Source organism: Chitinophaga niabensis (assembly GCF_900129465.1).
GTDB classification, from domain to species: Bacteria; Bacteroidota; Bacteroidia; order Chitinophagales; family Chitinophagaceae; genus Chitinophaga; species Chitinophaga niabensis.
In genome coordinates, this window is sequence record NZ_FSRA01000001.1 from 1,211,104 (window position 1) to 1,268,774 (window position 57,671).

47 protein-coding genes (2 of these 47 only partly in view) are annotated in these 57,671 nt (G+C 47.8%); 26 read left to right on the forward strand and 21 right to left on the reverse strand.

The window, feature by feature from the left end; genetic code table 11:
- Positions 1-234, forward strand: the 3' end of a protein-coding gene (locus BUR42_RS04550; protein WP_074238097.1) for an SGNH/GDSL hydrolase family protein. The gene continues 369 nt to the left of window position 1, outside the view; 234 of the gene's 603 nt are visible here — the last part of the coding sequence; the start codon falls outside the window, past its left edge; it ends in the stop codon at positions 232-234.
- 8 nt (positions 235-242) lie between these two features.
- On the forward strand, positions 243-2,189 hold the full coding sequence (locus tag BUR42_RS04555) for a discoidin domain-containing protein (protein ID WP_159442214.1): 1,947 nt from the start codon (positions 243-245) through the stop codon (positions 2,187-2,189).
- 140 nt (positions 2,190-2,329) lie between these two features.
- On the opposite strand, the gene BUR42_RS04560 is transcribed toward BUR42_RS04555, so the two are convergent.
- Both BUR42_RS04560 and BUR42_RS04565 read right to left on the reverse strand, forming a co-directional pair.
- Positions 2,330-2,758, reverse strand: a complete 429-nt coding sequence (locus BUR42_RS04560) for an SRPBCC family protein (protein ID WP_074238099.1) — start codon at positions 2,756-2,758, stop codon at positions 2,330-2,332.
- A gap of 127 nt (positions 2,759-2,885) precedes the next feature.
- Positions 2,886-3,290 (reverse strand): hypothetical protein, encoded by a 405-nt coding sequence (locus tag BUR42_RS04565; protein WP_074238100.1) that lies wholly within the window; start codon positions 3,288-3,290, stop codon positions 2,886-2,888.
- 138 nt (positions 3,291-3,428) lie between these two features.
- Between BUR42_RS04565 and BUR42_RS29725 the strand changes: the two genes are divergently transcribed.
- Both BUR42_RS29725 and BUR42_RS04575 read left to right on the forward strand, forming a co-directional pair.
- On the forward strand, positions 3,429-3,593 hold the full coding sequence (locus tag BUR42_RS29725; RefSeq protein ID WP_159442215.1) for a hypothetical protein: 165 nt from the start codon (positions 3,429-3,431) through the stop codon (positions 3,591-3,593).
- Positions 3,594-3,836: 243 nt separating this feature from the next.
- Positions 3,837-4,235: a GreA/GreB family elongation factor gene (locus BUR42_RS04575; RefSeq protein WP_074238102.1), complete on the forward strand. Its 399-nt coding sequence runs from the start codon at positions 3,837-3,839 to the stop codon at positions 4,233-4,235.
- Positions 4,236-4,329: 94 nt separating this feature from the next.
- On the opposite strand, the gene BUR42_RS04580 is transcribed toward BUR42_RS04575, so the two are convergent.
- From BUR42_RS04580 to BUR42_RS04595, 4 genes are read right to left on the reverse strand one after another with little or no spacing between them, the layout of a single operon-like run.
- Entirely contained in the window at positions 4,330-7,431 is a 3,102-nt protein-coding gene (locus BUR42_RS04580) for an efflux RND transporter permease subunit (protein WP_074238103.1), read from the reverse strand.
- A gap of 1 nt (position 7,432) precedes the next feature.
- Positions 7,433-8,506: an efflux RND transporter periplasmic adaptor subunit gene (locus tag BUR42_RS04585; RefSeq protein WP_074238104.1), complete on the reverse strand. Its 1,074-nt coding sequence runs from the start codon at positions 8,504-8,506 to the stop codon at positions 7,433-7,435.
- Positions 8,493-9,764 (reverse strand): TolC family protein, encoded by a 1,272-nt coding sequence (locus tag BUR42_RS04590; protein WP_074238105.1) that lies wholly within the window; start codon positions 9,762-9,764, stop codon positions 8,493-8,495. The genes BUR42_RS04585 and BUR42_RS04590 overlap by 14 nt, the downstream gene beginning before the upstream one ends.
- Before the next feature lie 52 nt (positions 9,765-9,816).
- Positions 9,817-10,182, reverse strand: a complete 366-nt coding sequence (locus BUR42_RS04595; RefSeq protein ID WP_074238106.1) for a hypothetical protein — start codon at positions 10,180-10,182, stop codon at positions 9,817-9,819.
- A 141-nt stretch (positions 10,183-10,323) separates the two neighbouring features.
- On the opposite strand from BUR42_RS04595, the gene BUR42_RS04600 reads away from it, so the two are divergent.
- The 8 genes from BUR42_RS04600 to BUR42_RS04635 all read left to right on the forward strand — a co-directional run bounded on the left by BUR42_RS04600 (position 10,324) and on the right by BUR42_RS04635 (position 26,593).
- On the forward strand, positions 10,324-11,193 hold the full coding sequence (locus BUR42_RS04600) for an AraC family transcriptional regulator (RefSeq protein ID WP_074238107.1): 870 nt from the start codon (positions 10,324-10,326) through the stop codon (positions 11,191-11,193).
- Positions 11,194-11,196: 3 nt separating this feature from the next.
- Positions 11,197-11,619 (forward strand): DUF983 domain-containing protein, encoded by a 423-nt coding sequence (locus BUR42_RS04605; RefSeq protein ID WP_074238108.1) that lies wholly within the window; start codon positions 11,197-11,199, stop codon positions 11,617-11,619.
- Positions 11,620-11,702: 83 nt separating this feature from the next.
- Positions 11,703-15,749 (forward strand): hybrid sensor histidine kinase/response regulator transcription factor, encoded by a 4,047-nt coding sequence (locus tag BUR42_RS04610; RefSeq protein WP_074238109.1) that lies wholly within the window; start codon positions 11,703-11,705, stop codon positions 15,747-15,749.
- Positions 15,750-15,917: 168 nt separating this feature from the next.
- A complete protein-coding gene (locus tag BUR42_RS04615; RefSeq protein WP_074238110.1) occupies positions 15,918-18,698 on the forward strand; it encodes a SusC/RagA family TonB-linked outer membrane protein in 2,781 nt (926 codons plus the stop codon).
- Positions 18,699-18,704: 6 nt separating this feature from the next.
- Positions 18,705-20,345 carry a RagB/SusD family nutrient uptake outer membrane protein gene (locus BUR42_RS04620; RefSeq protein ID WP_074238111.1) on the forward strand — a complete coding sequence of 547 codons (1,641 nt, stop codon included), beginning with the start codon at positions 18,705-18,707 and terminating at the stop codon, positions 20,343-20,345.
- A 20-nt stretch (positions 20,346-20,365) separates the two neighbouring features.
- Positions 20,366-23,440: a SusC/RagA family TonB-linked outer membrane protein gene (locus BUR42_RS04625; RefSeq protein ID WP_143197335.1), complete on the forward strand. Its 3,075-nt coding sequence runs from the start codon at positions 20,366-20,368 to the stop codon at positions 23,438-23,440.
- A 7-nt stretch (positions 23,441-23,447) separates the two neighbouring features.
- Positions 23,448-25,193, forward strand: coding sequence for a RagB/SusD family nutrient uptake outer membrane protein (locus BUR42_RS04630; RefSeq protein ID WP_074238113.1), 1,746 nt, complete (start codon positions 23,448-23,450; stop codon positions 25,191-25,193).
- A 2-nt stretch (positions 25,194-25,195) separates the two neighbouring features.
- Positions 25,196-26,593, forward strand: coding sequence for an alpha-L-fucosidase (locus tag BUR42_RS04635; protein WP_200798213.1), 1,398 nt, complete (start codon positions 25,196-25,198; stop codon positions 26,591-26,593).
- A 223-nt stretch (positions 26,594-26,816) separates the two neighbouring features.
- Here BUR42_RS04635 and BUR42_RS04640 read toward each other — a convergent pair whose 3' ends face one another.
- Complete coding sequence (locus tag BUR42_RS04640; protein WP_084185399.1) at positions 26,817-28,313, reverse strand: PAS domain S-box protein; 1,497 nt, start codon at positions 28,311-28,313, stop codon at positions 26,817-26,819.
- A gap of 123 nt (positions 28,314-28,436) precedes the next feature.
- On the opposite strand from BUR42_RS04640, the gene BUR42_RS04645 reads away from it, so the two are divergent.
- Positions 28,437-29,537 (forward strand): Gfo/Idh/MocA family protein, encoded by a 1,101-nt coding sequence (locus BUR42_RS04645; RefSeq protein ID WP_074238115.1) that lies wholly within the window; start codon positions 28,437-28,439, stop codon positions 29,535-29,537.
- Here the strand turns inward: BUR42_RS04645 and BUR42_RS04650 are convergent.
- Positions 29,520-30,602, reverse strand: a complete 1,083-nt coding sequence (locus BUR42_RS04650; protein WP_074238116.1) for a metallophosphoesterase — start codon at positions 30,600-30,602, stop codon at positions 29,520-29,522. The genes BUR42_RS04645 and BUR42_RS04650 overlap by 18 nt on opposite strands.
- Positions 30,603-30,638: 36 nt before the next feature.
- Between BUR42_RS04650 and BUR42_RS04655 the strand changes: the two genes are divergently transcribed.
- Both BUR42_RS04655 and BUR42_RS04660 read left to right on the forward strand, forming a co-directional pair.
- Complete coding sequence (locus BUR42_RS04655; protein ID WP_074238117.1) at positions 30,639-31,463, forward strand: N-acetylmuramoyl-L-alanine amidase; 825 nt, start codon at positions 30,639-30,641, stop codon at positions 31,461-31,463.
- A 52-nt stretch (positions 31,464-31,515) separates the two neighbouring features.
- Positions 31,516-32,286 (forward strand): DeoR/GlpR family DNA-binding transcription regulator, encoded by a 771-nt coding sequence (locus BUR42_RS04660; protein ID WP_317044463.1) that lies wholly within the window; start codon positions 31,516-31,518, stop codon positions 32,284-32,286.
- On the opposite strand, the gene BUR42_RS04665 is transcribed toward BUR42_RS04660, so the two are convergent.
- Genes BUR42_RS04665 through BUR42_RS04675 form a run of 3 tightly spaced genes read right to left on the reverse strand, consistent with a single transcriptional unit; the run spans position 32,287 to position 34,378 of the window.
- Positions 32,287-33,345 (reverse strand): sialidase family protein, encoded by a 1,059-nt coding sequence (locus BUR42_RS04665; RefSeq protein WP_074238119.1) that lies wholly within the window; start codon positions 33,343-33,345, stop codon positions 32,287-32,289. It lies immediately after the preceding gene.
- A gap of 23 nt (positions 33,346-33,368) precedes the next feature.
- A complete protein-coding gene (locus tag BUR42_RS04670; RefSeq protein WP_074238120.1) occupies positions 33,369-33,830 on the reverse strand; it encodes an SRPBCC family protein in 462 nt (153 codons plus the stop codon).
- A gap of 20 nt (positions 33,831-33,850) precedes the next feature.
- Positions 33,851-34,378 (reverse strand): hypothetical protein, encoded by a 528-nt coding sequence (locus BUR42_RS04675; RefSeq protein WP_074238121.1) that lies wholly within the window; start codon positions 34,376-34,378, stop codon positions 33,851-33,853.
- 155 nt (positions 34,379-34,533) lie between these two features.
- On the opposite strand from BUR42_RS04675, the gene BUR42_RS04680 reads away from it, so the two are divergent.
- Positions 34,534-35,835 (forward strand): O-acetylhomoserine aminocarboxypropyltransferase/cysteine synthase family protein, encoded by a 1,302-nt coding sequence (locus BUR42_RS04680; RefSeq protein WP_074238122.1) that lies wholly within the window; start codon positions 34,534-34,536, stop codon positions 35,833-35,835.
- 60 nt (positions 35,836-35,895) lie between these two features.
- On the opposite strand, the gene BUR42_RS04685 is transcribed toward BUR42_RS04680, so the two are convergent.
- A complete protein-coding gene (locus BUR42_RS04685) occupies positions 35,896-36,846 on the reverse strand; it encodes a nitrilase family protein (RefSeq protein WP_074238123.1) in 951 nt (316 codons plus the stop codon).
- A gap of 94 nt (positions 36,847-36,940) precedes the next feature.
- Between BUR42_RS04685 and BUR42_RS04690 the strand changes: the two genes are divergently transcribed.
- The 9 genes from BUR42_RS04690 to BUR42_RS04730 all read left to right on the forward strand — a co-directional run bounded on the left by BUR42_RS04690 (position 36,941) and on the right by BUR42_RS04730 (position 46,424).
- The gene (locus BUR42_RS04690) at positions 36,941-38,455 is read left to right on the forward strand and encodes a M60 family metallopeptidase (protein WP_084185400.1); all 1,515 of its coding nucleotides are present in this window, start codon (positions 36,941-36,943) and stop codon (positions 38,453-38,455) included.
- 41 nt (positions 38,456-38,496) lie between these two features.
- Positions 38,497-38,934, forward strand: coding sequence for a nuclear transport factor 2 family protein (locus tag BUR42_RS04695; RefSeq protein ID WP_074238125.1), 438 nt, complete (start codon positions 38,497-38,499; stop codon positions 38,932-38,934).
- A 79-nt stretch (positions 38,935-39,013) separates the two neighbouring features.
- The gene (locus BUR42_RS04700) at positions 39,014-40,027 is read left to right on the forward strand and encodes a beta-propeller domain-containing protein (RefSeq protein ID WP_074238126.1); all 1,014 of its coding nucleotides are present in this window, start codon (positions 39,014-39,016) and stop codon (positions 40,025-40,027) included.
- A 163-nt stretch (positions 40,028-40,190) separates the two neighbouring features.
- Positions 40,191-41,042, forward strand: coding sequence for a chromate resistance protein ChrB domain-containing protein (locus tag BUR42_RS04705; protein ID WP_074238127.1), 852 nt, complete (start codon positions 40,191-40,193; stop codon positions 41,040-41,042).
- An 86-nt stretch (positions 41,043-41,128) separates the two neighbouring features.
- Entirely contained in the window at positions 41,129-42,466 is a 1,338-nt protein-coding gene (locus BUR42_RS04710; protein ID WP_074238128.1) for a glycoside hydrolase family 88 protein, read from the forward strand.
- A complete protein-coding gene (locus tag BUR42_RS04715) occupies positions 42,463-43,272 on the forward strand; it encodes a sugar phosphate isomerase/epimerase family protein (protein ID WP_074238129.1) in 810 nt (269 codons plus the stop codon). Before BUR42_RS04710 ends, BUR42_RS04715 begins: the two co-directional genes overlap by 4 nt.
- A 12-nt stretch (positions 43,273-43,284) precedes the next feature.
- Positions 43,285-44,436, forward strand: a complete 1,152-nt coding sequence (locus tag BUR42_RS04720; protein WP_074238130.1) for a Gfo/Idh/MocA family protein — start codon at positions 43,285-43,287, stop codon at positions 44,434-44,436.
- The gene (locus BUR42_RS04725; RefSeq protein WP_074238131.1) at positions 44,433-45,185 is read left to right on the forward strand and encodes a 3-ketoacyl-ACP reductase; all 753 of its coding nucleotides are present in this window, start codon (positions 44,433-44,435) and stop codon (positions 45,183-45,185) included. The genes BUR42_RS04720 and BUR42_RS04725 overlap by 4 nt, the downstream gene beginning before the upstream one ends.
- Positions 45,186-45,194: 9 nt before the next feature.
- On the forward strand, positions 45,195-46,424 hold the full coding sequence (locus BUR42_RS04730; RefSeq protein ID WP_074238132.1) for an MFS transporter: 1,230 nt from the start codon (positions 45,195-45,197) through the stop codon (positions 46,422-46,424).
- A gap of 206 nt (positions 46,425-46,630) precedes the next feature.
- Here BUR42_RS04730 and BUR42_RS04735 read toward each other — a convergent pair whose 3' ends face one another.
- The 8 genes from BUR42_RS04735 to BUR42_RS04770 all read right to left on the reverse strand — a co-directional run bounded on the left by BUR42_RS04735 (position 46,631) and on the right by BUR42_RS04770 (position 56,500).
- On the reverse strand, positions 46,631-48,751 hold the full coding sequence (locus tag BUR42_RS04735; protein WP_159442216.1) for a response regulator: 2,121 nt from the start codon (positions 48,749-48,751) through the stop codon (positions 46,631-46,633).
- A 177-nt stretch (positions 48,752-48,928) separates the two neighbouring features.
- Positions 48,929-49,456, reverse strand: a complete 528-nt coding sequence (locus BUR42_RS04740) for a ferritin (RefSeq protein ID WP_074238134.1) — start codon at positions 49,454-49,456, stop codon at positions 48,929-48,931.
- Between the two features lie 34 nt (positions 49,457-49,490).
- Positions 49,491-50,318, reverse strand: a complete 828-nt coding sequence (murI, locus tag BUR42_RS04745; RefSeq protein WP_074238135.1) for a glutamate racemase — start codon at positions 50,316-50,318, stop codon at positions 49,491-49,493.
- 19 nt (positions 50,319-50,337) lie between these two features.
- Entirely contained in the window at positions 50,338-51,744 is a 1,407-nt protein-coding gene (locus tag BUR42_RS04750; RefSeq protein ID WP_074238136.1) for a DHA2 family efflux MFS transporter permease subunit, read from the reverse strand.
- Positions 51,741-52,904 (reverse strand): ABC transporter permease, encoded by a 1,164-nt coding sequence (locus BUR42_RS04755; RefSeq protein WP_074238137.1) that lies wholly within the window; start codon positions 52,902-52,904, stop codon positions 51,741-51,743. Before BUR42_RS04755 ends, BUR42_RS04750 begins: the two co-directional genes overlap by 4 nt.
- Positions 52,888-54,063: an ABC transporter permease gene (locus BUR42_RS04760; protein WP_074238138.1), complete on the reverse strand. Its 1,176-nt coding sequence runs from the start codon at positions 54,061-54,063 to the stop codon at positions 52,888-52,890. The genes BUR42_RS04755 and BUR42_RS04760 overlap by 17 nt, the downstream gene beginning before the upstream one ends.
- Positions 54,060-55,049 (reverse strand): HlyD family secretion protein, encoded by a 990-nt coding sequence (locus BUR42_RS04765; protein WP_074238139.1) that lies wholly within the window; start codon positions 55,047-55,049, stop codon positions 54,060-54,062. The genes BUR42_RS04760 and BUR42_RS04765 overlap by 4 nt, the downstream gene beginning before the upstream one ends.
- A complete protein-coding gene (locus tag BUR42_RS04770) occupies positions 55,046-56,500 on the reverse strand; it encodes a TolC family protein (RefSeq protein ID WP_084185629.1) in 1,455 nt (484 codons plus the stop codon). The genes BUR42_RS04765 and BUR42_RS04770 overlap by 4 nt, the downstream gene beginning before the upstream one ends.
- A gap of 102 nt (positions 56,501-56,602) precedes the next feature.
- Between BUR42_RS04770 and BUR42_RS04775 the strand changes: the two genes are divergently transcribed.
- Positions 56,603-57,013, forward strand: a complete 411-nt coding sequence (locus tag BUR42_RS04775) for a hypothetical protein (RefSeq protein WP_074238140.1) — start codon at positions 56,603-56,605, stop codon at positions 57,011-57,013.
- 8 nt (positions 57,014-57,021) lie between these two features.
- Here BUR42_RS04775 and BUR42_RS04780 read toward each other — a convergent pair whose 3' ends face one another.
- Positions 57,022-57,671: the final stretch of an FAD-binding and (Fe-S)-binding domain-containing protein gene (locus BUR42_RS04780; protein ID WP_074238141.1), read on the reverse strand. 2,272 nt of this gene lie beyond the right edge of the window; the window shows 650 of its 2,922 coding nt (coding positions 2,273-2,922); its start codon lies beyond the right edge, outside the window; its stop codon occupies positions 57,022-57,024.

Consider the following 57,671-nt stretch of genomic DNA (forward strand, 5'->3'; position numbering starts at 1 on the left):
CCTTTTGCGCAGGACCGGGATGCCAGTGCCATTCATGATGCCATTGACCGGTTCAATGCCGTTAATCAAAAGCTCAGCAGGGAAAAAGGATTCCATTACATAGATATTACAACGGACTACCGGAGCACCGGCATGCTGCAGGAAAGTGTGGTGGAAGATATGCTGCATCCATCAGGGAAAGTTTATAAAGAATGGGCGCAAAAGGTGGCGGAAGTTTTTTATATTGAAAAATGAAACACGTTATGATCTCGTGCTGCTTCCTTGTCTTGGGCAGCACATTCTCCTATGCACAGAACAGGTCTCAATGGGTATATCCCGATAACAAAGGCCGGCTGGTTTATAAAACCACAGCCGCCGGGGACCGTATCATGGACTTCTCTTATGCAGGATACAAAGGTGGTGGCGTAGCCTTGCCTGATGTACCTGTTAAGAAAAAAGTAGCACCATCCGGTAGCGCAGATGATACACAACTGATCCAATCCGCCATCGACGAAGTGTCTGCTTTGCCTCTACAGCAGGGCTTCCGGGGAACCGTATTACTGGAGCCCGGTACTTTTACCTGCACCGGTCCGCTTATTATAAATGCTACAGGTGTTGTATTGCGTGGCAGTGGAAGCGGTAAGAATGGAACTACTATTAAGATGACGGGACCCAAACATGCAGCTGTTTTAATTGGAACGGCAGGAAAACAAGCTGCTGGTTCCAAAAGCATGCCTGTAACAGATACTTACCTTCCCGCAGGCAGCTCTTCTTTCAAAGTAGCAGATGCTGCTGCTTTTTCAAAGGGAGACCAGGTCCTTGTAAAGAAACCTGTCACAGAAGAATGGATCCACCAGATGGAAATGGATAATTTAAAGCGCGACGGTAAACCACAAACATGGATAAGTAAGAATTCCTTCTTAGTAATGGAGCGGAAGATCACGTCTGTTTCCGGCAATACTATCACTATAGATATACCGCTGGCAGATGGTGGAAAGGGTATTGTAATCAGCCATGCCGGGGCTTCCGAACGTATCACGGATGTGGGCGTGGAACAATTGCACATACAATGCCCGCCATTGGAAATTGATTACGGGCATGCACCGTATTCCGGTATTAAGATCAATGCAGATGATTGCTGGGTGAAGGATGTATACTGCGAAGAAACCATGAACACTACTACGCTGGCAGGTAACCGTATCACCATGCAGCAGGTGGTGGTAACACATACTTACACCAACCTGGGTGCATCCAAACCAACGGATTTCAGCCTGGAAGGCAGCCAGAACCTGATAGACCGCTGTGAAGTAACAGGTGGCAATACTTACTTCGTTTGGACGGCTGGTTTGAGAGCTGGCCCCAATGTTATATTGAACAGTACTTTCCGTGGCCATGGGAGCCGCATTCAACCACATATGCGTTGGTCAACCGGTTTGCTGGTAGATAATTGTACCGTAGCAGATGGAGGTATTGATTTTATGAATCGTGGTGTAGCCGGTTCTGGTCACGGTTGGACGATGGGTTGGGCTGTAGCCTGGAACTGTATAGCTAAAACATATGTAATTCAAAACCCTCCCGGTGCTGCGAACTGGGCTATCGGATGTATCGGTACAAGATATCAGACAGCCCGTTTGTTTGACAGTAGCCCCGTATTACCGGATGGTAATTTTGACTCCCATGATAAACCGGTATTCCCGCAAAGCCTCTATCTCGCGCAGTTAGCGGAACGCCTGGGTAATAAAGCGTTGCAGCATATCGGGTATAAAGAGAATGGCGGATTCCGCAATAAGCAGGTGGCGCCGCTGCCTCCTTTGAAAGTAGAAACAGATCCCGTATACGGTATCAATAAAGCGTTACATCGCCCCATCAATACAAGTGGTGGTACCCGTGGTGAAAATACCCTTGATGCTGATCCCGCAACTTACTGGACTACAGATGAAGGGAAAACAAGCGGTACGCTGGAAATTGATATGGAAAACCCTGTAGCGCTCAGTGCCGTTGCTATCAGCGAAGTATTGGGGAACAGGGTAACTGCATACAAAGTAGAAGGGCAGGTGAATAGTGATTGGAAGTTATTGGCAGAAGGCACCACTATCGGTAACCGTAAAACAGCTGAATTCCCGAAAGAAACCATCTGGAAAGTAAGGGTAACCATCATCAGTGCAACAGACCGGCCTGCTATCAGTGAGGTGGGATTGTACCTGAAATAGGAAGCGTAATAAGATGTTTATACAAACCGGGCCGGCGCAGGCTGGTGGTTTGTTAAATAATCAAGCCGGCCAGAACACTGGCCGGCTTTGATTATTTATATAACAAAGGTTCCTATCGCATTTTGTAGCCGGGAAAAATACTATTGCTCCAAAAACGCCTTCAGGTTTGTACCAATGATCTCCGTCCAACCCTGTGCAAAACTTTCTCTTCTGAAATTCTTGTTGTCTTGCGGGAAAGTATCCAGCCCTGCATGCGTCAGTTGCAACCTGGTTTTATCCCCTTCCGGGAAAAGTTCCCAGGTAACAAAGGAATTGCCGGGATATTTTCCGTACCGCCAGGTGTAAGTCAGTTTTTTACCCGGGATCACCTCTGTTACTTTGCAAAGGTGCTGGTATTGCTCACCGCCTTCTTCTCCTCCATAAAACTCAAACTCATAGCCAACTTCAGGTTTAAAACCCGGCAGGTCGAAATACCATGATTTCATCTTGGCAGGATCTGTTATCGCTTGCCATACTTTATCGGCAGGAGCATTGTAGATCCTTTCGATTACAAATGGAGATACCGTCATATGAATTGATTTTTACATTAATTGGTAACCTTATGGTTACAAATATAAGAAACCTTTTGGTTACACAAAATAAAAATGGTGATCCCCATAGAAGGGAACCACCACTTACGGTTGCTCAAATTTCGTGCTAAGAAGCTGTAATTACATTCGCCAGGATCTGTACCACACCTGGTTCATTCACCGTCACTTTCAGTGAAAGCAGTTTGTTAAAGGTGAGCGGATAGGGGAATCCGATGGTCACTGTTTCCAGTGCTGCACCACTGCGGAATACGGAAATTCCATAGCTGTTAGCGGAAGTAAGGCCCTGGTTGAACAATGCCGCGACAGAGATGTTCACCACATTTTGTCCGTCAATATCCAGGATAATAAAGGTGAGATCGGAATTACCGCCCTGTTTGGTGATCTCTGCGGAAAGAAAGAGCCCTGGCCCTTTTACTTTTACCAGTTCTTTGGTGGAATTAACTGCTACATTGTTCACTAAGCCCTGGTTACGTACGGGGTTTACCACTGCTCCGATGAGTGAGGATGCCATAAAACTTGCTTTTTGGGGTGAGGTAGATAATTTTTATGGCACTAAGGTCGTTTTTTTATAGGATCCGGAAACAGCGCATTAATACTGGAAAAAACAGGTATATATACCCGTTTAATTTTAATTTCTTATGTTTGTAATATGTCAGGCATTATTTCACATATCTCTAAGGTATCCATCAGGCGCTTTGCACCTGTTGCAGAGTCCCTGAGCGCCTGTGTCAGCAAACAATTCCGTACCTTCTGTAATAAACTCTATTACATCTCAAACTTTAAGGACTTCAATACCCTGACCCTGGCCTGCTAGACAGGAACAGGGGCCCCCTTCTACCTTTATTTCACACGTTTAATTGAATTGCAATGACCAGGAATCCTGTAACAAAGATTTCGGTCAGAGGCATGATCTTATTCATTCTTGTAATTGCTAATGCGCTTGTGCTCAAAACTGCGCTGATTACAGGAAATGAGTGGTGGTACCTGGCATTGGTGATAACCATACCCTTACTGCTGATCCTCCTCTGGCTTATTAGAAAACCATAAATTAAGTATTATGCAAAAAGTAAAACATCAGCTGGTGTTCAGAGAGGATGATTATGAAATGTTAACAGCCTGTCTGAACGATGCACAGCGCGAAAGCGCATTTGGCGCGCATGTAATGGCAACACTGAAAGCAGATTTCAAAAGAGGAATACGGGTAAGCCGGGATGAATTTCCTGCTGATGTGGTACGCCTTAATTCACGCGTGAAATTAAAAGAAGCAGGCAATAATAAAGTGATGGAACTGGTGCTGGTAATGCCGGACGAAGCAGACATCAAACAAAGGAAGATCTCCGTAATGGCCCCTGTAGGCGTGGCCCTGATAGGGTTCCGGGAAGGGCAGGAGGTTATGTGGCAGGTGCCCTCCGGGCAGAAAACTTTCACGATCGTAGAAGTGGAAAACCAGGATTAAAGAAAGGGACGTCTCAAAAGTAATTTGATGGGCTTGAGAATTGCATAAACGAAAATTCTCTCCATCAAATTACTTTTGAGACAGTCCCTTCTTTTTAATTTGATCTCCTGTAACCTAAATAAAAGAATAAAGGAAACACCAGCAACGTAAGCACTGTGGCCGTGATCAATCCGCCGATCACTACAATGGCCAGTGGTTTGGATGTTTCAGAACCAATGCCATTGGACAATGCGGCCGGTAATAGACCAATCGCTGCCATCAGGGCCGTCATCACCACAGGCCGCACCCTTGTTCTCAAACCTCCTTTGATAGCCTGTTCCAAAGGATTAGGCTGTTTCTTTAATTGCTGCAGGTTCTTTTTGAACACACTGATCAGGATCACCCCGTTCTGTATACAGATCCCGAACAGGGCAATAAAACCGATCCCCGCGCTGATACTAAAATTAGTACCGGTGATCAGCAGGGCAGCAATACCGCCTACAATCGCAAAGGGCACATTTAATAATACCATACCTGCATCTTTTACATTCCCGAACATAATAAAGAGGATCAGGAAAATGATCAGCAGGCTGACAGGAACTACTTCTGCCAGGCGTTTGGTGGCCCGCTGCTGATTTTCAAAATCACCTGCCCATTCCATTTCATAGCCTTTATCCAGGTGAACGGCTGCATTTACTTTTTCCTGCGCTTCCGCTATGGTGCTTCCCATATCTCTGCCGCGTATGGAGAATTTTACAGCAGTGAAACGTTGATTATCGTCCCGGAATACAATACTCGGGCCGGTGGATGTAGTGATCTTTGCAATGTCCTTGATGGGTACCTTGGTACCATGAATGGAGGGAACAAGCAAACTGCTGAATGATTCAGCATTATTCCTGTATTTTTCAAGGTAACGCAGCCGCAACTGGAATTTCTTTTCTCCCTCATAGATCTGTGAGATAGCTTTCCCGCCGATGGCCATTTCAATGGTGGCATTTGCATCTGCGGTGGTAACACCATAGAGGGCCAGCTTATTTTCATCCAGTTCTATGCGCAATTCCGGCTGCCCTATGTTACGGATCACCCCCAGGTCTTCCACACCGGGAATATCCTTCATCACATCATAGATCTCATTGGCCCGGCTTTCTGTATAAGTAAGACTGTCCCCATACACCTTCACACACAAAGAGCCTTTTACACCGGATACGGCTTCTTCCACATTATCCATAATCGGTTGGGAGAAGTTGAGATTTACACCCGGCGAAACACTGAGCCGTTCCTGCATCTGCGCAATCAGTTCTTCTTTGGAAAGGCCGCTTTTCCATTCTTTCTTCGGATAGATGTCCACATGGAATTCAATGTTATAGAATCCGGTAGCATCCGTACCATCATTAGGCCGGCCGGTCTGGGACATTACCTGTTTCACTTCCGGAAATTCACGAAGGGTGCGGCGCATTTTATTGGCAAGGTCCCGGGATTCTTCCAGGGATATGCTCAGCGGGCAGGTAGCCCTGATGTATATGGCCCCTTCATCTAATTCCGGCAGGAATTCACTCCCCAGGAACTTAAAGGAAAACATCCCCACGGCTACTATCCCTGCAGAAACCAGGAGTGTGATCCCTTTTCTCCGGTAAGTAACGGAGAAAAGTTTCATGACGCCGTTGGTTAATCCTTCCACGATAGGATTATGTCTTTCCCGCACATTCTTCCGCAGCAGCAAACTACTCAGCAAGGGCACCAGCGTTAAGGTAAGGATGAGTGCGCCGAGTAAAGCGAAACCTAATGTCCATGCAAGTGGCGAGAACATTTTACCCTCTACTTTTTCAAAGGAGAAGATGGGCAGTAATGCCGCGATGATGATGAGCTTGGAAAAGAACACAGCCTTTCCCAGTTCTCCGCCGGTATTTTTAATGATCCCGAGTTTAGACATCTTGTTGAACCTTTCCATACCATGTTTCTTCGCCGAGTGGTCCAGTAGTACAAAGATGCCTTCCACCATCACCACCGCCCCGTCTATGATGATCCCAAAATCTATCGCCCCCATCGACAGTAAGTTGGCGGACATGCCTTTGAGTGTAAGACAAATAAAAGCGAACAGCAGGGCCAGTGGTATCACTACTGCCACGATCACTGTTGTACGCCAGTCTGCCATAAAGATGAATACGATCACGGTCACAAAAATGATCCCCTCCAGCATATTATGCAGTACGGTATGTGTGGCAAAATCAATGAGATTATTGCGATTGTAGAAGGTATCTATCTTTACATCGGCAGGTAGTACTTTTTCATTGAGTTGATCTATTTTATCCTGTACCCGTTTAATTACCTCGCTGGGATTTTCTCCTTTACGCATTACAATAATACCTTCCACCACATCGTTCTGCATATCCCTGCCTACCTGGCCCAGCCGCGGTAATGCAGAGATGTCCACATCCGCAATGTCCTTTACAAGTATAGGTGTGCTGTTGATATGCGTGACGATGATATTGCCTATTTCCTCTGTATTATTCAATAAGCCAATGCCCCTTACCACGTAAGCCTGCGAATTATCTACGATCACATCTCCTCCCACATTGATATTGCTTTTGGACACTGCTTCGTAAACATCCAGTGGTGTAATATCATAAGAAGCCAGTTTATGCGGGTTCACTTTGATCTCATACGTTTTTACCTCCCCTCCGAAACTTACCACATCTCCCACACCCGGCACCCCCAGAAGCCTTCTTTGCACTACCCAGTCCTGCAGAGTTTTAAGTTCCTGTACGGTTTTGGTTTTACTGCTCAGGGTGTAGCGGAATATTTCGCCAGTAGGGCCGGTAGGAGGCTGTACATCGGGGTCTGCGCCGGAGGGAAGGTCTACATCACGCAGGAGGTTGTTCACCTGTTGCCTGGCAAAATAATCTTCCACTTTATCTTCAAAGATCACCTTGATCACAGAGAGCCCGAATACGGTAGTAGACCTCACCGCCGTTTTTTTCTGCACCGGGTTCATGGCAATCTCAATAGGTGCCGTCACAAATTTCTCTACCTCTTCCGCACTTCTGCCGGGCCATTGTGTGATGATAGTGATCTGTGTATTGGTAACATCCGGAAAAGCCTCAATGGGTATATTCTTATAGGCGATGGCACCCCATACGATCAGTATAAAGGTTGCCAGGAAGATGAATAATTTATTCTTAAGCGAAAAAGCGATGATCGCTTTGATGGTTTTTGTCATGTTACTTTACATTTAATGCATCATAGATAAATACCTGCGACTGCGTTACCACATTTTCTCCTGCTGTAAGGCCTTCTATGAATGCTTTATCATCTACCCGTTTGATCACCCTGATCTCGCGGATAGCCAGTGAAGCATCTTTTTTCACCACCACATATCGTTTGCTGTTATCCATTACCACTGCTTTTGCGGGGATACATAGTTGTGGTGTGCCGCCTATCCTGGAGCTGAGGTATACCCTGGCAAACATTTCCGGTTTCAGCTCATTGTTTTTATTTGGCATGCTGATGCGCACTTTCATGGTACGGCTTACTGCATCCAGCACATTGTAGATCTTGTCTACCCTTCCGGCGTATTCCTTATCCGGATTGGCCAGGGTGGATACAATCACCGGATCGTTGAGGTGGATGCTGTTAATGTCCGATTCGTAAACATTGGCGATCACCCATACGGTAGAAAGGTCTGCGATGGTGAAAAGATTGCTGTTGTTATCCTGCCTTACTTCCGAATTGCCGGTGATATTCTTTTCGATGATGCTGCCGGAAATGGGTGCTTTTACGGTATAACCGGCTTTGCTGTTCCCGCCGGTAATGGCATTGATCTGTTGTGCTTTTTCCAGTTCGGACTTAGCTTTATTGTATTCGATCTGTGCGCTGAGATATTCCTGTTCGGTGATCAGGCTGCCCTGGTATAAGGAGCGGCGTGTTTCCATGTTCTTCAAAGCCATTTCTGCATTGGCATTGGCGAGGGAGAGATCGTTGTTTACAGCCGCCACTTCAGAACTTTCCAGTGTGGCCAGTACCTGGCCTTTCTGCACCATGTCTCCCAATTCTACTTTTACCGTGCCAATACGGCCACTGACCAATGCATATACTTTGGCCTGTTGCTGTTCTGTAGGTACTATTTTGCCGTTCAGTTTTACCAGGTCCGTCATTTCCTCCAGTTTTGCCGGAGCTGTTTGTAATTGCCTGATAAGACTGTCCGGCAAAGGGTTCACTTCCTTGATGGGTACCGGCGTTGCCTGCTGGCAGGAAGCCAGTGCAGCCCCTATCCATAAAATTTTAATTTGCTTCATTGTTCAGTAAGTTTTTCCCGATTACATAGTTTAGTTTTTCTATTGCCTGCATCCGGTCGTTCTGCATATTGTTTAACCGGAGGATATTTTCTTTATAGGAGTCGTAGAAGTCCGTGAATTCCAGCAGGCTGACCTCCTTTTTCAGCAGATGTTCTCCCATGTTCTGTAAGAGTATTTCCAGCTGTAACCGGAAGCCCGGATCTATGGCAAACACTGCCTTTTCCGTATTGAGCGCTTGTGCATACACCGTGCGTACTTCATTTTCCACCACCGCCGCCTGCTGTTCCAGTAAGAGCTTTTGCTGTGCAATATCCACCCTGGCCGCTTTGATGTTTCCCTGGTTACGATGAAAGAAAGGAAGGTCCATGGCTACATTCAGCAGGCTGGCGTTATCGATGTAATTGCTGCGTTTGTCGAACATAGCACCAACAGTAAGGTCCGGTACGGCCATTGCTTTCTGCAGCCGGTAGTTTTGTTCGCTGTACTGCAATGCATGTTGCGCTAGCCTGAGGTCTTGCCGGGTAAGCAATGCCGTATCCAGCAGGGTTTGCAGATCAGTACGCCGCAGGGAAACAGGTTCCGCCGTTACCTCCGTTACATACCAGGTATTTTGCCGGTGCAGGAGTAACTGTAATTCACTTTGCATATCATGGCATTCATTCAGCAGGCTGGTGTGTTCTGCACGAAGGTTATACAACAGCGATGTGACGCGTACGGCATCTTTACCGGAAACAATACCTTTCGCCTGAAGGCCATGGTAGGTCGTTTGTAAGGTTTCCAGTGTGCTTATCTGCTGCTGCAATGCAGCTAAAGTATTCTGCTGGTAATGCGCTTTATAGAAATTACTGCGCAGGGTGAAACTTAAGGTACGCAGCAGGTCAAAGAACCTGTCTTCTGCCATGGAAGAAGCTGTACGGGCCAGTTTTACCTGTTTGTTGCGTTTGCCTGCCAGCAATATGAGCTGTTCCGCTGCAATAGCATATTGGCCGGATGTGTTGCCAATGTCTGCAAACCTGTTATTGTTGGGATTATAGACACTTCCTTCCAGCTTCAGGTTGGGATTGGGAAAGAGCTTCATTTGTACCACTTCGGCCTGTGCTTTAGAGATATTATATTTTTCAGCGAGCAGGTACAGGTTATGTTCCAGGAATTGTTTTTCTGCCTGTGGCAGGGTAATGCGCAATGTATCCTGCGCATACCCGTACATGCTTATGATCAGCACGCCGATCGTAAGCATGAGATTGCGTTTGCAATTCATTGTATTACAAATTAATTGTCAGATGTTGTAAAAGATTAAGTGGAAAGGGGCTTCAGGCCTGTTCGGGGGGAGGGGTTACTATTTCATAAGGTATAAATACCGGTTCCTGCGTAAAGCCTTCCGGGTAAACGCGGGCTGCTACCGTGAAATTTGTATGATCTTCTATATGAACAGGGGCGCTCAGGATGCAGTACTGTATATCTATCTGCTGATAGAACCCAGGCTGATCGTTATCCTCATCTTCCGGGGAAGGATCATCGTACCCGAATACCACCTGTACCGTATATTCGAGTGCGGAATTGATATCATCTTCCAGCTGGCCATGGGCATCATACACATCCACTTCACCCGTTTCCGGCAAAAATATGCCGGTATTGAAGTGAAGAAGCAGGAAAAGATATGCAATGATACGCCGCATGTGCTGTAAAGGTAAGCCCTCTGGTGAAGGGGATGCCTTAAAATAGCCTTAAAATCATTTTAAGGCCATCAGTAAAAAGTACCATAAAACCCCTGAATGGTCATAGGCTAATCCCGCCGGCTGCAGTACCTTTGTATCATCATGAAACCAGCCATCCCGGTATATGATATTTGCAGCCTCAGTATGGGGAAAGATCAGCAGGACCTGCTGATCGAAAGATTAAACCATTACCTGCAAAATAACTACCAAAAGGCCATACACCAGCACGGCCACTCATTCTACCACCTGGTATTATTTACCAAAGGAAGCGGTAGCCATACCCTGGATTTTACGAAGTTCAGTGTACAGCCTTACCAGGTTTATTTTATGATCCCGGGCCAGGTACACAACTGGCACTTTTCACCGGATACAGACGGTTATGTGATCCATTTTTCGGAAACATTCTTCCGCTCTTTTTTAATGCATCACGATTACCTGGAACGTTTTCCTTTTTTCAGTGGTGACAGTAAGGACCAGGTACTAACAGTACCACTCCCCGCAAGGGAAGAAGTGAAAGCGTTGTTTGAGAAGCTGGTAGCAGAAATGGAAACGCCGCAGTTTGATATGATCCGCGTGTTGATGCTGCAATTATTCCTGCTCATTGAAAGAACGAGCGTAAGGGAAAAGAAGAAAGCCATTCCCCAGCAGAAACTGCTGGTATTGCGCAACTTTCAGCAGCTGATCAACAAACACTACCGTACCATTAAATTACCAAAGGAATACGCAGAACTGTTATATATCACACCCAATCACCTCAATGCCCTCTGCCAGGACCTCCTGGGCAAAACGGCCGGTGAGCTGATCCGGGAAAGGATCCTGCTGGAAGCAAAACGTATGCTCACCAATGCAGACCTTACCGTAACCCAGATCGCGTATGAACTCAACTTCCAGGATAATTCCTACTTTAACCGCTTCTTCAAAAAGTATGCAGGCATCACCCCGGATGATTTCAGAAAAAGCTTAAATAATTAGTATATGTGTGCCGAAAAAACAGACCACAAACCCAACCTTATCCTCAGTGTATTAAGTAATAAATGCCCGCGTTGCAGAAGGGGTGACCTCTATCAGCACAAAAATCCCTATCGCCTGGGCAGCTTCATGAAAATGAATGAACATTGCCCCGTATGCGGCCAGCCTACAGAGCCGGAAACAGGTTTCTACTTTGGTACCGGTTATGTAAGTTATGCCCTTTCCATTGCCCTGAGCGTGGCCACCTTTGTTGCCTGGTATGTATTATTGGGTTTTTCCCTGTACGATAGCCGTCTTTTCTGGTGGCTGGGCATCAATGGCGCACTCCTGGTTATCTTACAACCCATACTGATGCGGGTTTCGCGGAGTATCTGGCTCGCCTTCTTTGTTTATTATGACAGAAACTGGCGGCTTCAGTATAAAGTTTAAAGATATGCTGTATTTTGCGGCTCAACCGAGTCGTATAAGTGAGCATGAGATCCTGCTATATAACCGCTTTATTGTTTCTATTGATGTCCGTTACCTTGAAAGCGCAATTGCGTTTCAAACATCTGGGCATTGCGGAAGGATTGTCTCAAAGCTCCGTTTACTGCCTCTACCAGGATGCCAAAGGTTTTATCTGGATAGGCACCTTTGATGGTCTCAGCCGCTACGATGGCTACAGTTTCCGCCACTTCAAATATGATCAGAACCGCCCCTTCAGCATGAGTTCCAATGAACCCATTGCGCTGGGAGAAGATAGTGAAGGCAACCTGCTGGTAGGTACTTCCCTGGGCATGGACCTTTTCGACTGCAAACTGGAACGTTTCCATAAAATAGTTTCCTCCGATAAAAGGAACGACTTCCATTTCCGTTATGCCAAGCTGATCAAAAGGGATAGTAAGGGCAATCTCTGGGTAGCCACCAATAAAGGGCTGTTCCGTTATGATGAAAAGCAACGCGTGCTGCACCCGGTAGACCTGGGCAAAGGTCCCGGCAAACCTTCTATCAGCGCCATTGCGGAAGATAAGAACGGCATCTTATGGCTGGGCAGCGCAAAAGATGTGATCTGCTATAACCCCCAGAGCCGCCGCATTCTGCCGCTTCCGGTTTCCCTGCTTCAAAATCCCCGTTACCTCAAAAGCTTTGTACACAGCATTGCTATAGACAGTATGCACAATGTTTGGATAGGTACGGAAAAGGATGGTTTACTGATATGGGACCGCAAAACGGATGTGGTGGAGAATTACAATTCAGAAACCAGCCCTTTACAGATCAGCAGCGATATGGTAAGGGCTATCCTCTTCCACAACGGAGAAGCATGGATAGGTACGCGCAACGGGCTGTATACCCTCAATGGCAGCAGGACCACCGTAAAGAATTATGTGGTGGACAAGTACGATCCTTATTCCATTTCAGGTAATTCCGTGCTCTGTTTTATGAAAGATAATGCCGGCAGTATATGGGTAGGTACCTTCGCCGGCGGCCTCAGCATTGAGCATCCGGGAAATGAGAACTTCAGCTACATCAACGAGCAGCTGGGCCGTCAGCCGGGATTGAGCAACAGGGTGGTGAGCAGCATCAAGGAAGATAAGGACGGCAACCTCTGGATCGCTACAGAAGGTGGTGGCGTTAATTATTACAATACAAAGAAGAATACTTTTCAATACATCCGCGTAAATCCCCGCGCGCCGCATCATATCAATCCTGAAATGGTGAAAGCCATTCACCTGGATGAAAAGCAGAACCTCTGGATCGGTACGCTGGAAGGGCTTTTCAGGTATCATCAGCCTTCCGGGAAAATGCTTTCCTATCCCCTGAAAGAAACACCCAAACACTTGTTGGATGATGTGGTGTATGGTATTGCGGGGGATGAGGAAAATACCTGGATAGGAACTAAAGGTGGTTTATTCCAGATGGATAAGAACGGGGCTTTTACCCGTTACCGGAATAAAAAAGAAGATCCGCACAGCATTATCTCCAATGATATCAACACACTCATGCAGGATAGCGAGGGTGGTGTATGGATCGGTACAGAAGTAGGCCTGTCCTGCCTCCCGAAGGGAAGGAAACAGTTTGTCAATTACCTGAAAGAATACGATAGCGTATTCAACAAGAATGCGATCCTTTGTATCTATGAGGACGATCGCCGGAATATCTGGATAGGCACAAGGGGAGGAGGATTGAAATTACTGAACAAGGAACGCAACCAGTTCTTTACGCTGGATACCGCTTTCGGTCTCTCGTCCAATATTGTGCATGGCATTACCCAGGATAAAAAGGGAGACCTCTGGGTGAGCTTTAACCAGAGCATTGCCCGCATCACCTTAGGAAAAGCGCATGGGCCTTTTAGCAAAGAAGAAGTGCAGGTGGTGAATTATTCCGTGAACAATGGATTGGGCAGTAACGAATTCCTGGCGGCCGCATGCAGAACAGCATCCGGAGAAGTAATGTTCGGCGGCAATAACGGCATTGTTCAATTCCACCCGGATAAGCTGGTGATCAATAAAGTGAAAGCCCCGGTGGTATTCACTTCCTTCAGTATTAAAAACAAACCGGTGACCATAGGGGGAGAACATTCTCCCCTGGAGCAATCCGTCAGTTATACAGATCATATCACCCTCACGCACGACCAGGCTTACTTTACGCTGGGTTTTGCGGCACTGAACTATATCAATTCCAGCACCAACCAATATGCCTACATGCTGGAAGGCCTGCATGGAGAAACGCAATGGAACTATGTGGGGAATCAGCAAACGGCTACTTATACCAACCTGGATGCAGGGGATTATGTGTTCAAAGTAAAAGCCGCCAATAACGATGGTTACTGGAATGAACAATATGCCAGCCTGCATATTACAGTGCTGCCGCCACTCTGGAAAACCTGGTATGCTTACCTGTTCTACCTGCTGGTGATAGGAGGTATCTTATATATCTTCTGGTCCCATTCCATTAAAACCACCCGCCTCAAACATGAGATCTTGTTGCAGCAGCGGAGCCGTGAGAAGGACCAGGAACTGGCGCAACGCAAACTTTCCTTCTTCACCAATATTTCCCATGAGATCAAAACACCGCTCACTTTAATATTGGCACCGCTGGAAAAACTGGTGGATGAAGAGAAGGGGAATAATAAAGTATTAAACCAGCTGCTGCTGATGCAACGGAATGGAGAAAGGCTGATGCGTTTAACGGATCAGTTGCTGGATTTCCGCAAGTTCGAAGCAGGGCATATGCAGTTGCAGATCGCGGAGCAGGACATTGTGCAATTTATCCGGGAGGTGATCCTTTCTTTTGATGCCTATGCCCGGCAGCGCAACCTGAAGCTCACCATGCAGGCGGCGGAACCGGAAATGCTCGTATGGTTTGACCACGATAAACTGGAAAAGGTGCTTTTCAACCTCATTTCCAATGCGGTGAAATTCACACCCGCAGGCGGCAGGATCAAGGTTTCCGTGAAAACCAACGCACAGCGCCAGGTGGTGATTTGTGTGGAGGATAACGGAGCCGGTATTGCGCCGCAGCATATCGGTAAGATCTTTAATCCTTTCCATCATTATAATGATACGGGCTTACCTATTTCAGGTACCGGTATCGGGCTGGCTTTTACAAAAGGACTGGTAACCCTGCACAGGGGAACTATTACTGTTGAAAGTAAACAATCCACGATCGATATCCCCGGAGAAACCTGCTTCACGGTTGCCTTCCCCATGCATGCGGAGCAGTATGTGCAAAGTGAGATCAGTGGCAGCGCTCCGGAAAGGCCGGAGCCCTTCATAACAGAAATGGCACCCGAAGAACCGGAAGGAGAGGGCAATGGCCAGGTAATGCTGATCGTGGAAGACAATGCAGAAATGCTCAGCTTCGTAGCCAGCCATTTCAGGCAGCATTATACCGTTCACGAAGCCATCGACGGCAGAGAGGGCTGGAAAATAGCCACAGAGGTACTGCCGGACATTATTATCTCCGATGTAATGATGCCGGGCCTGAGTGGAACAGACCTCTGCCGCAAGCTGAAAAAGGACGAAAGGACCAGCCATATCCCTGTGATCCTGCTCACTGCCCGTACACCGCTCGTTTTCCAGATGGAAGGTTTTGAAACCGGGGCGGACGATTATGTGACCAAACCTTTTAACCTGGGCTTGTTGCAGCTGAGGGTAAATAACCTGCTGGCTTCCAGGGCATTGCTCCGGGAGCGTTATAGTAAGGATATTATGTTGCAGCCCCGCAACATTGCCATTACCTCAGCCGATGAGATCTTCCTGGAAAAAGTAATGGCATTTATTGATGCTAATATATTGGAACCTACCCTCAATGTGGAGCAGCTGGCCAAAGAAGTGAACATGACCCGCATCACCCTTTACCGGAAAATTAAGGCACTCACCAACCAAACCACCATCGAATTTATCAGGAGCGTACGTTTAAAACGGGCGGCGCAATTATTATCCCGGAACGAATTTACCGTTACAGAGGTAGCATATATGGTAGGTTTTTCTGATGTGGACTATTTCCGCAAATGGTTCAAAGCAGAATTCGGCAGCACTCCCCGCGATTATGCTGCTTCTCAGTCAACTCAGCCATAGTGGCTCATTTTCCTCCTTTTGTGTACAAATGACCTGTGCTATTTTGATGGATTTCACCCGTATTTAAGCAGCAAATGACGGGTACCTTAGCCCTTCCTTCCCCCTAATTTTGGAGATCAACCAATTACTTAGATCAATCAACCAATTGTCGTTTTCAACTACGTTATTATGGTGAAAAAGTACGCAATCCCACTTTGCTTTGGGCTGACGTTATGCCTTCCCGGTATCCGGGTATCAGCAAAGCCGATGGAAGATACGGTCATTCGCAGGGCTTCCGTTTCTCAGCGCCTGCCGGCAGCAGCCAGCCGTATCTTACCGCTGAAAGATACCGTTCCGGTATTATTTGGTGCTCAATCCGGTACTACCATGCTCCAGTCTTACGGAATTGTCCGTTACGACGATATCCGCAGCATGCCGGTAACACAATTGGAAAATAGCCTGTATGGCAAACTGGCCGGGCTGTATCTCCTGCAAACCAGCATAGAGCCTGGGCAGGATGCTGCCACGATGTCTATCCGCGGAGCGGGTCCCCTGGTTGTAATAGACGGGGTGCCCAGGTCCATTACCTCCATTGATCCGGAGCAGATCGCTTCGGTAAGCCTGATCAAAGATGCATTGGGTACTGCCATGTATGGCATGCGCGGGGAGAATGGCGTAATCCTGATCACTACCAAACATGGCTACAATGGTAAAAAGAGGATCTCCTTTACTGCCCAGAGCGCTATTCAGCAACAGCTCAAAAGGCCAAAGTTCCTAAAGGCATTTGATTATGCGAGCCTTTATAACGAAGCCTTGCAGAACGACGGGAAGCAGCCCGTTTATTCCCCTGCAGACCTGGAAGCCTGGAGAACAGGCAGCGATCCCTTCGGCCATCCGGATGTGGATTGGTACAATACCGTGCTGAAAGACCAGGCCGGTATGCAGCGCTACAACCTGAATATTGCAGGCGGCGGAAGGTCTGCCCGTTATTTCGTAGACCTGGATTACCTGAACCAGCAGGGATACTTTATAACCGACAGCAAGAACACTTACCCTACCAACAACTTCTATAAAAGATATGTTTTCAGAACGAATATAGATGTAGACCTTACTAAAACCACCCTGGTGAACCTGAACGTTTTTGGCCGCATCCGTAACGGAAATGAACCAGGCGCAGAAACATCCGGCATTTATTCTTCCCTTCTTACCACGCCCAATAACGCTTATCCCATGCTGAACAGCGATGGCAGCCTGGGAGGAAATGCGCAATACACCAATAATATCTATGGTCAGGCTGTACGTTCCGGCTACCGGCCTAATTATAACCGCAACCTTTCTATAGACCTTTCCGTAAAGCAAAAGCTGGATGCTGTATTGCCGGGTTTGTTCGTAAAAGGCCTGGCTTCTTTTAACGGGTACTATAATGAGAACATTAACCGGAGTAAATCCTTTGCAGTATATAATGGTACCAGTAAAATAGGTACAGATGGCACACAGTCAAACACAGCTGCCAACAGTGCTGAGAACCGCCAGGCTTACACAGAATTCCAGGTGGGGTATGATTCTGCTTTCGGCGCACACCAGGTGAGCATTGTTGGATTGTATTTCAGGGACACCTATACTGATGGAAAACAATTGCCACTCATTAATTCCAGTTTCTCTGCGCGCGCCGCTTACAATTACGCGCAGAAATACCTGCTGGAATTCACCATGGCCTATTCCCGCAATAATATGTACTATCAGAAGCAGTGGGGATATTTTCCTGCGGTAGGTATCGGCTGGAACATCGCCAGAGAAAACTGGTTCCGGGAAGCGCTGCCATCTATCGGAACGCTGAAGCTCAGAGGTTCTTATGGATTAACAGGCAACAGCAGCAATGCAGGTTATTATACCTACCTGCAATTCTATACACAAAACACTTCCTATGCATTGGGGAACCCGGCTACCAGCTACGCTGGTATCAGCGAATCAGCCCTGGCTAATCCTTACCTTACCTGGGAGAAGGCAAAGAAACTGAACGTAGGGCTGGATGTTGCTCTCCTGCAGGATAAACTGCAATTCACGGCAGAATACTTTGATGTACGCCGCACCGATCTGATCATGCGCCGTGGTACCAATGCCAGCACGATCATCGGGAATACCATACCACTGGAAAATATCGGCGCCAGCACTTACAGCGGAATGGAGTTCAGTGCGGACTATCACAGCAGGGCAGGGCAACTCGGTTATTATGTGAATGCGAACCTGTCTTTCATAAAATCCCGTGTGGATGATATGGATGAGGTAAGCCGCCGTTACAGCTGGAATAAACGTACCGGTTTGCCGGTAGGGCAGAACTTCGGACTCGTGGCAGATGGTTTCTATAATACCAAAGATGAATTGGATAATCACCCCAGGCTGGATGGTTACACACCTGTGCCGGGAGATCTCAAATACAAAGACCTGAATAATGACGGCGTGATCAATGTGTTTGATGAACGTGCCATCGGTACCACCAAACCACAGGTATATTATGGTGTGAACATGGGGCTTAACTGGAAAGGCTTTGACCTCAGCATGGTTTGGCAGGGTGTGATGAACCGTTATATTTTCCTCACAGGCAACAATACCTACGAATTCCAGAACTCCGGAAAAGGACAGGCCATGGAACACCATCTTGGAAGATGGACGCCGGCTACAGCAGCTACTGCCACCTATCCAAGATTAACAGTGGGTACCAATGTGAATAATCACCGCGCCTCTACCTTCTGGCTGAAAGACGGTAAATACTTACGCCTCAAGAACCTCGAGCTGGGTTATACACTGCCGCAGGATTGGGTAAGGTTCACCCGGTTAGGCAGCATCCGCGCATTTGCGAACGCATACAACCTGCTCACCTTTACGCCGCTGGACCGTGTAGATCCTGAATCTTACCAGGGCGCTTATCCGAATCAGCGCATTTACAATTTCGGTGTGAACATTCAACTCTAATTCATTATGAAAAGTAAATATCTCCTTTATATACTCGCAGGTGTTTGTGTGGTGCAGGCCGCCTGCAAACGTGTGCTCGAATCTGAGCCGCAGGACCGGCTTACGGGCGACCTGGTGTTTGATGAAATGGATAAGAACGCAGATAATGCAAAAGCTTTCCTCTACGGCATCTATGCACAACTGCCCTCCGGTTACAACCGCACTGAAAATGCTTATTTAGACAATGGTACAGACGATGGCATGGCTTCACAGGATGGGGACAGAACGGAAGATTTCCGTAAAGGACGCATCAGCCCTTTGAACGTAACTGATAATACATGGGGCACTAATTACGGAGGCATCCGCCGTGTAAATATGTTCCTTTCTAAAATAGACAAGGTGCCTGCCACTGCAGAATTAAAACGTGCCTGGAAAGCAGAAGCCCGCTTCCTGCGTACCATGTTCTATTTTGAACTGATGAAACGCTGGGGAGGTGTGCCTTTAATGGGCGACACCATCCTGAAGATCACGGATGATCTGAATTTCAGCAGGAGCACCGTGGAGCAGACAAAGAATTATATCCTCGCAGAAATAGCAGATTACAAAGATTCTTTACTGCCCGCCAATATGAATGATGCGGATGTAGGACGTGCCAACAAAGGTGCGGCACTGGCCCTGAAAGCAAGGGTACTGCTCTATTGGGCCAGCCCTTTATACAATCCTGATAACATCATACAACGATGGACAGATGCAGCAAATGCTGCACAGGAAGTAACAGACCTCGGTGTTTACACCCTGTCCACCGACTTTGCCGGTTTGTTCATCACCAGCAAGACCACAGAAATGATCTTCGCTAAAAATGGCACGCCCAATCAAACCGTAGAACAGTACAACGGACCTGTCGGATACCTGAATGCCGGAGCCGGTAAAGGATTGACCAGTCCTTCCCAGGAACTGGTGGATGCCTTCCCCATGATTAATGGCCTGCCTGTTACAGACCCGCTTTCCGGTTATGTGGCCTCCAAACCATATGAAAAAAGAGATGCGCGTTTTGAAGCCACCATCCTTTACAATGGAAAGAAATGGCTGAACCGCGCTGTAGAAACATTTGAAGGCGGACTGGATAAACCCGGCGGTATCATCACCCAAACAAAAACAGGCTACTACCTGCGCAAGTTCATGGGCAAATTTGAAAGCTCCACTGCTTACAGTAATACCATCAGGCCTGTGATACTTTTCCGTTATGCGGAAGTGCTGCTCAATTTTGCAGAAGCAAAAAATGAGGAAAGCGGTCCTGTTAAACCGGTATACGATGCGCTGGGCCTTATCAGGAAGAGGGCAGGGATCACTGGTACCACTTATGGATTGCCGGCCGGCATCACCAAAGATTCCATGCGGAGCATTATCCAGAATGAAAGAAGGATAGAGCTGGCATTTGAAGAACACCGCCACTGGGATATCCGCCGCTGGAAGATAGCAGGCAAAGTGATGAATGCACCTTTATCCGGTATGAAGATCGTAAAGAATACGGACGGTACGTTCACTTATACAAGGTTTGCGGCCACCACCTCCGCATTCGATATCACCCGGATGTACTGGTACCCTATCCCGTACAGCGAGATAGAAACCAATCCAAACATGAAACAGAACACCGGTTGGGAGTATTAACGCAAATGAAAAAAACTATTATGAAAAGAATTATATCTATTCTGCTGCTTTCTTTCTTTGCTGTTACCGCAGTAGCGCAGGAAAGGACCATCCGCGGAACCGTTGCGGATGCTAACGGGCCTGTACCTTTTGTTACCGTAAAGGAAGCCGGGAATCCTAAGAACGGCGTGCTCAGTGATGATAAAGGTGCTTTCACCATCACACTGAAAACAACTTCCAATGAGATCATTATCACTTCCGTAGGATATGCCGCCAAAACGGTGAATGTAAAAGGAAAAACAAGTATCAGTATAATGATGGATGAAGCGGTGACTGGTTTGGGAGAAGTGGTAACAGTAGGTTACGCGAAACAAAAGAAGATGACGAGCACCGGCGCGGTGAGCATGATCAGCGGAAAGGAATTACGCCAAAGCCCCGCCGCCAGTATCCAGAACTCTCTCGTAGGCCGCCTGCCGGGTTTATTCCAGCAGCAAACCAGCGGTCAGCCGGGTAAAGATGGTGCTAACTTCTTTATCCGCGGCAGCAGTACTTATACCGGTGCCAGCAATCCACTCATCGTAGTGGATGATATCGAATACGATTACAACCAGGTGAGCCAGATAGATCCGAATGAAGTGGAAAGTATTGCTATCCTCAAAGACGCATCCACTACCGCCATCTATGGTATCAAAGGAGCAAACGGTGTATTGGTGATCACTACCCGCCGTGGTAAAACAGGCGCACCGAAAGTAACACTCCGCTCTGAAGCCGGCTTCCAGAAACCAACCGTATACCGTAAACCATTGCCTTCACACGAAGCCATTCCTTTACTCATAGAACATTACACCAACTCCGGGCAGGACCCTAATGTGTTGCTGCCGGGTTATACCAGCCCTGAAGCTATTGAGCATTTCCGTTTGGGAGACGAGCCATATAAGTATCCGAATGTGAACTGGTATGATGAAGTGATGAAGAAAAGCACGCTGCAACAAAGGAACAACCTGGATGTAAGCGGTGGTACGGAATCTGTGAAATACTTCGTTTCCCTGGGATATATTTTTCAGAACGGTATCATGAAAGAATTGCCTAAAGATGAAGACTTCAACAGCAACTACTATCTGAAACGTTACAATTTCCGTTCTAACCTGGATGTGGATGTAACAAAGGATTTCAGCCTCCGGCTGGACCTTTCCGCACGTCTCTCCGAGATCAATGAACCCAACTTCCCGGATGTAACAAGTGGTGGCGCATGGCCTTTCTGGCGCAGGATCACTTCCGGTCTTTTAGCGCCCTGGGTATATCCGATCTATAACCCGGATGGTTCCTTTGGTGGTAAAAAATCAGGTACCCTTAACCCGGTAGGTATCCTCAAATACGCAGGTTACAAAAGGCAGTACGATAATGACCTTAACCTGAACCTCACCGCTAACCATAAATTGGATTTCATCACCAAAGGTTTGTCTATCCGCGGAACGCTGGCTTACCGGAACGATTTTCAGAGCAGGCGCAGTGTAACAAGAGGCCGCTTCCCCGTATATGAATACATTTCCGGATCAGATACTTATGAGCCCGTATTCCCGGACCTCTTCAGGATCCCGGTGATGGCAGAAGATGCGGATTTTCAGAATGGATTGAAAAGGCCTATCCGTGTATTGAACACGCAGGCTATCCTGGATTACCGCAGGGCATTTGGTAATCACACACTGTATGGCCTTGCTTTGATGAACCAGAGTGCAGATGTGCAGGGAGCAAATGTACCAGGCAAATTCAGAGGATATGCGGCAAGGGTAGGATATGATTTCCGCTCCAGGTATCTCGTTGAATTTAACATGGGTTACAATGGTTCTGACCGTTTTAAATCAAAGAACAGGTATGGTTTGTTCCCCGCAGTATCTGCAGGCTGGAACGTAAGCGAGGAACCTTTCTTTAAAAATAATGTGAAGTTCGTTGATTACCTGAAACTGCGTGGTTCAATAGGAGAGGTAGGTAACGACCAGTTGTCCAACACCTTCAAATACATCTATGAAGAGGTGTACACCAAACCAGCACAGGATTACAGTTTCGGAGAATCTCCCACCTCTTCCGGCGTAGTGATCCCAGGCGCGTTGGCGAATGAAGATGTACGCTGGGAAAGGGAACGTAAGATAGATCTCGGTATTGAACTGCACCTGTTCAAAGGTAAACTGGAGATCGTAGCAGATTACTTTGATAACCTTCGTTACGACATCCTCACTACCCGTGGCTCTGTACCGGTATATACCGGCATTTCCTTACCGCCGGTGAACATTGGCCGTGTGAGTAATAAAGGATATGAAATTGAAGCCACACACCGCCATAAGATCGGCGCTGTCAACTATTTCCTGAAAGGTAACTTCTCTTTCGCAGAGAATAAAGTACTCTTCCGTGATGAACCATTCAATGCATCCAACCCGCTCTTGCTGCAAACAGGCCGGCCTGTGGGGCAGATCTATGGTTATATCTTCGATGGCTTCTATTATGATGATGCAGACATTGCCAAAAGCCCTGTGGCAGTTGGTAAAACAGTAAAACCGGGAGACATTAAGTTCAAAGACATCAATGGCGATAACAAGATAGACCAGAACGATATCGGGCCGATCGGCCATCCCAACCTGCCACAGGTAACCTATGGTATCAGCGCAGGTTTCAGCTACAAGGATTTTGATATGTCCGTACTCTTCCAGGGAGCAGCACGTGGTAGCATGGATGCATCCACCATGTTGCAGATCGGTAACTCCAACGGTATCCCTTCTGAGATCCACAAAAAGAGATGGACCCCCGAAACCCGCGATATCGCAGAATATCCAAGGCTGGGTGGTGTGAACTTTGACATGTCCACTTTCTGGTTAAGACCTTTGGATTACCTGCGTTTGAAGAATGTGGAAATGGGTTATCATATCCCCAAAGCATGGGTGAACAGGATAGGCGTGCAGGACATCCGCCTGTATGCGAACGGCCTGAACCTCATCACCTGGTTCAATCTCAAGATCTATGACGTGGACCCTGAATCAGCGAGAGGTGGCGCTTTCACAGAAGCATACAGCAGTTATCCGCAACAGAAGGTTTTCAATTTTGGTTTACAGGTTTCCTTTAAATAGTTTGATCATGAAGAAATTATTCATTGGTGCAATAGCACTCTCCTTAGCAGCAGCAGCCTGTAAAAAAACAAATGGTGACGACTTCCTGGACAAAACAGATACCGGCACCATCGACCGCGAAAAAACATTTGCGGACAGTGCGTTGACCATGCAATTCCTCAATGGTGTTTATCGCCAGTTGTCTTTTGTATATTTCCTGGATAACGGTCTTTTTGGCGGCGGCCTCTGGGGCTATTCAGATATAACAGACGATTCAGAAATGCGCTGGAGCGGCAACGTAGCCCAAACTGCACAGGCATATAATTCCGCCACCTTTTCTACCGGTGCAGACTTTGCCAGGATACGTGCAGACCATTGGACGAATCCTTACACCTGCATCCGCCGGGTGAACATCTTCCTGGCCAGTATAGACAAAGGGCCTTTATCCGAAGGCCGGAAAACCCTGGCCAAAGCAGAAGCCCGGTTCCTCCGTGCCTACTATTATTTTCACCTGCTTCGCACACACGGCGGTATTCCGCTGATCGGCGACCGCTTATATGATCTTACAGACGACTTCAACCTGCCCCGTGCTTCTTTTGAAGAATGTGTAGCGTATATCATTAAAGAGATGGATGAAGTAGCGGCTATCCTTCCGCTGGAACAGATTGGCCCTGAATATGGCAGACCCACAAGAGGTGCGGCCATGGCAGTGAAAGCAAAAACACTCTTCCTGGCTGCGAGCCCTTTGTTCAACGGGCAGAACCTGGGAGAAACCGCCGCGCAGAAAGCCGTGCTGGGGTATCCTTCCTTTGATAACGAACGCTGGAAAAAAGCCGCTGATGCTTTGAAGGCGGTGATGGACCTGGGGATCTATGAACTGGTGGAAGATAATGTTACCCGCCCCGGAAATGGCTTCTATACTACCTTCATTCAACGGAAGAACAAAGAACAGATCTTCCTGATCATGCAGGCGAATAACAAGTTCGTGGAGTTATACCAGCTGCCTACTTCCCGCGCAGGGAATACGTATAGTTTCCCTACACAGCAATTGGTAGATGCATTCCCGATGGCGAATGGTAAAATGATCAATGAGGCAGGTTCCGGTTATAATGAGGCCAAACCTTATGAAGGCAGGGATCCGCGCTTTTATTTATCCATCCTGTACAATGGTGCCCCCTGGCTGCTGAGGACCAGCAATAAAAAAGAGCCGGTATGGCTGTACCAGTTTGCGCCGCAGGATGGCCTTAATACAAATGCGAATTCTACCCGCACCGGATATTTATGGCGTAAAATGATGGATGAAAATGCAGGAGGCAACTATGGCGTGGATGCCAACCGTTGTTTGCCAGCCATCCGTTATGCAGAGATTCTGCTGAACTATGCGGAGGCTATGAATGAATACGGCGGCGCAGGAAGCGAAGTGTACAATGCAGTGGAAATGATCCGCAAACGGGCGGGCCTTAATCCATACCAGTTAACAGCGGGTTTAAGCAAAGAGGCGATGAGAGATGTGATACGTAATGAAAGGAGAGTGGAGCTGGCCATGGAAGAAGGACACCGCTTCTTTGACCTGTTACGCTGGAAAGAGCTGGATAAAAAAGCAGCCGGTGATATGTATGGCATGCGTATGATCAAAGTAAATGAAACTACATTTACGCCGGAGCGCTTTGTTTTTGAAACGCGAACATTCAGAAGCCCGCAGATGTATTTTATGCCTATCCCGCAACAGGAGATCAACCGCGCTCAGGCATTGATCCAAAACCCGGGCTGGTAATTATGATGAAAACGATGAAGAATAAATTATTGGTACTGCTGTTACTGCTGACTGTATCTGCCACCGCGCAGCAAAAGCTACAGTATGGCGCACAGTATACCGGCAAAAGAACAGACGCCGCCATGAACAAATGGCGCAGCAACCGCTTCGGACAGTTTATCCATTGGGGATTGTATGCTATTCCCGGTGGCGTATGGAATGGAAAAACGTATAACTATGCGGCGGAGTTCCTGAAATCCAGCGCTAAGATACCCACCAGTACCTGGGATTCCCTGATGTACCAGTTCAACCCGGTGAAGTTTAACGCAAAGGAATGGGCTAAAATGGCGAAGAAGATGGGCGCAAAGTACATGACCATCACCACCAAACACCATGAAGGTTTCTGCCTGTGGCCCACAAAGTTCACGGAGTTCAATATCAGCCATACGCCTTACAAAAAGGATATCCTGAAAGAACTGGTAGAAGCCTATAACGCCGAAGGCATTGACGTAAACTTCTATTACTCTGTGCTTGACTGGCATCATCCTGACTGGCGCTATGATATCAAATCCGCAGAAGACAGCATTGCCTTCCGGAGATTTTTAAAGTTTGCCGCTGATCAGTTGCGCGAACTCGCCACGAATTATCCTACTGTAAAAGCCTTTTGGTTTGATGGCACCTGGGATAATTCCATTAAGAAAAACGGCTGGTGGACGCTGGAAGTAGAAAAGATGCTGAAGGAAGTAAGGCCCGGCGCTATTGTGAACAGCCGCTTGCGTGCTGATGACTTTGGTAAAAGGCATATTGATTCCAATGGAGAGTTGATGGGAGATTACGAATCAGGATACGAACGCCGCCTCCCTAATCCTTATAAAGACCTGCAGGTGACTAAATGGGATTGGGAGGCTTGTATGACCGTTCCCGAAAACCAATGGGGCTATCATAAGGACTGGAGTCTCAGCCATGTGAAGTCCCCTTTGGAGCTGCTGGAGATGGTGGTGCACACAACCTCTATGGGCGGCAACTTCCTCCTGAACTTTGGCCCTGCCGGAGATGGCAGCATCCGTAAAGAAGAGCAAAACATTGCAGCTGAAATAGGTGCATGGATGCAGGCAAATGGCCATGTTATCTACAACTGTGACTATGCAGGCTGGGAAAAGCAGGATTGGGGATATTATACAAAACAGAAAGGCAGTAACACACTGAACCTGGTAGTGTTCAATGTACCGGTGAGTGGTTTACTGAAAATAAAAGCCCCGGCAGGAACACGCTTTAAAACAAAGCAGGGACTTGAGGAGATCGCAAAAGATCAATACCTGTTCCATATGCCCATACAGTTATATAAAGTGCCACAGGTAATTATCCTTGAAACAGAAAGCAATAGCGGCAGCGGAGATAAATACCAGGAAGCAAAAACCTAAGGCTACTCGATCTACTATAATACGATAGGGGCTCTGATTTCAGGGCCCTTTTTTAATAATAAAAAGCCCTCCTCTCCAAAATAAAAAACTCCGCCCTCTGCTGCGCGGCAAAACCTCTGCAATCCCATTAAAAAATATTGCTCACACAAAAAGAAAAAACACCCTCTCCAAAATAAAAAGCTCCGCCCTCTGCTGCGCGGCAAAACCTCAGCAGTAAACAAAACTACTCCTTCTGCACCTCCATGAATATAGTATTACACTTATCCGCCACATCATGCAATATCTCATCCATTTCCTGCGCCAGCTTCTCAACATGCACCAATAACGGCGCATTATCCGGGTCTGCCAGGTTTTCTTTATTCATCAATCCAACAAGGCCAAGCATAGAAGCAACCGGCCGCCGCATCCCATGCGAACTCATATGCGCTACTTTCTTCAGATCTTCCACAAACTTTTTCTTTTCATCAATATCCTGCATTGCACCGATCACCCTGTAAGGAAGTCCCTCTTCATTATAGATCACATATCCTCTGTCACTCACATACCGGTATTCTCCCCATGCATTCATAAAACGATACTCCACCTCCCATTGCGTAAGCCGCGTTCTGATCACCTCTTCCAGGCTAAACACAGCCCGTGCATAATCATCCGGGTGCACCATTTTCTTCCACCAGGAAATATCTTCATTGCTGGTATCGTGCCCGAAGAGCAATTGTAAATTGGAATTCCATAACACTTTGTTGGTGGCCAGGTCCCAATCCCAGATCACATCATTCGTTGCAAGGGATACGATCTCATATCTTTCCACCGCCTTTTTAAGCCTGATCTCCTGTTGTTTCCGCTCTGTAATATTCCTGGCAAAACAAGCCACGCCAATGATATCACCTTCCATCACAATGGGTGTGAAAGTCACTTCTGACCAGGACAAGCCGATGCCCTGCAGCTCCCGCGCATCTTCAATTACCAGGGTTTCTCCCTGAAGGCTTCTATCATAGTGTTTCTGCCAGCGTTGATATTCCAGCTCTCCTTCCACCATAGATAAGGCATCACCAAGTTTGATGTCAGTATTGGTAAATTTCAGGATCGTATTGTGAAAAGCCTGGTTAAAAGCAATGAATTGTTTATCTGCATTCACCGCCCAGATAAGGGCATCTGTGCTGTTGATAATGGTGTTCAGTAATTTTTCCTGCTGGTTGAGGGCTTCATCAGCCAGGTATTTATCCGTTACATCCATTGCACTCACCACTTCGGCTGCTTTTCCTTTATAGGAAGTGCCGAAAGACTGCACCTGTACATATACCAGTTCGCCATTCTTTTTTACGTGCTGGAGGCCATCTGCCTTAGGGTCCAGGTCTGTCATCTGCATCTGCAGGAATTCCTGGCGGCTGTATCCATAGGTATTCACCGCAGCATCATTAACGAGCAGGATACGGAGATCTTTTTTATTGTAGATCCACATGGCATGCGGCGATTCCTTAAAGATGCGGATATAGGCATTTTCAGAATGATGAAGGGAGGTCAGGTATTTTTTCAGCAACCAGTACAGCAGTGAGCCGCAGATGAGCATAAATGTAACGCCTTTGAGATGCTGACCTACCCAGATCCTGGAAGAAGTGGGGCCAAATAGCCACATGAGGAGGCTGTCAGTAGTGAAGATCCAGAAAATGCCAAAGGCAATAAAGATCATCACTGTCCTAAGCGGTGAGAAAAGGTTGATCATACATGGTGTGTTTCAGTCGAGGTTCGGTTACTGCGTCCAAAGTAATAAAAAAAATGAGTCCCGGCCCTGCCGCACTACCTATATATTTAAAAATGATGTATCTTATTGAAAACCCTTATAGTCATGACACATTCCCGTAGAAAATTCCTCCAGTATTCAGCTGTAATGGGCGCATCAGCATTTGCCTCCCCGCTGGCAGGATTAGCCATGCCATGGCAGCAGCGTAAGCTGGGTGTTGCGCTCATAGGCCTTGGCGGTTATGCCACAAACCAGTTGGCGCCTGCACTGCAGCAAACGCAAAATATTGAACTGCGTGGCATTGTTACCGGCACACCTTCCAAGATCCCTGTATGGGTAGAGAAGTACAAGATCCAGGACAAGAACATCTATAACTATGAGAACTTCGATAAGATCGTTGATAATAAGGATATTGATGTGGTGTACATCGTACTGCCCAATTCTATGCATGCGGAATACACCATCCGTGCTGCAAAAGCAGGGAAACATGTGATCTGTGAAAAGCCAATGGCAGTGAGCGTAAAAGAAGGGCAGGCCATGATCGATGCCTGTAAAAAAGCCAACCGGCAACTGGCGATAGGCTATCGCCTGCATTATGATCCCTTCCATCTTGAAATGATGCGGCTCACCCGGGAGAAAGTATTCGGGAAAGTAAAGCTCGTGGAAGCCAGCGATGGTTTCAGGGCCGGTGATCCCAACCAGTGGCGGCTGAAACATGCTTTATCCGGCGGCGGGCCTTTGATGGATGTAGGGATCTATGCCATCCAGGGCGCGCGTTATACAGTAGGTGAAGAACCGATCTATGTAACGGCACAGGAGTTCCCGAAAACAGAGCCGGAGAAGTTTAAGGATGTTGAAGAGTCGCTGGCATGGCAGTTATATTTCCCCGGAGGCGCTATTGCCAATTCCTTTTCTACTTATACCACCGGCGTGAACCGTTTATATGCAGCAGCAGAAGGCGGATGGTATGAAGTAAACAATGCATATGGCTACAGGGGCCAGCAGGGCCGCACCAGCAAAGGGCCTATGGAGATCACGCCTATCAATCAGCAGGCTGCACATATGGATGGTGTGGCTAAAGCAATCCTGGAGAACCGGCCCAATAATGTACCGGGAGAAGAAGGGCTGCGGGATATGAAAGTAATAGAAGGCATTTATGAAGCGATCTCCAGCGGTAAAAAAGTAAAATTAGATCTGCTCAAATAGATAATAGAGCGGTGATTCTTCCAGTACTTTCCTGGCGCCGTCCTCCCATTTGATCAGGCGGATGAAACCATCTGTTATTTCAATGCCGGTGATATCCCCGTCGCTGAAACAACAGCAGCCTGTATTGAAGTAGGTGGGCTGCGCCATTGTTTTTATCAGTACTTTCCCTTCGTATTCTTTTTTGCGTTTTGCCAGGGAATCCTGTAATGAAGTGACCAGGGCTTCATCCTTTTCCTTCATGGCTTTTTCCAGTTGCTTCGTCAGGCGGTCTATATGATCGAGGGAAACAAATACGGGTTTGTGTGTATGCCCTGAAATCAGGAAAGTGTTCTTCGCCTGTAAGGTCCACTCATACATCACAATATTGTGCAGGTCTACCAGGTCAAAGGAATCTGATACCGTATCCATGCGTATGTCCAGCAAACGTTGAATAGGCGTCCAGATAGCTGCTACGAACCATTTGGAAAAAGCATTGCCGTCACTGCGCTGATCTCCCTGGTGGCCATGGGTGAGGAAGATGTTGAAAGTGCTGTTGTTATAAGGCATCTGGAGGATCAAACCTTCATAGATCTTTAGTTTATCGCCGAAGATGGGTTTCAGGAACTGGTTGCGGGGAATGAGGTAATTCCATTCCAGGTCGTGATTCCCAAAGATGCGGTAATAGCGGTCTTTCTGAAGGAATTTGGCCTCTTCCAGTAAGGTTAAACGGTTCTTTTCGATCACTTTGGCGGGCGTGCTTTCCCATAATTCCTCACAATCTCCCAGGTTGATGAGCGTATATCCCTCATTGTAGTAGTGCGTGAGGGCTTTCATGTAGTTTTCTTCCGCTATCATAAAATCATCTGCAGCATCTTTTGCACCTTTATGCTGATCTGAAAGGATAATATAACGGGCGCTCTCCGGATGGCAGGAGAGGAGCAGCCCCTTATCCTGTTTGCCTTTCAGGATATCCTGCTGAAGTTGCGTGAGATTGCTGAAAACAGCTTTGCTTTCAGGCCGGGATGATAATTTGTTGGCAAGCCAGATAACAGGTTTCCGGAATATTATTTGCAGTAGTTTCTTCAATTAGATAAAGATAGGGATTTCTTATATTTGAGAACAATGGGAAAACAGAACAACTGGCTGATCATGACCATGATCGTTTCGATCTGTGGTTGTGCGCCGCAACCATACAAGGTTACCAACAAAGTTTACCGCAAACAGGCCAAAGCACTGTCCGGCGTGATCCGGCAGGAACCGGGTAATATTCCGGTGAACGCAGCACCTGTAACAGACTGGTGGGCTGGCACCACTAACTTCAACCTGCGGAAGCCTAATTTTGTGATCATTCATCATACGGCACAGAATTCCTGTGAGCAAACCCTGCGCACTTTTACGCTGGAACGTACACAGGTAAGCGCGCATTATGTGATCTGCCGGAACGGTACCATTCATCATATGCTGAATGATTACCTGCGTGCCTGGCATGGCGGTGTATCCAAATGGGGCAGTGTAACAGACATCAATTCGTCTTCTATTGGTATTGAGCTGGACAATAACGGCAGCGAACCTTTTGACTCCATGCAGATCCGCAGCCTGATCGTATTACTGGATACCCTCAAACACCGCTATAATATCCCGGCAGATAATTTCATCGGCCATGGAGATATTGCGCCTAAACGGAAGGTAGACCCGAGTGTACTTTTCCCCTGGGAGCAACTGGCCAAAAAAGGTTTTGGGATCTGGTACGGGGATACCACCAATATACAGGTGCCGGAGCCTTTCTGCGTGCCTATGGCATTGCGGCTGGTGGGGTATGATGTGAAGGATACAACAGAGGCGGTGCAGGCCTTTAAACGGCATTTTATCCCTGCGGATTCCCTCAGTACCAAAGGTGCGCTGGATGAAGCGGGGCGAAAGATCCTATATAGCATTATTAACCGGTAAAAAAGCCCTTCGGGGCTTTTTTACTTATATTGCAACAGCAATTTTGATAAAAATGTCGATGATCAACATAGCAGAACGCCACAAATTTATCCTTAGCAAACTTTATGAGAAAGGTTACGTGAACGTAGTAGAGCTGTGTAAAGAATTAGATGTTTCCGGGGTAACTATCCGTAAAGACCTGAAACTGCTGGAAGATAAATCTCTCTTATACCGCTCTCATGGCGGTGCTACCGTACAGAATCCCTATACGAACGATAAACCCGTGAATGAAAAGGAGAAGATCCGGCGGGAAGAAAAGAACAATATCGGCAAAGCCGCCGCGTCCCTTATCGTTCCGGGAGATGCTATCATCATTGCTTCAGGTACCACTGTACTGGCATTGGCCAAACATATACAGCCCCGGGGCCCGCTCATGATCATTACCTCAGCTTTGCATGTAGCCCTTGAACTGAACCGTTTCCACGATATTGAAATACTCCAGCTGGGTGGTGTGATCCGCAACAATTCCTCTTCTGTGGCAGGGTCCTATGCAGAAAAGATCCTTAGCGATTTTTCCTGCAGTAAACTGTTCCTGGGAGTAGATGGGATTGATGTGGAGTTCGGCCTTACCACCACCAATATCGGCGAAGCGCATCTTAACCAGCAAATGATGGCTGCTGCACAGAAAACCATCGTACTCGCCGATTCTTCCAAGTTCGGAAAACGCGGCTTCGGCAGGATCTGCCGTTTGGAAGATGTGGATCAGATCATTACCGATAAAGGGATCTCAGAGCACATGGTGAAGGTGCTGGAAGATATGGGTATTGAAGTGGTGATCGTGTAACTATTCCATTAATCCATCCGCTCCCTTCTTACGCACCTGCAATACCACATGCCGGATATTCTTCCTGTCCGCCGTATAAGTGATATGCACCAGTTCATCATCCGTTTGAATAACGGCAGGGTAGCTGAATTCACCCTTATCCCCGTTCTCAAGGGAGAAGATGTTCTTCCATGTTATACCATCTTCAGAAGCAGCCACATACAACCGGCTTCTGCCTTCCCACCATTCCTGCCCTTTGAACAGGGGATTATACACCAGTACCTTGATGCCGTTCTTCAGTGTCAACGCATCTGTACCTGCATTGGGATTGGGTAACGTGGTGAGCTTTAAAGGCCCCCAGGTGGCGCCATTATCTTTAGACCAGCATTCCACCAGGAAGTTGTGGCGGCTTCTGCTGATCAGTTGCAGGGAATCATGCGGATACTGCAATATGCTGGGTTGTATCACGCTGAAGGTGTCGTTGCTGATGGGGATGCGGCTCCAGTGCTGCCCGTTCTTATCTGATTTTTCCAGGTGTATATGCCATTCCTTTTCGTTGAGGCTTTCAGTGCTGGAAGGGTAGAGGATATCGCCGTTCTGTAACTGAAGGGGTTTGTTCTTGATCGGGCCAAGCATACCGTCCGGTAATTTCTCCGGTTTGGACCATGACTTGCCGTTATTAGCAGAAGTCATCATCATGCCCCACCATTCCCGCGGGTTCCTGCCTACTTTATAAAAGAGGAACAGTTTGCCTGCTTTGGTTTTAAAGAGTACCGGGTTCCAGCAGGGATAACGCAGGGTATCGTTGATGATGCCATTAGCGATCTCTTTCGGCGTACCCCATTTCCCCTCTTCATTCACGGCTATCCAAATGCCCACGTCGCTACTGCCTTCATGTTTCCCTGCAAACCAGGCTGCCATCAGGCGGTTGCTGCTGATAGCGGTAATAGTAGATGCATGGCAGGCTTCAAAGGGTGGATCAGTTACGATCATTACCCTTTTATCCAGTAATGCACCAATAGATTGAGCACCCGCAGATAAAGAAAGGAATAAGAAAAAGGCAGTAAGGCCGCGTGTCATCACTGTTCCGGATTATTGAACCCCTAATATAAGCATCGGGGAATAATTTCTGTTCTGTATTTAAACAGTTTATCCAGTTTGCGGCGTACAAAAAGACTGTTGGCAAGGTCTCCCAGCCAACCCAGGGGAATGCGGTAGTGGACAATGTCCGTCATTTCCACACCGCCGGGTATCTCTTTAAAATGATGCTGATGATGCCAGAGGCTATATGGCCCGAAGCGTTGTTCATCTACAAAAAAACGGTTCTCTTCCACATGTGTGATCTCCGTCATCCAATACACCTTGATGCCGAGCATGGGTTTAAGGGAATATTCAATGATCTGGCCGGGATAGATCCGATCACCATGGGCCTCACTTTTAACGGTGAAGCCCATGTTCTTCGGAGTAATATGTTGTAAGTTGTTAGGATCGCTGAAGAATTTCCAGGCCTGTTCCAAAGTAACAGGCATCACCTGTACTGACTTGATGCGGTAAGTGCGGGACATACCGTAAATCTACCACAATCCTAACAAACCGCCGCGTTGTTCCATCTGAAAATAATGGCCATTAACCAACCACCGCGTGCCTCTGGTGCAATGGAACGATACCCGGTGGTTTTGTCCGTTAAACGTATGGAAGCCATCAGCTGACCTTTGGGCAGTTCTTTAGCGGTATACACAAATTGCAGGTCGTCCTGTTTCAGCTGCAGCAGCTCTTTTACCGGGATGATCATACCGGAGTGTTTGCCGCTTACATCTTCAAATTTCCATTCTTTGATAATATTCCCTTTGGCATCTTTCACCGCAATCTTACGGCCGTTGCCTATCTGGCCGCAATGGCTGTAATGGAACACCAGTTTGTCGTTGATGTTGGACTTGTCCAGCTGCAGCTGTTTCAGGTCAAAGGCATCATTTACATGTTTTTCAAGGATCAGCTTATTATTAAGGTATACCTTGAAATAATCTCCGCCAGCTTTTGCCTGGATGGAGAATATGCTGAGGCAGATAATAGCCAGGGCTGCTGCCTTTCCGGGGATGTTGGTGAGTGTTTTCATGATGTGTACGTTTTATACCACAAAACAAGGCAAATGCAGTGGGAGTAAGCAAAAGCTTTGATGATATGCACCTTTTTCTTGACATGCTGCATTTTTTATTTTGATTATTCGAATAGTCTATATAATTTGTAGACTTAATCCCAAAACAATTAAACATGTCAAACACACCATTACGATTTGAAACATTGCAAGTACATGCCGGTTATCAGCCTGATCCAACCACCAAAGCGGCTGCGGTACCCATTTATCAGACAACATCTTATACGTTCGATGATGCTAATCATGCAGCAGATCTTTTTCAGCTGAAGCAGTTCGGGAATATTTACACCCGCATCATGAATCCTACTACGGATGTGTTCGAGAAACGTGTAGCAGCATTGGAAGGCGGTGTAGCCGGTTTGGCCACGGCATCCGGCCAGGCGGCACAATTCATTGCTTTGCACAACATCCTCCTGCCCGGGGATAATTTTGTTACTTCCTCTTATTTGTACGGCGGTACCTATAACCAGTTTAAAGTGAGCTTTAAAAGGATAGGGGTGGAAGCCCGCTTTGCTGACCTGGACAATGTGGCCAGTTTTGAAGAGAAGATAGATGCCCGCACCAAGGCTATCTATGTGGAAACCATTGGCAATCCCGGTTTTGCCATCCCTGATTTTGAAAAGATAGCTGCCCTGGCAAAGAAACATGATCTGCCCCTGGTGGTGGATAATACTTTCGGTGCGGCAGGTTATTTATTCCGTCCGCTGGAACATGGCGCCAACATTGTGGTACAGGCTGCCACCAAATGGATCGGCGGGCATGGCAACAGTATCGGCGGCGTGATCGTAGATGGTGGTAATTACAACTGGGGCAATGGTAAATTCCCGCAGTTCACAGATCCTGATGAAGCTTATCATGGTATGCAGTTCTGGGATGTTTTCGGGGCCAATAGTCCTTTCGGGAACATTGCCTATATCATCCGTGCAAGAGTAACAGGGCTGCGCACATGGGGCCCTTCCCTGGCACCACAGAACTCCTTCCTGTTCCTGCAGGGCCTGGAAACACTTTCCCTGCGTGTACAGCGTACCGTAGAGAATGCACTGGCACTGGCGCAATGGCTGGAAAAACATCCTAAAGTAGCTTCCGTGAACTATCCCGGGCTGCCTGGCAACAAGTATCATGAACTGGGTAAAAAGTACCTGAAAGTTGGTTTTGGTGGGGTGCTGTCCTTTAAGATCAAGGGAGGAAAAGAGGCGGCAGATACTTTGGTACAATCCTTGCAATTGATCTATCACCTGGCAAATGTAGGCGATTCAAAAACGCTGATCATTCATCCTGCCACTACCACGCATCAGCAACTGAGCGAGGCGGAGCAGAAAGCTGCAGGTGTAGAGCCGGGATTGCTGCGTATTTCACTGGGTATCGAACATATTGATGATATCAAAGGTGATCTGCAGCAGGCTTTCGATAAAATATAAATTCACTAGGTACATGAATAAAAAGAGGTGTTGCAGGTCTTGCAACACCTCTTCGTTTTTTTATTTTTCTTTCATCCACACCACTTTCTGTTCCGGCGTATTTTCCTGCCCTATGATATCCTTGTAGAGGGCCGGGTTCCTGGCTTTCTTATACCGGTATCCTCCGGCCTGCTGCAATTTTTCAGGTGTGATGGTGGCTATCACATAATCATTATCCAGCTTGCGGCATTCTGCAATGATATCTCCGAAAGGATCGAGGATCATGGAGCAGCCGTTCTTCAGCTGGTCATCGTCCATACCGATCGGGTTGGAGAATACTGCATAGATGGCATTGTCGTAAGCACGGGCGGGCAGCCATTTCATCAGCCATGCACGGCCCTTTAAACCATCAAATTCCTGGCGCAGTGAAGTTGGATCGTTATACCGGTTTGCCCATAATGCAGGGTCTACAAAACCGGCGCCGGGCCTGGTGGAAGGTGTACACATGGTTACGTGCGGCATAAAGATGATGTCTGCACCCAGCAGGGTGGTAGCCCTTACATTTTCGATGATGTTATTGTCGTAACAGATCAGTATACCACATTTCCAGCCGAGGAGGTCAAACACCACGTACTCATTTCCGGGTGTGAGATGCGGATTGATGAAAGGATGCAGCTTGCGGTATTTGGCTACCAGGCCGTTCCTGTCCACACATACATATGCTTTGAATAAATTATCGTTGGCATCTTTTTCAAACAGTCCGGCCAGGATCACAATATTCAGCTCTTCCGCGATCGCTGTGAGCGTTTTTACACTAGGGCCATCCGGTATGAACTCTGCTGTATCCAGCATTTGCGAAACATCCAGGTGGCGGGCGAAAGTATAACCGGTGACGGAACATTCATGAAAAGCGATCACATCTGCGCCATCTGCCGCCGCCTTTTGAGCCAGTTCCCGTATCACGGAAAGATTGTATTTCTTATCGCCACTGCGGTTTTCAAACTGCGCCGTAGCTATCTTGAGCGTTTTCATCCGGCTAAGCTAAGCATTGTTGACCAGTCATCCATAAACAGCTGTGAGAAATAACTTTCTTCACTTATCTTGACCTCATTAATTTTAAAATTGTATGATAAAGTACGCTACTCTTACTTCCGCGATGATGGTGATCGCGATGTTATCCCATGCACAGGATGCAGCCACTGTTGTGATCAGTCCTGACCAGCCTTTGTCCGCCAAAAACACCGACCTGCGCAAACAGGTATATGAATGGAGCAAAGCACAACTGAACAGCGATGATTACAAAACAGTGAAAGCGCATCCTTCTGCTGCGGTGTTCCCCGGTAAAATAAAGGAAGGGGCAACACCTGTAACCAAAACGGTGCATATCACGCATAATAAGATCAGCGATACGCTGGTGCCTGTGGTGTCCCGTGTAAACTATGCGCAACCCTGGAATGACAACCTTTACAGTACCGGCTTGTATGCAGCCCCGGGCGCATACATTGAAGTAACGGTGCCGAAGGAATTACTGGATAAAGGCATCGGCATCCAGGTAGGTGCGCATTCAGATAACCTGAACCAATGGGTAGCAGGTAAAGAGGACTGGCGGCGTATGCCCCTTATTGTCAGAAAGCAGGAATTAAAAGCCGCTACTACAAAGATCGCCTCTCCCTTTGGCGGTCTCATTTATGTGACCACATCTCCCAGGAAAGATTCCTGGGCCGGCGATGTAAAGATCGGCCATGCCATTGAAGCACCTTTGTATCGTGCAGGTATTACCACACCGGAAGAATGGAAAGCACAGTTGCAGAACAATAAGGCACCCTGGGGAGAACTGGCTACGGAAAAGGTGGTGCTCACCATTCCTGATTCTGTGCTGCAGCAGGTAACAGACCCTGCCTACGTGATGAAGATCTGGGACCTGATCATTGGCGGAGAAGCAGAACTGGCACAGATTCCGCAACCCTATTACCGTCCGCAGCGCATGGTGATAGATGAACATATCGGCGGCGGTTTCATGCACAGCGGTTATCCTGTAATGATCCATCATTCACCCTCCCGCCGGATGTTGTCTGCCGATGTGATCGCTGACCCGCTCAAACTGATGGTAGGTAGTAAAGGCGGCGCCAACTGGGGCTTCTTTCACGAAATAGGGCATAATATGCAGAACCTGGACTGGGTATTCGGCGGAACTACGGAAGTAAGCTGTAATTTCTTTTCCCTGTATATGTTCGACCGTTTATTAGGAGGAAGGGATGATGCACATACCGGTATCTCCAATAAAGAAACGCAGGATATGATGAAGAAATATTTCGGTGAAGGGGCTGATTATGAAACATGGAAGAAGAACCCTTTCCTGGGACTGATCATGTTCCGCCAGCTGCAGGAAGCATTTGGATGGGAAACGTTTAAAAAGTTCTTCCGGGAATGCCACACGCTGGCGGCTATAGATAAGGCCGGCACTTATGCTAAAACAGATGTGCAGAAGCGGGATCTCTGGGCGGGCTTATTTTCCCGTGCAGCAGGCCGCAATGTGGCACCCTTCTTTGAGAAGTGGGGCATTCCCATCAGCGATGCGGTGAAGAAAGACCTGAGCAGTCTGCCGGAATGGATGCCTTATAATTTCCCGCCACAGCAATAGGAATTATTTGTATTTTGGTGCTATTCCACAAAAATGAAAACATGAAAAACTTTCTGACGCTCATTATGTTTAGTTCTTTCCTCAATGTGGCAGAAGCGCAAACAAAAGACGAAGCTGCCGTAGCACAAGCTGTAGAATCATTGCGTAAAGCCATGATAGATGCTGATAAAGCCAGCCTGGAAAAGATCACCGCGCCTACTTTAAGTTACGGGCATTCCGGTGGTAATATTGAAGACCAGGCTACTTTCATCGGCAACATCTCCAGCGGTAAATCTGATTTTGTAACCATGGACCTCTCCGCGCAAACCATTACCGTAACAGGGCAGACGGCCATTGTAAGGCATACGCTCAGCGCACAGACCAACGATAATGGCAAAGCCGGTACGGTGAACCTTTATGTGATGCTGGTGTGGGGCAAAGAGGGCAAGCAGTGGAAACTGATTGGCCGGCAGGCAGTAAAGATCCCTGAAAAGAAATAAAAAACTATGGGCATGAAGCAATTCATGCCCTTTTTTATGTTTTCAGTGCAAACGGTTGCATTGACTAAATCCCCACGTTATGAAAACACTGATCCTGATCGGTTGTTTGCTGCCCGGCGTAACATACGGACAGGCAGACACGGCTAAACCTGCCCCCAAACCAAAACCTGCAGCCCGGGCTGAAGTACCGGAACATCTGCCGGGAAAAGGGATGGCACAACATGATTTCCTGTTCAGCGGCCAATGGGACACGCGCAAGGATTCCCAGACAGTATACCTGATCCGCAAAGGCCATATTGCCTGGCAATATGCGATCCCCATCAAAGATGCTGCCGGGCAGCTGAATGAATACAGCGATATTCATTTGCTTGCTAATGGCAACGTACTCTATGCTTATAAGACCGGCGCTGCAGAGGTAACACCGGCCAAAAAGGTGGTATGGGACTATAAATGTGCAGCCGGTTCAGAATGCCATTCTGCCCAACCTGTTGGCAGGGATAAAGTATTGCTCTGTGTGAATGGCACACCGGCAAAGGTATTGCTGGTCAATAAGAAAACGAATAAAACAGAGATGGAGCAGATCGTACAAACAGCGAGGCCGGATGATCCCAAAAGCGTACATGGGCAGTTCCGGAATATCCGCATGACGCAGGCAGGCACTTATTTACTCCCTCACCTGAACATGGGTAAAGTGATAGAATACAACCGGCAATGGCAACCCATCCTCACCATTGATGCGCCTTCTGCATGGGCGGCGGTAAGATTGAAGAACGGGAATACGCTGATCAGTGGCAACCAGCATGGCTATGTGAAAGAGGTGAACGCCAAAGGAGAACTGGTATGGGAACTGAATAAAGACGATCTGCCCGGTTTTCCGCTTTATACAGTACACCAGGTAAGCCGCCTGGCTAATGGCAATACCGTGATCTGTAACTGGGGTGGTTTCCTAAGGAAAGAAGACTGGGATAAAGTAGTGCAGCTGATAGAAGTAACACCGGATAAAAAAGTAGTATGGGCTTTACACCAATGGAAAGACCCGGACCTGGGGCCTTCGTCCTGTGTGCAGATCCTGGAGAAAGGAGCGCAGCGGTGAATTATTTCAATACAGGCAAAGAAAGGTATGATGTGTTCATACCTTTTTTTATTTCAATATTGCTGTATAATAACCCAATAATTACTACCTTAACCAGGCACTTTTTTTCCGAAAGATCATTATTCCTATCATCTACGTACATAAGCACATCAAACCAATCGCTATGAAATGGATATCTGCACACCATCCCAAAATTGATAGTATTGCAAGTGCCTGGCTGATCCTCCGTTTTATTGATACTGAAGCAGTATTCCTGTTCGCGCCCCCCGGTGAAGTACTGGATAAAGCAACGACGCTGGGGGCCACACCCTTTAATGTTCCCGGCACAGAACTAACGGCCTATAAAGAATATTGCACCTACGATTATCTCCTGCATAAATATGCACTCAGCGACCCTGCTCTGCAGGAAATAGCGCTGGTAATAAGAGGTGCGGATAAAGACCGGCACGACCTTGCTCCTGAAGCGGCAGGCCTCTGGGCCATTGCATCCGGTATGGCTGAAAACATCAAAGACGACCAGGAGTTACTGCAATATGGCCTGCGCATCTATGATGGGTTATATAGCTGGGCCAAAAAGGGGAGGCCGGAGAAGCATACATATGATTATTCTTCGCTGCGCCTGATGGAAGTATTTCACCAGTTCCTCTCTCTCAAATACAGTGAAAGATTGGAGCAGCCGAAATGGATGACGGAGATGAAGTCAATCGTGCAGGACCAGATAGATACTAATCTCACCATGGATGTAAAGGCCTTATCCCGCCACCTGGATGTGAATCCGGCTCATCTTTCCCGGGAATTCTCCCATTACTGGGATGGGCTTAAATTTGGCGAATACATGCGTAAGCTGCGGATAGAGAAAGCGCTGGCACTGATCCATGAACAGAAATACACTTTAATAGAGATCGCTTACATGACGGGTTTCTCCGACCAGACCCACTTTGGCCGTATTTTCAGGGATTATACGGGTAAAACACCTTCCGGTTATCTGAAAACCCTGCCGCCCCAGCCAGAATAACTGTTTCATTTCTTGTAAAATTTGAATTATATTGATAGGCAGACAATCGTTTGCGTATTACAGACCACGTATGAAATCCCCTAAGCATGCTCCAGATCAACTATTCATTACAGCCACATCAACTGGCCGGGCCCTTGCAGCAATTCTGGCAACTTTCCGCCGGCAAGATCCTTCACATCGAAAAAAACTATGATCCTGCACAGGGCGCACCGGTATTTACCCGCGAAGGAAAATACACCACCCGCGGCTGGACGGAGTGGACGCAGGGTTTCCAGTATGGTTCTGCCATCCTGCAGTTTGATGCTACCGGCGATGATACTTTCCTGGAAATAGGTCGGCAGAAAACAATAGCGTCGATGGCTCCGCATGTGAGCCATACCGGCGTACATGATCATGGCTTCAATAACGTAAGCACCTATGGTAATCTCCTGCGCCTCATGAAAGAAGAACGGATCCCGTATAATGAATGGGAGCGGCACTTCTATGAACTGGCGCTGAAAGTTTCCGGCGCAACGCAAGCCGCACGCTGGACACCCATTAAGAACGGCGGCTTCATTTATTCCTTCAACGGCCCGCATTCCCTGTTTGTTGATACAATGCGCTCCTGCAGGATCCTGATGCTCAGCCACCGTTTGGGGCATTTGCTGCAGGGAGAAAACGATGTGAGGACGGACCTGCTGCAACGTGCCATTCAGCACATGAAAGCTACGGCAGACTTTAATATCTATTATGGAGAAGGCAGGGATAGCTATGATGTTGCAGGCCGCACAGCGCATGAATGTATCTTCAATGTAAAAGATGGTAACTTCCGCGCACCCAACGCACAACAGGGTTTCTCCGGCTTCACTACCTGGACGCGCGGCCTTGCATGGGCCATGCTGGGTTTTGCAGAAGAACTGGAATTCCTGGCAACGGAACCCGCCGCAAAGGAACACCTGCCCTGGATGGAGAAAGCAGCTAAAGCTACCTGTGATTTTTACATCGCCAATACACCCTCGGACGGAGTGCCCTACTGGGATACCGGCGCGCCGCATCTTGCCCATTTTGAAGGATACCTGGACCAGCCTTCCAACCCTTTCAATCCCTTTGAACCAGTGGACAGCTCTGCTGCTGCCATTGCGGCACAGGGCCTGATCCGTTTGGGCAGGTACCTGGGAGAAGGCAAATATTTCCAGGCAGGCCTCACGGTATTGCATACACTATTACAGGCCCCTTATATCAGTACGGACGCAGAACACCAGGGGCTGCTATTGCATGCCATTTATCATCAGCCTAACGGATGGGACTACACGCCTCCGGGCAGCAAGGTGCCTTACGGGGAAGCCTGCATGTGGGGCGATTATCACATCCGCGAGCTGGCCCTTACTGTACAGCGCCTGATCAGGAACGAACCTTATTATACGTTCTATAACTGTGTGTTATGAACTTAAGCAGGCTCTGTGTACATACCATCACTACAAAACCTTTAAGCATTGAAGAGGCGGCAAAGTGCTACAGCCGGGAAAACATCCGGGGCATAACGGTATGGCGGGATGCGCTGGAAGGAAGGAACATACGGGCAACGGGGAAGATGCTCAGGGAAGAAGGCCTGGAAATAGTTTCTTTATGCCGTGGCGGCTTTTTCCCACATCTTACAGCTGCAGGAAGGAAAGACGCGATCGATGATAATTTAAAAGCAATAGAAGAAGCGGTTGCATTAGGTGCCCCGATGATCGTACTGGTATGCGGCGCTGCAAAAGGGCAATCCCTGGAAACTTCGCGGGAGCAGATCAGGGAAGGGATAGCTGCTATAGAACCTTATGCAAAAGCAGCAGGTATCAGACTGGCAATAGAACCCCTGCACCCCATGTATGCAGATACGCGTTCTGCTATCAATACGCTGGCACAGGCCAATGATATGGCGGAAGCGTTTGCCTCTCCCTGGGTGGGTGTAGCAGTGGATGTATATCATCTCTGGTGGGACCCTGCATTGCAGCAGGAGATCGAACGCTGCGGCAAACACCTGTTTGCCTTTCATATCTGCGACTGGCGCATTCCTACACGGGATATACTGCTGGACCGCGCTTTAATGGGAGAAGGTTGTATCCCTGTTGCGCAGATCCGTGAATGGGTGGAAGGAACGGGCTTTAATGGTTTCCATGAAGTGGAGATCTTCTCCACGGAATACTGGTCCGGCGATCAGCAGCTTTTCTTACAAAAGATCAAACACGCATATCTCCATCACTCCTGAAATTCATACAAGATGACAAAGGTTCACCGCATCGGTATTATCATGAATGGCGTCACGGGACGAATGGGAACGAACCAGCACCTGCTGCGTTCCATTGTACCTATTATACAACAAGGCGGCGTAAAGATCAGCGATACTGAATACATACTGCCTGAACCTGTGCTGGTAGGCCGCAATGCTGCACGGCTGCAACAACTGGCAGAAAGAACAGGCATTCCGCTTGCTTACACAACGGACCTGGACAGCCTGCTCAGTGATCCCAGGCACAGTATCTATTTCGATGCACAAACTACAGGTCGCCGCGCGGAAAGTATCCGCAAAGCGGTAGCCGCAGGCAAACATATCTATTGTGAAAAACCGGTAGCTGCGGATACCGCTACGGCCTTATCATTATACGAACTATGCAAAAACGCGGGCGTTAAACATGGCGTGGTACAGGACAAATTGTGGCTGCCGGGCATGTTGAAATTAAAGCGCTTAATGCAGAAGGGTTTCTTTGGACGCATATTATCCGTGAAAGGAGAATTCGGCTACTGGGTGTTTGAAGGCCATTCCATTCCCGCGCAACGCCCTTCCTGGAATTACCGCAAAGAAGATGAAGGCGGTATTATACTGGACATGCTTTGCCATTGGCGTTACGTACTGGACCATCTCTTTGGTAAAGTGAAAGCAGTATCCTGCCTCGGCGCCACACATATTCCTGAAAGGATAGATGAACAGGGTAAACCTTATGTATGCACGGCAGACGATGCTGCATATGCCACCTTTGAACTGGAAGGCGGCATCATCGCACAGTTCAATTCTTCCTGGACAACCCGCGTACGCCGCGATGATCTGCTCACCATCCAGGTAGATGGTACACATGGTTCTGCCGTAGCCGGTTTGCGGGAATGTTATGTACAGCACTACGGGCATACGCCCAAACCGGTATGGAACCCTGATATTGAACAGCCTGTAAAGTTCTTTGATGGCTGGGCAAAAGTACCGGAACAGGAAGTGTTTGAAAATGCATTCAAAGTACAATGGGAACTCTTCCTGAAACATGTGGTGATAAATACCCCTTTCCCCTGGGACCTGAAGGAAGGTGCCAAAGGAGTACAGCTGGCAGAGAAAGGGATGGAAAGCTGGGCAAAACGTTGTTGGATAAATATTGACCCCTTATGAGAAAAACAGCACTCATTACCGGCGGAAGCCGGGGCATAGGATTAGGCATTGCTATCCATCTTGCCCAACGTGGTTTTAACCTTGCGATCAATGGTGTGAGAGAACAGGATGCTGTAGCAGATACCATTACGCAGTTGAAGTCGTATGGCGGAGAGGTGATCTACTGCCGTGCGGATGTTGGAAATGCAGGGCAGCGCGCGGAGATGTTGCAGCAGGTATCAGATCACTACGGCACCCTGCATGTACTGGTGAACAACGCAGGTGTTGCGCCCAAAGAAAGAAAAGATATCCTGGAAACAACAGAAGAAAGTTTCGACCGCCTGATGAATATGAACCTCAAAGGTGCCTTCTTTCTCACACAGGCTGTTGCGAACAGGATGATAAATCAGCAGGAGGGATGCATCATCAATGTATCTTCCATTTCTGCTACAGTAGCCTCTGTAACAAGGCCTGAGTATTGCATCTCAAAGGCCGGCCTCAGTATGATGACGCAGCTGTTCGCCGTACGTTTAGGCGCACATCAGATACCTGTGTATGAAATAAGGCCGGGCATCATAGCCACGGATATGACAGCCGGCGTAAAAGAAAGATACGATCAGCTGATCGGCAACGGCCTGCTGGTACAACCCCGCTGGGGATTGCCGGATGATGTGGGGAAAGCAGTGGCCATGCTGGCTGCCGGAGACCTGCCTTATTCAACAGGCCAGGTGATAATGATAGATGGCGGATTGACCTTACCACGTTTATAAATCTTTGTTATGCCCGAAGAAAAGAACTCCACGAGAAAAGAACTGTTCCGCCTGCCTGTTATCGTAGCTGCATTGGGCTACCTTGTTGATATGTATGACCTCTTCCTGTTCAGTGTGGTACGTGTTCCCAGTTTACAGTCATTAGGTTTACCTGAAGAAGAAATGTTGGGTAAAGGAGCTTTGCTCCTGAATATGCAAATGGCCGGTCTGCTCATCGGCGGGATCATCTGGGGGGTGCTGGGTGATAAAAGAGGCCGCCTTTCTGTGTTGTTCGGCTCCATCCTCATTTATTCACTGGCTAATATTGCGAATGGTCTTGTGCAGTCCGTTCCGCAATATGCCCTGATGCGCTTCATTGCAGGCATAGGGCTGGCGGGAGAACTGGGGGCAGGGGTAACACTTGTTACCGAAGTACTGCCTAAACGCATCAGGGGATATGGCACCACCCTGGTTGCCACCCTTGGGGTCATTGGGGCTATCCTGGCGTACTTTATGGCCGATCTGTTCCAGTGGCGCATCTCTTATTTTATTGGCGGAGGATTGGGCTTATTATTGCTTGTGCTGCGGATGCGTGTTTTTGAGTCGGGCATCTACCTGCGCACAAAGGCCATGCAAGTATCCAGGGGAAATTTTCTTTCGCTCTTTACACACAAAAAGAAACTATTGAAATACCTGCAGTGCATTGCAATTGGTTTGCCGATCTGGTTTGTGGTAGGCATACTGATCACCTTCTCGCCGGAATTCGGCAGGGCCATGGGGCTTAATATGCCTATAGTGGCAGGTAAAGCAGTAATGCTGGCTTTTGCGGGGCAGGTGGTGGGAGATATTGCCAGCGGCCTGTTCAGCCAGTTCTTTCACAGCAGGAAAAAGATCATTGCTTTGTTCATTGGTATGTCTGCCATTATGGTAGGCATTTATCTTTTGCTGCCCTTTAAAGAAGCGAACACTTTCTATATTGTATGTGTGCTGCTGGGCTTTGCCAATGGTTACTGGGCTTTGTTTGTAACAGTAGCGGCAGAATTATTTGGTACCAATCTCCGCGCAACGGTAGCTACTACCGTTCCTAATTTTGTGCGGGGCGCCACTATTCCTTTAACGATCTTATTCCTATGGCTGAAGCAGTATTGGGGGATCCTGAACAGTGCAGGTGTGGTGGGACTGCTTACTGTTTTGCTGGCAGTGATTGCACTATGGTGGATGGATGAAACATTTGAAAAGGACCTCGATTACCTGGAATAACAACTGTCCGTCTTCGAACAAAATTGTGCGGGATCGCACAGGAAAAGAAGAAGTATGGTGCTGATAATGAATTGGTTAGTGCTTGGCATTATACTTGCCTGCCTCAACGCATTAACGTTAGCGAAATTTTATAACCCTGACAACCCCAAAGATATGATTGCTACCGTCAGGGCTAAAATTGCAGAAACCACGCTTCGCGCGTGGTTTTATTTTTGGCTGACTTCGTTGCGCAGTGTTTCCAGGATCTCTTTTTCCCGGAAAGGTTTAAGGATATAACTATTGATACCTGCATCCAGGTATCTGTCAAGGTCTTCCTTCACTGCATTGCCGGTAATGGCAATAATGGGTAAACCGGCTTTATCCCTGTCTTTCAGCTGCCGGATGTTGCGGGCAAGCGTGAGCCCATCCATTTCAGGCATCTGGATGTCCGTAAACACCATATCAAAATCATGCTGCTCCATCAGGTGCAGTGCTTCAATACCATTGGTGGCGGAGTGGAAGGTGGTATTGATCTTCAGCAGGATCATTTCCAGTACGCGCCTGTTCATGTTGTTATCATCCACCACCAGCACATGCATCATTTTGGGTAAAGGATGATCAGCAGGCAGGGCAGGCGTTTGATCAACAACGGCAGCAGGCATATAGGGAATGGTAAAACTGAAAGTAGAGCCCTGGCCGGGAACACTGTCTACATCCAGCTTCCCGCTATGGAGGTCTACAATACTTTTTACAATGGTGAGGCCAAGGCCTGACCCGTCTTCCCGGGCATGACTGTCCTGTGCGGAAGATACCTGCGTGAATTCATCGAAGATGTGGCGGATGTGCTTCCGGTCAATGCCGGTACCTGTATCTGTGATGGCAACGGATAGTACCTGTTTACCTGCCTGTGGTTGCAGGTTTGCTTTGATGGTTACACTTCCTTCACTCGTGAATTTAATAGCATTGCCTGTAAGGTTGAACAGGATCTGTTTCAGGCGGAATTCATCTCCTTCTACCAGCATGTTCTCACTGAAACTGCATTGTGTATGCAATTTCAGGTTCTTCCTGTAAGCCTGTATGTACATGCCTTTGGCAATGTCTTCAATTACTTTCTTCGGGGAAAAGGTACTGTATTCAAGCGTGAGCTTTTTCTCTTCCAGTTTTGAAAAATCCAGTACGTTATTCACAACGGAGAGCAGCATGTTCGCGGAGAGGTTGATGGCATCCAGGATCTCTTCCTGTTCCTGGTTAAGATTTGTTTTACCGAGTTGTTCGGAAAATCCTATCACGGAACCAAGCGGTGTTCTGATCTCGTGGCTCATGCTGGCCACAAAATCGCTTTTCAGTTTAGAGAAACGGATGGCTTTGTTGCGGGCATGGTCCAGTTGCAAGCCGTTGCGGTAACTGAACCAGATCAGCACCAGTATGGCGATGGCGAGCAATACGATCAGTAATGCGCCAAAACGCGTTTCCCAGTTTAGTTTACTCAACAGTATGCTGATATCATCTTTAAGCGCGGTCTTTAATTGATGGGCAGCTTTAAGCCTTTCCTGTTTGAATATCTGCAGATCAGCCAGCAGTGTTTTCAGCAGCTGATCGTTGGCGTTTATCATCTCCAGCTCTTTCTTGTTGAGATTAGCATTACCGGCGGCGATATTTTTAAAAAGATGGCTATAATACGCATGTATGTTTTCCAGCTGCTGCCTGTTGTAGCGGGTACTTTTCGGATCTGCTGTAATGGTGGTCCTTACTACTGTCGGAGCCGCTGCCGGGCCGGGTTCATTCCGCTTCTTATTGGTAATGGCATCGGCCACACGTCCGAAAAGTTTCCTTTTTTTACCCGTGTTTACGGCGTTGGGGTATACGGTATCTACCTGTATGTATTGTTTGAAATGTGCGCTGGTGACCGGCTCAAATATTTCTCTTTCCTTTGTAGTGTCCCAGTCCTGGTTCATATTCAGCAGGGAGTCTGTAGCGGCTTTTACTTTCAGGAAAATGCTGCTCTTGTTCTCTTTGTCCCGCAGCATACCTTTTAGTTCCTTGTTCTCCAGTGTGTCCAGGTCTGCGGCTACTATTGCCAGGGCTTTACTGTACCGGGCAAAGTGAATGTTCTGATAGGTGAGGGTGAAGAGGCGGAAATAGTTTTCCGCTTCGTACATGGTTTGAACGGCATGTTCTATGCGCTCCATATTCACTTCAGTGTGGGCCAGTTCATGAACGGAAGAATTCAGTTGTTTGATCCGCTGCTGTTTAAAGAACCCGAAAAGCACCACGCTTACAAGTAAGATCACTAAAAAAGCCAACAGTATATATCCATATGCTAAACGTTGGCCCTCCCTTCGCTTCATACCGGGAGTTTGAAACTGCTTGGGTTCCATTCGCAGGTGTTTGAATGTTTGGTTAACCAGGGGTATGTGGTCAAATATAGGGAATAAGGGGAAAGGGAATTGTTAATGAGGAAGGGGTTGACAACATTAATAATGTTAATAAAAAGGGAGAGTGGCCTGGCCGCTCTCCCGGTATTTTTAATGGCCTCTGCCGCCACCGCCACCGCTTTGCTGCAGGCGGAAGTTGAGGATGTCCCGGTCAAACAGGTAAAGACCGCTCTTGTCTTCACCGATCATTTCCAGCTTTTCGTTGAGGGTACGGGCCAGTCTTTCTTCTTCTATCTGTTCCGAAACATACCACTGAAGGAAGTTATGGGTAGCATAATCTTTCTCCTGGAGAGACATATGAACAAGTTCATTAATGCTTTCTGATACCTTGATCTCATGTGAAAGGAATTCTTCGAACACACGTTTGATGGAGAGGAAGGTGATAATGGGTTGCCCCAGGTGAGGTACTACACCAAAACCGCCACGTTCGTTGATGAACTTGATCAGTTTCAGCATATGCACACGTTCTTCATCTGATTGTTTGTAGAAGAATTCGGATACGCCGGGAAGGCCGGGTTGAATATCTGCCCAGGATGCCATAGCCAGGTATGCCTGTGAGGAGGCTGCTTCAAGCGCCACCTGTGCGTTCAGCGCTTCTTGAATAGTTTTACTTAACATATAGAGATCGTTCTAGTTGATTTAAATATACGAATTATAAGGATAGGTGACGGCTTTTAACTGTTTCTTCGAAGAAGATGCCAGCCTGCCTGTCGAAGGTTTCGGTATCGTCTGTGGTATAAAAAATACGGCTGCCGCCGGTGCTGCATTTTGCAGCCATTTCCGGATGCCTTTCCAGGTAATCTTTGAGGCTGTGGGAAAGGATAGGGCCCTGGGAAAGCAGTGTTACATCTGGCGGGAGGTGCTGCTGTATCTTATCTGCTAAGAGCGGGTAATGTGTACAGCCGAGTACGATGGTATCTATGTCTGACGATTGCACCATCAGTTGCCGGATGTATTTATGAATGAAAAAATCCGCGCCCTCGCTGTTGTATTCATTGTTCTCCACCAGGGGCACCCACATGGGGCATGCCTGCTGGTAAACGGTGATATCCGGGTAGAATTTTTCTATTTCAATAGGGTAACTTTGGGAAGTAACGGTACCATTGGTGCCAAAGATCCCTACCTGTTTACTCTTTGTATAGTTGCCCACGATCTCTGTAGTAGGGCGTATAATGCCCAGCACGCGGCGTTCCGGATCTATCTTCGGCAGGTCGTTCTGCTGGATGGTGCGCAATGCTTTTGCGGAAGCGGTATTACAGGCCAGGATCACAAGGTGGCAACCCATATTGAACAGATGCTGTACACACTCCAATGTATAATGATATACGGTTTCAAAAGAACGGCCACCGTATGGTGCGCGGCCATTATCCCCAAGGTAGATGTAATCGTATTGCGGTAATTCCTTCACGATCTCTTTCAGTACCGTTAAACCGCCATATCCTGAATCAAATACGCCTATTGGTCCTTTCTTTTTATCCATGCTACAAAGTAAGTATTTTTTATGCTACGGGCATGCCCACTTTAGCAGCTTTCCGTGGAGAAAGGAAGAAGGCGGGCAACATGGCGAGTGCCAGTAATCCGCCTGCTGTATAAAATCCCCATTGCAATGCCTGGTGTTCCGCGATAGCTTCCAGGTAACCTTTCCCGGCAAAATGTTCATGCACACGCTGATGTACCACGGATAATATAGCTACACCCACTGCACCGCTTACCTGTAAAGTAAGACTGTTCAGGCTGGCAGCCTGTGTAACTTCTGTTGGTTTTACGGAATTCACCACTGCTACGGTGAGAGGTGTTACGAGGCAGCCCAGGCCAATGCCCCGGATCAGCATGGCGCCGGTAATAACAGCAACACTGCTGCCCACATCCAGCCTGCCGAAAAGTATCATGGTAACGATCAGTAAAATGAGGCCCGTTACTACAATGGCACGCGGGTTATGCCGGTCTACCCATCTGCCGGAGAGCGGCATCATAATAGCCAGTGTTAAAGAGGCGGGCAGCAGCAATAAACCCGCCTGCATTTCTGCAAACCCCATATGGCGCTGCAGGAGGAAGGGTAAAAGGAATACACCACCGAACAAAGCAGCGGAGCGGGCGGAAGTAACCAGCAGCGCCGAAACCAATTGTACATTGGCAAAAAGCCGGATATCGAAGATGCCGTTGCTGCGTTTTCTTTCCCAGGTAATAAACCCTGTAAGGGCAATTAGCGCAACAGCAAAGTAGGAGATAAAACCCCAGAGCGTATCACTGTCTTTCTGCAGCCTGGAAATACCCAGTTGCAGGGTAACGAGGAAGATGGTAAGCAGGATAAAACCGGGTGTATCAAAAGGCAGCCGTACTTTCTCCTGTTTGCGCAGGAAACCCATGTACCGGAAGCTCATGCTGATGGCAATAAGGCCAATGGGTACATTGATATAAAAGATAGAAGGCCAGCCCAGGTGTTGTGTAAGGATACCACCCAGCGTAGGGCCTAATGCAGGCCCTAACACAACACCCAATCCCCACCATCCCAGCATCTTTCCTCTTTCATTGGCAGGAAATACAAAAGAAAGTATAGCCATTACCGTTGGCGTAAGCGCACCCCCGCCGATGGCCTGGATCACGCGGCTGATCACCAGCCATTCCAGGCTGTTGGACAAGCTGCATAGAAGGGAACCGAATGTAAAAATACTGAGGCTGGCAACATACAAAGCAAAGAACCCTATGCGGTCTTTCAGCCAGTTGGTAAGTGGCATGAATACAGAGAAGGCCATCATGTAGGCAGTAACTACCCACTGCACTTCATCAAGGCGGCAGTTGAACTGGTCCTGCATAACGGGAAGGGATATATTTACAATGCTGGAATCAAGCGAGGCCATAATGGTGCCCAGCATGAGGGTGACGAGTATTCCTGCTTTTGATCTCATGACAGCTTTCTCATTTTCATCAGGCAGATAAAGGTATAAAAAAGCCAGAGCGCGCAAAGGTGAAATAGTTCAGGCATACGGTCACTGATATGCGCACCCTGTTGCACAATGCCCTGGTATAAGGAAAGGAATGGTGTGATCGGCAGAATGCCGGACACTATTTTCAGGGCATCCGGTAATTGCTGGATGGGCCAGGTGTAGCCGGTAATGAGGAAAATAGGATAAGTGGAAAATGCCATCAGCTGCGTACACAGTAACTGGCTGCGGAATAATAGTCCAATGAAGATGCCCATCGGGATAAGCGATAACAGGAACAGTGCTGTAACGATGCCCAGTTCCCATGGATTGCCGAGCAGCCGGAGGTCCAGCACACCAAAGTTCACCGTGAGGAAAAAGAATGCATAGCAACTGAAGAGGATGAAGTAAAAGAGGCCCTTGCCCCAGAGGGCCGAAGAGAGACTGGCGCCGGGGTTCATCCAGGCACTGAAAGATGCTGCGCTTTCCCCGGTGCCGGAGGTTTGCAGCATAACGGTGCCCCTTTGCCTTTCCGCCGCAATACCTCCAGCCAGGCCTAACAGTAACGTTTGCTGTAATATCATCGCCAGCAGGCCGGGCAGGAGGAAAGTACCATAATCCGTTCTGTTATTAAAGAGCGGTCGGAAATCAGGTTTTACAGGCATCACTTCCTGTAAAGATGCTTCCGTATTCATGCCTTTCTTCTGAAGATATTGTAAACGCACACCGGCGCCAACCGTTAAGCCTACCTGTGTGATGGTGCCCATCACATCGCTGGAAGGCAGGAAACGTGCAGCGTTCACGGCTAATACCATATTGGTCTGTTGCAGGGAAAGCACTTTTTTCTCCATGCCTTCACGGATGTACAGGAAGCCCTGTACCTTCCCCTGCAACATGCTTTCCTTTGCGGCAGCGAGGTGGGTAACGGCAGCTACATGCACCATCTGGGTATTGTCTATCTGCTGTATCATTAAACGGGATAAGCCGGTATGGTCTTCATCCACTACAGCAATAGGTACTTCTTCCTCTGTTTTGTAGGAGTAGATGCTACCGTAAAAGAAAGCATACAGCAATGGTGCAATGAGCAATGTAAGCAGCAGGCTGTGGTCTTTAGCCACCAGTTTTACTTCACGGAGTAATAACATATCTCACTGATTTATTCAACCGTACCTGTAAAAAGAATACCGCTATAAAAAAGGTAAAACCAATGAACAGCAGCAGCCGGATGATCTCCGGCATAGCATACCGCAAAGGCAGTTCCATGAAATACAATTTGAAGAAGCCATCCAGGAAAGGCGTATAAGGCATCAGGCTGGCGTAGTACTGATCATACCAGGGCATGCCCCAGCGGGGAAATGTAAAACCGCTGAACACAAATGCCGGCGAAGTATAGAACAAACCTGCATCCAGTGCCAGCATTACATCGCTGGCAATTACAGAGGCCATCATGCCAATGCCGATGCAGGCCAGCGCCAATAAGTTAAACAACAGGAACAACTGCCAGAGTGTGCCGGGATGGCTTAAAGAAAAGATAGGAAAGATCACGCCGGTCATCAGCACAAAGTTCACCCAGGAGGTGGTGAGGTGTGCAATGGCTTTGCCGGTGATGATCAGGCCTGCACTATTGTGTGCTGTAATACGTAATGTTTCCATCGTGCCTTCTTTCCATTCCTGGTTGATGATCAGCACTGCTACCATGATGATCATCATCTGTAAGGCTACCGTGATCAGGCCGGGCACGAGGTAATGCTGGTAGTTATAGGTTGGATTGTATAATGGATATACCGTGAGGCTCACCGGCATGATCAGTGCCATGGCCTTTTCCTCCGGCATGCCTGTTTTCATGAACTTTTGCAGGTTCACGCCGGAGCCTGCAGTAATGATCACCGTAGAGGCATCTTTATAAATTAATTTCCCCGGTACCAGGGATGCAGCATTGGTATAAATAGTAACGCTTACAGGGTGACGGCTTTTGATATCCCTTTCCATACCTTTCGGGAAATGGATAGCGCCGATGATCTTTTGTTCCTGCATGCGTTGCTCCAGTTCTGCCTGGCTGTTCACCTGTTCCGTAATATGAATGCTGGCCGTTTGTTCCAGCAGGAAAGTGATCTGCCGGGAAACGGGGGAGTGGTCTTCATCCCAGATGGCAACCGGCAGGTCTTCTGCCTGTTGTTTGTTATAGATAAATGCATAGAAGAAAAAAAGCAGGGGCGGGATCACCAGCAGCACAAGATTATGCTCCGGGCGGGTGAGAATGCGTTTCCATTCCCGCAGGGTGATCTGTAGCAGGGCCTTGATCATGGGATTAGCAGGGCTGCGGTCATACCCGGCCGGAGACCTTTTATAGTGTTTACATCAACAGGTTTACATTCTACTGTAAAAGTGCGCAGTTCAAATTTTCCTTTTTCTTTTACAGGCACCCAGTTGGCAAATTCCAGGGAAGGGGCTACGGCGGAAACGTATACCTCAAATTCTTCCGGCTGGCAGCCCGGTACTTTCACGCGGGCCTTGGCTCCCAGAGGTAATGTGCCGGCCTTATCCTGCCGGATATTGAAACGGATGAAATAAGATAAATTCTTCTGCAGGGTCATCATCGGGTAACCGATGCTGACGATCTCACCTTCGTGGATCACCAGGGAAGAAATGATGCCATCTGCCGGGGCATAGATGCGTGTATTGTCTGTAAGTGCTTTGGTGAGTTCGTATCCTTCTTCTGCCTGTTTTAAAATAGCGGCCGCTGTTTGGATGATCTCCGGTTGTGTGCCCTTTTCCAGCATCTCCTGGTTGAGGCGTGCAATTTCCATTTCTTTTTTTGCTGCCTGGTATTTGAAATGAATAAGGTCTTTTTCTGTGCCGGAGATTACGCTGTCGTTATACAGGCGCTCCATGCGCTGGTATGTTTTCTGTGCGAGGTTATACTGTTCCTGTGCAATGTTGTAGAGGTTGCCGGCATTTTTAATGATCTCCGGCCGTGCGCCTTTTTGCAGTAGTTTCACCTGGGAGGAAGCAGCTTCAATAGCAGCTTCTGCCTGGCGGCGGATGGCGTTGATCTCCGTGGTCTTCAATACGCCGAGGAGTTGGCCCTGTTTTACGGTATCGCCGCTCTCCACCAGCAGGGTATCCAGCCTGCCGGGAAATTCTGCCGCTACATCCACGTAGGAGGCATCCACCATGCCAAGGAATGTGTTTTCGTTGCCGGCAGGATTACGCACAAGGAACAGTAATGCAATCAGCAGGATGATGACGGGAATGAGCAGTGCCCAGTATTGTGAGAAGAATTTTTTCATTGTAGCAGCGTAGTGATTTGTTGTGGTGTTCCAAGAATGTTATAATATTCTGCAGCTGCCAGCAGGTAGCCGAACAGCGCGGTATAATAGGCTTTACCTATTTCTTCTTCCATCAGCAGTGCATCGTTTACATCTTTCACGGAAGAAAGCTGGTTGGCTAATCTTTCCTGCACCTGCGCAGTGGTCAGTTGCGCCTGTGCCCTTGCCTGTGAAAGGGATTGCATATCCCTTTGCAGCACCGTTACTTTATTCCTTACCACGGCAGCGCCTGCTTCCAGTAAGGCTTGCGTATTGTCTGCGGCGATCTTCGCTTCATCTACCCATAACTTAGTGGCCTTTACTTTTTTCTGATGAGAGAATCCGCTGAACAGGTTCCATTGCATTTCCACACCTACCAGCCAGGGGGGAGTGGTAATGGGGAGGTCACGCTGATAGAGGTTCAGGCTGGCAATACCAAAGATATTGGGCAGTGAAAGGGACCTGCTGGCTTTCACGGTACTTTCCGCGAGTGCCGTTTTACTGGCTACTGCTTTATACGTGGGATTGCCTTTATAAAATCCTTCCGGGGGCAGGATGGCTTCCAGTTGTTTGTAATGCAGTGTATCCGTGATAGTGAGTAAGGTATCCTGTGGCAATTGCATGAGGCGTTTCAGTTCCACCATGGCATTGATCTTTTCCAATGCCATGTTCTCATGGCGCGAGCGTGCGAAGGTCAGCGCCACAGTAGCCCAGTTCCTTTGATAAGGTGGAATGATCTCGTTATTGACGAGGGAGATGGCAAAACGTTCATTACGTTCCATGGATGCTACGATCCTTTCCTGGGAAAGCAATACGGCATTGAAATACAGGATGCGGATATATGCAGCAGCCAGTAAAAAATCCATCTGTTTTTCCACGAGTTCCACATTCACGATACCTGATTCATATTCTGCTCTTGCAATGTCTCTCGCAGTGGCAAGTTTACCACCAAGGTAAATAGGCTGGCGCAGACCCAGTGCGGCAGTGAAGTATTGCTGCTTGCTGAGGGCCGGATTATAATTGGGATATACTGTGTTGATGATGCCTTTGGTAGTATTATAAATGCCGTCCTGCACAGGTTGGGGAAGAGGATTGCCTGTGATCTGCTGGTACACGGAATTGGCGGTGGATACACTCTGCTGCGAAGAACCTTCCACAATACCATTCTTTACCTGTTGCAGGTTTACCTCGAGCGGTTGACTGAGATAGTTATAACCTGCCAGCAGGTCCACTTTGGGGAAGTAGGTGCTTTGTTCTGCTTTCAGCTGGTATTGCCTGGCCTGCAGGGAGCGGCGTACCTGCTCCACCGCGAGGTTCTTATGCCTGGCTATCCGGAAACAATCTGCCAGGCTAAGTTCTCCGGATTGCGCTGCAGCCGGGGTACAGGCTGTTAAACAGATCAGCAGGATGTTGATACTTGCTTTTGGGTTCATATTCAGGATTATTAACATCCCCGCTGAAAGAATTGTTCACATATTTATGTGGATGCCGGTGATCACTGGCAAGCGTAACTTTGCGAATTAAACCCCATTTCTATGTTTAGGAAACTATGCCTGCTCTTTTTGGTATGCACTGCCTGCAAAAAAGACCCCGTCAAACCTGTTCCCAAATTACTCAACGGCACCTGGCAAGGCAGATATGGAAATATCAGTTCACCCGAACCCGGTGATACCGCATTCGGCCCACTCACCGCCGTTTACACGATCGATTTTAAAGATAATGGTACCATGACCGTTTATGATGGCCGTAAGGAAGATGCGGCCTTAATGGCGGAGGGGGTCTATAGCCTTCAAAATGGAAAACTGTTTGGGGAATATACTTATGTGCGTGGTTCCAGCAGTACCTTTTCCATACAAGCCATCCTGCACAAACCAGACAGCCTGGCCGGGACCTGGCGTATAGGCTCCTGGGGTCCTACAGGAGGTAAGTTCTTCTTAAAAAAATGAAGCATTGGTTAAACCAATGCTTCATACAATATCTCAACAGGGTGTTTGGCCAGGGCCCCGGTGCCATCTTTGATCTGGTGCCTGCAACTGGTGCCCGGCGCCGCGATGATGGTTCCCTGAGCAGCATTCCGCACAGCAGGGAATAATACCAGTTCTCCGATCTGGGAAGAGATGTCGAAATGTTCTTTCTCATACCCAAAAGATCCTGCCATACCACAGCAACCGGATGGGATCACTTCTACCGTATAACCTTCCGGCAGGCTTAGCATTTTTTTGCTGTGCAGTACACTGGACAATGCTTTTTGCTGGCAGTGCCCATGCAGTTTAATGTGCTGTTTAGCACCTTTGAACTGATCTGCTTTGATATGCCCCAGGTCTATTTCTTTGGAAATAAATTCATCTATCAGCAGCACATTCTTTGCCAGCATCTTAGCGGTGTTCCGCAGGTTGTCTCCCACAAGATCAGGATATTCATCCCTGAAACCTAAGATGGCAGAAGGTTCTATACCTATCAGCGGCGTTTCTGCGGTGATGAGGGTACTGAACAGGCGCACATTCTTTTCCGCGATCACTTTCGCTTTCCTTAAGAAACCTTTGGACAGTAATGCTCTTGCACTCTCCGGATGTTCCACCGGTATCACTTCATATCCTAATTTAC

Bases quoted from the DNA above. Each gene is read 5' to 3' on its own strand.
- BUR42_RS04615 (WP_074238110.1), top strand. From the start codon at position 15,918: ATGGTGAAAAAGTACGCAATCCCACTTTGCTTTGGGCTGACGTTATGC.
- BUR42_RS04750 (WP_074238136.1), bottom strand. From the start codon at position 51,744: ATGAGATCAAAAGCAGGAATACTCGTCACCCTCATGCTGGGCACCATT.
- BUR42_RS04725 (WP_074238131.1), top strand. From the start codon at position 44,433: ATGAGAAAAACAGCACTCATTACCGGCGGAAGCCGGGGCATAGGATTA.
- BUR42_RS04665 (WP_074238119.1), bottom strand. From the start codon at position 33,345: ATGACACGCGGCCTTACTGCCTTTTTCTTATTCCTTTCTTTATCTGCG.
- BUR42_RS04760 (WP_074238138.1), bottom strand. From the start codon at position 54,063: ATGATCAAGGCCCTGCTACAGATCACCCTGCGGGAATGGAAACGCATT.
- BUR42_RS04685 (WP_074238123.1), bottom strand. From the start codon at position 36,846: ATGAAAACGCTCAAGATAGCTACGGCGCAGTTTGAAAACCGCAGTGGC.
- BUR42_RS04590 (WP_074238105.1), bottom strand. From the start codon at position 9,764: ATGAATTGCAAACGCAATCTCATGCTTACGATCGGCGTGCTGATCATA.
- BUR42_RS04580 (WP_074238103.1), bottom strand. From the start codon at position 7,431: ATGACAAAAACCATCAAAGCGATCATCGCTTTTTCGCTTAAGAATAAA.
- BUR42_RS04675 (WP_074238121.1), bottom strand. From the start codon at position 34,378: ATGAAAACACTCACCAACATCCCCGGAAAGGCAGCAGCCCTGGCTATT.
- BUR42_RS04620 (WP_074238111.1), top strand. From the start codon at position 18,705: ATGAAAAGTAAATATCTCCTTTATATACTCGCAGGTGTTTGTGTGGTG.
- BUR42_RS04595 (WP_074238106.1), bottom strand. From the start codon at position 10,182: ATGCGGCGTATCATTGCATATCTTTTCCTGCTTCTTCACTTCAATACC.
- BUR42_RS04600 (WP_074238107.1), top strand. From the start codon at position 10,324: ATGAAACCAGCCATCCCGGTATATGATATTTGCAGCCTCAGTATGGGG.
- BUR42_RS04740 (WP_074238134.1), bottom strand. From the start codon at position 49,456: ATGTTAAGTAAAACTATTCAAGAAGCGCTGAACGCACAGGTGGCGCTT.
- BUR42_RS04730 (WP_074238132.1), top strand. From the start codon at position 45,195: ATGCCCGAAGAAAAGAACTCCACGAGAAAAGAACTGTTCCGCCTGCCT.
- BUR42_RS04605 (WP_074238108.1), top strand. From the start codon at position 11,197: ATGTGTGCCGAAAAAACAGACCACAAACCCAACCTTATCCTCAGTGTA.
- BUR42_RS04610 (WP_074238109.1), top strand. From the start codon at position 11,703: ATGTCCGTTACCTTGAAAGCGCAATTGCGTTTCAAACATCTGGGCATT.
- BUR42_RS04565 (WP_074238100.1), bottom strand. From the start codon at position 3,290: ATGGCATCCTCACTCATCGGAGCAGTGGTAAACCCCGTACGTAACCAG.
- BUR42_RS04715 (WP_074238129.1), top strand. From the start codon at position 42,463: ATGAACTTAAGCAGGCTCTGTGTACATACCATCACTACAAAACCTTTA.
- BUR42_RS04575 (WP_074238102.1), top strand. From the start codon at position 3,837: ATGCAAAAAGTAAAACATCAGCTGGTGTTCAGAGAGGATGATTATGAA.
- BUR42_RS04695 (WP_074238125.1), top strand. From the start codon at position 38,497: ATGAAAAACTTTCTGACGCTCATTATGTTTAGTTCTTTCCTCAATGTG.
- BUR42_RS04775 (WP_074238140.1), top strand. From the start codon at position 56,603: ATGTTTAGGAAACTATGCCTGCTCTTTTTGGTATGCACTGCCTGCAAA.
- BUR42_RS04655 (WP_074238117.1), top strand. From the start codon at position 30,639: ATGGGAAAACAGAACAACTGGCTGATCATGACCATGATCGTTTCGATC.
- BUR42_RS04690 (WP_084185400.1), top strand. From the start codon at position 36,941: ATGATAAAGTACGCTACTCTTACTTCCGCGATGATGGTGATCGCGATG.
- BUR42_RS04710 (WP_074238128.1), top strand. From the start codon at position 41,129: ATGCTCCAGATCAACTATTCATTACAGCCACATCAACTGGCCGGGCCC.
- BUR42_RS04670 (WP_074238120.1), bottom strand. From the start codon at position 33,830: ATGTCCCGCACTTACCGCATCAAGTCAGTACAGGTGATGCCTGTTACT.
- BUR42_RS04640 (WP_084185399.1), bottom strand. From the start codon at position 28,313: ATGATCAACCTTTTCTCACCGCTTAGGACAGTGATGATCTTTATTGCC.
- BUR42_RS04660 (WP_317044463.1), top strand. From the start codon at position 31,516: ATGTCGATGATCAACATAGCAGAACGCCACAAATTTATCCTTAGCAAA.
- BUR42_RS04630 (WP_074238113.1), top strand. From the start codon at position 23,448: ATGAAGAAATTATTCATTGGTGCAATAGCACTCTCCTTAGCAGCAGCA.
- BUR42_RS29725 (WP_159442215.1), top strand. From the start codon at position 3,429: ATGTCAGGCATTATTTCACATATCTCTAAGGTATCCATCAGGCGCTTT.
- BUR42_RS04720 (WP_074238130.1), top strand. From the start codon at position 43,285: ATGACAAAGGTTCACCGCATCGGTATTATCATGAATGGCGTCACGGGA.
- BUR42_RS04680 (WP_074238122.1), top strand. From the start codon at position 34,534: ATGTCAAACACACCATTACGATTTGAAACATTGCAAGTACATGCCGGT.
- BUR42_RS04735 (WP_159442216.1), bottom strand. From the start codon at position 48,751: ATGAAGCGAAGGGAGGGCCAACGTTTAGCATATGGATATATACTGTTG.
- BUR42_RS04635 (WP_200798213.1), top strand. From the start codon at position 25,196: ATGATGAAAACGATGAAGAATAAATTATTGGTACTGCTGTTACTGCTG.
- murI (WP_074238135.1), bottom strand. From the start codon at position 50,318: ATGGATAAAAAGAAAGGACCAATAGGCGTATTTGATTCAGGATATGGC.
- BUR42_RS04645 (WP_074238115.1), top strand. From the start codon at position 28,437: ATGACACATTCCCGTAGAAAATTCCTCCAGTATTCAGCTGTAATGGGC.
- BUR42_RS04770 (WP_084185629.1), bottom strand. From the start codon at position 56,500: ATGAACCCAAAAGCAAGTATCAACATCCTGCTGATCTGTTTAACAGCC.
- BUR42_RS04700 (WP_074238126.1), top strand. From the start codon at position 39,014: ATGAAAACACTGATCCTGATCGGTTGTTTGCTGCCCGGCGTAACATAC.
- BUR42_RS04705 (WP_074238127.1), top strand. From the start codon at position 40,191: ATGAAATGGATATCTGCACACCATCCCAAAATTGATAGTATTGCAAGT.
- BUR42_RS04625 (WP_143197335.1), top strand. From the start codon at position 20,366: ATGAAAAGAATTATATCTATTCTGCTGCTTTCTTTCTTTGCTGTTACC.
- BUR42_RS04585 (WP_074238104.1), bottom strand. From the start codon at position 8,506: ATGAAGCAAATTAAAATTTTATGGATAGGGGCTGCACTGGCTTCCTGC.
- BUR42_RS04755 (WP_074238137.1), bottom strand. From the start codon at position 52,904: ATGTTATTACTCCGTGAAGTAAAACTGGTGGCTAAAGACCACAGCCTG.
- BUR42_RS04555 (WP_159442214.1), top strand. From the start codon at position 243: ATGATCTCGTGCTGCTTCCTTGTCTTGGGCAGCACATTCTCCTATGCA.
- BUR42_RS04765 (WP_074238139.1), bottom strand. From the start codon at position 55,049: ATGAAAAAATTCTTCTCACAATACTGGGCACTGCTCATTCCCGTCATC.
- BUR42_RS04560 (WP_074238099.1), bottom strand. From the start codon at position 2,758: ATGACGGTATCTCCATTTGTAATCGAAAGGATCTACAATGCTCCTGCC.